Genomic DNA, 53,302 nt, shown 5'->3' on the forward strand with positions numbered 1-53,302 from the left:
AGCATAACACCACGAGTACCTAATCCGTTAAGAATGCATACATTATTATGTTGAGGATGAACTCCAACAAGAGGTCTACGGTCTTTTACTGTAGGTCGAATTCCTGCAAAATGCTGAATAATTTCGAAATCACAATTCAGCAACTCCTGAATTCTTTCAATTAATTCTTGCTCTCCTTCTTCAGAGATTGCATTTGTTTTGTCTTTCCAATTGTATGTTGCACCAACTTTAAATAAATCATTACCAAGAGGCAAAATAAACACGCTAGAATTCAATATACAATCCAAATTAAGATTTGGCGCTTTGATTATAAAAAGCTCTCCTTTGGTGCCATCAAGTGGCAAATAATTAAAAAATGGATTGGAATGCAAACCAAAACCTTCAGCAAAAATAATATGCTTGGCTACAATAGTTTCATATTTTATGTAATTGCTGTGAATTGTTAGTTTAGAATAATCAAAAGTATCTGAAACAAAACAATTGTTTGTCGCTAAATACTTATGGTATTGCATTAGCAATTCCTTAGTATCAACATAACCAGTATGATGAACTTCGCCAAAACCAAAAGGAGCTTCAATACCACTATACTTTTTATGAACGATTTCATTAGACAGAAAAGGAGCTAAATTAGGTTTATCTGAGGCTACAAACCAATTGTTTTGTTCTTCAATAGAAAAGAACTTTCGTAAGACGGGCATTTTAAAATCAACTTGTTTATTTAATCTCGATTCCATTTGAGGATAAAAAGTATTGAGGAATTTGATTTGCTCTGATGCATTCCAAACTTCGCTAAAGCGTTTTAGAATTACAGGATTGTAAATGCCCCCAGCAATTTTGGAAGAGTTTTGAGAGTTGTTATCAAAAACCAAAATAGATTTATTGTTTTGCAAAGCTACTTCAGCAAAACAAATTCCAGCAATTCCAGAACCAACAATGAGATAATCAACCATAGCACAAAAGTAAAAAACTCTCACCAAAATGGTAAGAGTTTTTTATATAATTGGAGAAATTTATATTAGTAATTCCACATATCTTGCTCGAAATTACGAACTTTGTCTTTAACTCTATCCGATTCTATCAACTGCATTAATGCATTGTCTTTCATATAATCTGTAATTTCTCTGTCGTTATACACGTTTTCTTCTTTATAAACAGTAGCATTAAAACGTCTTGTATTCAACATATGATCATAACTAATAGGCATTGAAGAGTTTTTATCGTTAAATGCTTTCCACTCGTGTAAAATTTCACGAGCTCCAGGATAGAAAACCCAAAACAAATCGATATATTCTTTTTCTTCTTTATCCATTGTATAAACATCTGGAATAATAGGACAAATCCCAAGTATTCTGTATCGTAAATCTGATTGACGCTTGTCAAAATACCATAAACCAACAATTTTATAATCAGATACATCTTGAGAAGAAATTTCTGTAGTTGTGATAAACTCAGGAGAGATAGTTTTAGAAGCAACAATGGTATCCATTTTACTTCCAACTTTTACTTTCTTTTTCCCTTTTTTCTCAAAAATAGGAGTTTCTACAATTCTTGACTTAAACGCATCAATATCAACGTTCATTTCTTCACGCCCTGCATCAGTAGTATCAACTCTTTTAAAAGATTTTTCCATATCTTTTAAAGTACGTTTTTCTTTAAAATAACTATCAGCATATACTTCTGTTATTTTTCCAGATTTGATACCTTTAATTAAGACATCATATAATGAACGACGATCATTACCAATACTACCTGTATCAATTGGGTAATACAAAGGAAAGTTGATTCTTTCGTCAAGATCAATGATTTCCCAAGTTTTTTTAGACATTAAGATGTCACGGTCACCCACATAACCATATTCTAAAGGTTTGTCATTATCTTTTAAAAGTTGTGCTTTAGATTTAATTCCTATTTCAGTAGGAACTTTAGCGTTCAACAAATTAGATTGAGCGAAAGAAGTCAAACTTCCAGCACATATAATAACAACTACTACTAAATTTCTCCAATTCATAATTTTATGTATAAAGTTTATAGAATTAAAACGTATTCTTAAACTAATTATTGTACTTCAAAAGTACAAGTTGAAACCCTTTTAGCAATCTGATTGATACCAGAGAAGCTAGCTTTAATTTCCGAGATAACTACTACATCACCTCTAGTTGCTTTTTGAATAGCAGAACGAGCTCTTCCATCCATTTTGCTTCCAGAAACTACTATTGTAGGTTGTCCAGGAACTTTAATATTAAATTGTGTAACATTAACAGTTACAGGAAAATCAAAATCTTCCATAACTGCTGTAATAGTACATACTTCTAAATTAGATTTTGGCCCTTTGGCAGCTACATCACCACGGATTTTTCCAGTTGGAGCAGGCAAACCTTTGATTCTAAATTCTTTTTTATCAGAAACTGTTTTACCATCAGGTAATTTAGCACTAACATTAATCATAACAGTACTACCAGAACCCGCATTTAATGTGTATTTTCCAGCACCACCAGCACTTGACATACCAGGAGCAGAAGCACTTACATTGTTTGAAGCCACACCAGCAAAAGATATAGTCATTGGGTTAGGTACACCACGGTACACCACGTTCATTTTGTCAGCGGATATAGTAGCAGAATTTGGTCTTGGAACTACAACATATTTACCAGCAAATTTAAGTGGAATAGTTTTCCCGTCTTCTAAGAAAGTAAACTGACCGTTAATGTTTTGTTCTCCAACACCACCAGCAGTCATAGAAATTACAGCTTGACCATTTACAATTTTACCAGGTCCAGAAAATGAAGTTGGCTTCGTGTTTTCGTCATAACGACCCAAAACAACTTTACCAGTTACAGATTCACCTTGAAAATAGGCATTTTTATCTAAAACAACTATAGCCTGATAATTATTTAAAGAAGCTGTTTGTACAGCCGCTTTTCCTAATGCAATACTATAAGTATCAGACTCCGCTTTTCTAACATCATTTTGCCAAGCCGATAATTTTGCTACAGAAGCAACAGCAGGAAAACCTTTAAAATGATAAGCTAAATACTTATCTTTTAAGCCTTCTTTGTTTGCAACATCTGAAACGTCAAATTTCTTGTCTAAATCAGCTAAAAGTGGAGCATATTTCTTTTCAGTACCAAGAGCCATTTTCATATCAGATTTAAACTTAGTAATTTTTGCAATTATCTCGCTACCTTTAGCAGTATATCCTTCACCTGTAAACCAATTGTCAATATTATCACCTTTGTCCATAGCCTCGTAAGGTAACTTACCAGTTTCAGGATCAATTTCAAATCCTTTTAAAACGTCTCCCTTTAATGATTCAATGTACTTGTAGAAGGCTTCAGATATATCTTTTACTTTATGCGAAGTAGTTGCAGCTACTGCAAATTCTCCTTTTGCTTCAGAAGCTTTAAGGTCTAATGCAGATAACATCTCTTCATTGGTTTTACTTGAAGAAGTGTTAGCATTTTCAAATTTTTCGTTCATCAGTCCAAAAGCAGATAATACTTCTTTTGACATATTCATTGCCAACATTGCGATGAAAACCAGATACATCAGGTTAATCATCTTCTGTCTAGGGGTTAATTTTCCTCCTGCCATTTTTTTTTAATTAGTTTTGTTAATAAAATAAATTTTTAGTTAAAAACTAATTATCCTTTGTTACTCATAGCAGACAACATACCACCGTATACATTGTTCAATGAAGCAATGTTAGACGTCATAGATTGCATTTGTTCTTTCAATTTTGAAGCATTGTCAGCAATTTCAGAATTAGCTTGTGCATTACGTGAAGCACTTTCTAATTGTACTTTATATAAACTATTTAAAGATTCCATTTGCGCAGCCGCCATTGACATTTCTTCAGCATATTTACGTTGAGAATTCATTGCATCGACAGTTGGAGTAATTGCTTTAGCAGCTCCTTCAAAGTTTTTGATACTACTTCCTAAACTTGACATTAATTCACCATCAATTTTAGCCTCTTTCAACATTGCGTCTAATTTTTGAGACAACAAACCTTGCGCTTCAGTAGCTTCTTCTTTTTTAGATTTTAATTTTGTTGAATCCCCTCCTGCTAATTCAGGATAAACCAACGTCCAATCTAACTCTTCATCAACAGGTTCAAATGCAGATAATGCAAAAATGAAAGCTTCTGTTAACAAACCAATAGCCAACATTAATGTTCCCGTTAACGGACCCAACTCAAAGTGAGTAATTTTAAATAATGCTCCGATAATTACTACTGCCGCTCCCATACCGTAAGCGAAATTCATTGCTTTTTTGCTTAATAATGCCATAATAATAAAATTTAGTTAAGTTAAATATAATAATAAAGTTTGGTTTTATTTTCCTGAGTTTCCAGTAACATTAGTACCCATATAATCTTGAATTGTACGGAAACCTATGTAGCTTCTTGCAGTATCTGCATATTCAAAATCACGTGTACTAACCTGAAGATAATAAGCAACATCTTTCCAAGAACCACCTCTTAACACCTTACGCATATTACTCTGATCAGATACATTCGGATTCATTGTAGATAAATATTCATAAGCTGAAGGATCGTAAGATGAATCCGTCCACTCCGAAACATTACCTGCCATATTATACAAACCATAATCATTAGCTTCAAAAGATTGCGCTTCTACAGTATATAAAGCGGTATCTGAGGCGTAATCTCCACGATTTGGCTTAAAGTTAGCTAAGAAACAACCTCTATCATTTTTAGCATAAGGCCCTCCCCAAGGATATGTTCCTGATTCTATACCTCCGCGAGCAGCATATTCCCATTCTGCCTCAGTAGGCAATCTGAATGAGTTTACATTTTCCATACGGCGTTTCTTTCTATTCTCGTTTTTATATAAAGTTCTCCAGGCACAAAATGCTTTTGCTTGTTTCCAGTTAACACCAACTACAGGATAATCACTGTATGCTTGATGCCAGAAATAATCATTATGCATAGGCTCATTATAAGAATAGGCAAAATCTTTAATCCAAACAGTAGTATCAGGATATACTTTTACTTCTTCTTTTCTAATAAACTCTTTACGTTTCCCTGCTTTAGCTTTTGCAGCTGCCTGAATATCCATCCAAGTGTATTTGAATTTCAGTTTATCGACATCAATTGTTCTTAGTCCATTGTATGCCTCTTCAGCCGGAATATACATAGAATCCATTACTTCTGTATAGTATTCATCTGGATATTGAGATTGATTCCATTTCAAAGCAACTTTCTTATTCAGTTTTCTTCCAGCATTTGGATCGTCTCCAGTTCCAACGCTAAAATAATTGTCATACATGTATTTATCATACACACTCATATTTGTAGTATCCGCATCCACGAAAGCATAATCAGCTATACTACCTCCCTTAGATGATTTACCATCTTCATTTTTTTGCCCTAATTCATCTGCAGAAGTCGCTAAACGCGTTCTTACAATTGAATCTCTTACCCAATAAATATATTGCCTATATTCACTGTTTGTAATTTCCGTTTCGTCCATATAAAATGAACGCACTGTAACTGTTTTAGTTGGCGCATCTTGAACATTAGCTAAATCATCATCTGATTTACCCATAATGTAGGCTCCTCCCGGAATCAATGTCATTCCAAGTGGTTTTTCTGGATTCCAAGCTTTACCTTTTACTCCTACTAATTCTCCTTGGTCACCTGAACCACAGCTGTACAATACTAAAACTAATACTGCTAATAAAATGAACTTCTTCATATAAATTTGGGTTATGTATGTATTCATAAGTTTTAAGGGCGTAAACCTATTTATTTATTTTCAAAAAAACAATTTTTTTATTAAAAAAACCTTAAAAAAATTAATTTTAGTTAAAATTACGCAATATTTTAATTCTTAAATATATGTTAAATACTATTTTTTCTTTGTGCTTTCCACCATCTTTCTGGAATTTCACCATTACAAGCTGATATATAATCTTCTTGCGAACATGGAAATAACGTCATTTTTTTTACTTTATTGTTTGAATTATACAATAATGGTATTTCAATCCACCACCTTTCTGTAATATTACTCTTGTAAAAAATTAAATCTTCCTCTAGTGTAACTGTGTATTTAAAATAATTTTCTTTAGTACCAAATGGGTATTCGTGAGAACGACAGTTAAACCCTTCAACAAAATACCATATAACCTGGGATATTAAAACTGATTCTTGTATAGAATTATTATGATTAAAGAGTCCAAAAGAAGAAACTTTGTCACTAATTCCTGCATATCTAGCTAGAACACATACTTCTTTTCCAGAAAATCCGTTGGGGACAAAATTAGTAAAATTTCCTGAATATGAAGACATTACTGACAATAAATCCAAACTCACTAAATCTGCATCACGAAAAACGGGTTCTGACAAGGTTAAATTGTTAGAAACATCGCCTAATCTATAGGCATCAAAATAGAGTTTATCTATTAAATCTATTTGTTCTTGTGAATTGAAATAGGTTTGAAATCCAACATTACTGAAATTGAATAAATTACTTGGTTCATTGGCTATGATTTTTGACAAAAAAGAATTAGCATTTATAGTTTCTGAATGGGTATCAATATCAAATTTACTATCAATTGAAACAATATTAACCATTTGTTCCAAGTCATCATAAGCCCTATACATTGCATAAGTCAGATCTTGCGTTCCCCCTATGACTATTGGAAAAACATCATTTTTAAGCAGTAGGCTTGTTATTTTTTGCAGTGCAAAATAAGTATCTTCCTTGGAATTTCCTGCTTGAATATCGCCTAAATCCCCTATTGAAATATTCCAATTCCCAGGATACAAACCAAAAAATTCCTTACGAATGTGATTTAAATTTACAGGCTTGGAATCATTTTCAATTCCACGATTTTCCAGAACACCTATTATTGCAATTTTAATTTTCTTTAAATCTGGAAAATCATCTTTAGTATGAAACACAATTTTACTGCCTAGATGTTGTGAAGACAAGTTGCTTACAAAATCTAGAATTTCAGAATTTAATGGTGTTAGAAAATCCAATGCCATATATTACTTCTTTTTAGCTACTGCTTTTTTAGCTACTGTTTTTTTTGCTGCTGGCTTTTTTGCAGCTACTTTTTTTGCAGGTGCTTTCTTTTCAATCATTTCTTGCACTTGGGCTAATGTCAATTTAGTAGCATCGACATCTTTGCTTAATTCAATTTTGATTTTACCTTTCAAAATTTCTGATCTTCCCCAACGTGCTTTTTGAACCAAAATGCCTTCTGCTTCCCAGTTGTGAATTACTTTATCTATATTTTTTTGTAATTTATCTTCGATTATCATTTCGATATCTTGTTGCGATAAATCATTAAAATTATATTTCGTACTTACATTGATAAACATTCCGTTCCATTTTAGGAATGGTCCAAAACGACCTGTCCCTTTTTGAACGCCTTCTCCTTTGTAAACAGCAACTGGTGCATCTGCGAGTAATTTTTCATCGATTAATTCTTGCGCTCGATCTAAATCTACATTTAAAGGCTCCTCTCCTTTTGGCAAAGAAACGAACATTGCGCCAAAACGAATAAATGGACCGTAACGTCCGTTAGAAACTTCTACCTCTTCCCCTTTGTAGTTCCCTAAATTTTTTGGTAACAAAAATAAATTTAATACTTCTTCTAAAGTAATGTTTCCAATGTTTTGTTCTTTAAGTAAACTTGCAAACGTTTTTTCTTCGTCGTCTGGCGCACCAATTTGAGCCATAGGACCAAATTTCCCTAAACGAACCGAAACTGGCTTGCCTGATTTTGGATCTGTTCCAAGAATTCTTTCTCCAGATTCTCTATCTGCGTTGGCTTCTACATCTTTTACCGTTGGGTGAAACTTGTCGTAAAACTCTTGCATCATTTTTGCCCACTCAATATTTCCTTCGGCGATTTCGTCAAAATCTTGTTCGACTTTGGCAGTAAAATTATAATCTAAAATGTTATCGAAATTTTTGACTAAAAAATCGGTTACGATTGTTCCAATATCCGTCGGAACCAGTTTTCCTTTGTCGGAACCTGTATTTTCTTTGAGCAACTTCTCCCCTACTTTTCCAGATTGAAGCGTTAGCTGTGTGTAGTTTCTTTCTTGACCATCCAAACTTCCCTTTTCAACATAATTTCTGTTGATAATGGTTGAAATAGTTGGTGCGTAGGTTGATGGACGACCAATCCCTAATTCTTCTAATTTTTTCACCAAAGAAGCTTCGGTATATCTTGCAGCAGCTCGCGAATAACGTTCGGTTGCTGTGATGTAATTATTTTGTAGTTTTTCGTTTACTTTTAGCGATGGCAACATTCCTTCTTGTTCTTCATCATCGTCATCGTTCCCTTCTAGATATACTTTTAGGAATCCTTCAAACTTGATAACTTCGCCTGAAGCGGTAAACAATTCTTTGTGATTATTCGCTTCAATTTTGACATTGGTACGTTCCAATTCGGCATCACTCATTTGTGAAGCTAAAGTTCTTTTCCAAATTAAATCATACAAACGTGCTTGATCTTTATCAATATTTACAGTATGTCGTGACATATCTGTTGGTCGAATAGCTTCGTGAGCTTCTTGAGCTCCTTTGCTTTTATTTGTAAATGTTCTAGGTTTAGAAAATTCTTTTCCATAGGAAGAAATAATTTCGGCTTGCGCTGCTTCCATTGCGTCTTTAGAAAGATTTACCGAATCGGTTCTCATATAGGTTATGAGTCCAGCTTCATACAAACGTTGTGCTAATTGCATTGTGATTCCAACGGGCAAATACAATTTACGAGCCGCTTCCTGTTGTAAAGTTGACGTTGTAAATGGTCCGGCTGGTGTTTTTTTTGTAGGTTTGGTTTCTAAATCTCCTACCTTATATATAGAGCCAATATTTTTGTTTAAGAAATCTTCGGCTTCTTTTTTAGTATTAAAATTTTTAGGCAATTTGGCTTTGAATGCTTTTCCTGATTCATTAACGAATTCTGCTTGAACAGAATAGGAAGCAACTGCTTTAAAATTGATAATTTCTCGTTCCCGTTCCACAATTAAACGTACTGAAACCGATTGTACACGTCCAGCCGAAAGTCCGCCTTTGATTTTGCGCCATAATACTGGCGACAATTCATATCCCACTAATCTGTCTAAAACACGACGTGCTTGTTGTGCATTGACTAAATTATAATCAATTTCACGAGGATTTTCGATTGCTTTTAGAATAGCCGTTTTAGTAATTTCGTGAAAAACAATACGCTTTGTTTTTTTAGGATCTAGCTTTAATTCTTCTGACAAATGCCACGAAATAGCTTCTCCCTCTCGATCCTCATCACTTGCTAGCCAAACCATATCGGCATTTTTGGCTAGTGTTTTTAGCTTGGCAACCAACGCTTTTTTGTCTGCAGAAACTTCGTATTTGGGTTTGAAACCATTTAATACATCAACACCAATTTCTTTGGATGGCAAGTCTGCAATGTGTCCATAACTGGACTCGACTTGAAAATCTGCACCTAAAAATTTCTCGATTGTTTTTGCCTTTGCAGGTGATTCGACTATTACTAAATTCTTTGCCATACGTTTTTATTGATTTGGCAAAAGTAGAAGTTTTTTTTAGATATTGAGATTTTGTATTGAATTTAATAAAATCCTTTTTGCTACCATACTGGTTTTAGCCCCGATTGCAGTGGAAATCCTTTTGAGAGAAAAACTATTTTTTGCTGGTTTTGCAGAACGACCAACGGAAGTTCCTGCAAAGCCTTGCAAAAAAAAGGTTTTTTGAACAAAAGATTGAAACAGAAAGCTGGAAACGGCTCCACACTTCGACAAGCTCAGTGTGACAAAAAAATTTGTTAAATCACAACTGCCATCTTGTCACATATTCTAATTTAGTAGTATCTTTGCCTTCAGAATGAAAAATATGGAACACGAAGAAGATAAACAAGGACAAAGTCTAGTTCTTGATACTAAACTAGAAAACACAAAAAAACTTTTTATTGAGAGTTATGGCTGTGCTATGAATTTTTCGGATAGCGAAATTGTAGCTTCCATCTTATCAAACAACGGTTACAATACTACTCAAGTTTTGGAAGAAGCCGATTTGGTTTTAGTAAATACTTGTTCGATTCGAGATAAGGCCGAACAAACTATTAGAAAACGTTTAGAGAAATACAACGCTGTAAAAAGAACCAATCCTACAATGAAAGTTGGGGTTTTGGGTTGTATGGCGGAACGTTTGAAAGAAAAATTTCTGGACGAAGAAAAAATTGTGGATATGGTTGTTGGTCCAGATGCTTATAAGGATTTGCCAAATTTACTTGCTGAAGTCGAGGAAGGTCGTGATGCAATTAATGTGATTTTGAGCAAAGATGAAACCTATGGAGACATTTCGCCTGTTCGGTTGATGAGCAACGGAATTACAGCGTTGGTTTCCATCACTCGTGGTTGTGATAATATGTGTACGTTTTGCGTTGTGCCTTTTACTCGTGGGCGGGAACGTAGTCGAGAACCACAAAGCATTATGAGTGAAATTCAGGATTTGTGGGACAAAGGTTTTAAAGAAATTACGCTTTTGGGACAAAATGTGGATAGTTACCTTTGGTATGGTGGCGGTTTGAAAAAAGATTTTGCCAATGCTACCGAAATGCAAAAAGCAACAGCTGTCGATTTTGACCAATTATTAGAAATGGTTGCCGTTGGTTTTCCAAAAATGAGAATTCGTTTTTCGACTTCGAATCCGCAAGATATGCATGAAAGTGTGTTGCACGTTATTGCAAAATATCCCAATATTTGCAAACACATTCACTTGCCTGTGCAATCGGGAAGCAACAGAATATTAAAAGAAATGAATCGTTTGCATACGCGTGAGGAATATATGACGTTGATTGATACAATTAGAAAAATAATTCCAAATGCTTCGATTAGTCAAGATATGATTGCTGGTTTCCCTACTGAAACGGAAGAAGATCATCAAGATACTTTATCGTTAATGGAGTATGTAAAGTACAATTTTGGCTATATGTATTCGTATTCTGAACGTCCAGGCACACTAGCTGGACGCAAAATGGAAGATGATGTGGTGGAGGAAACAAAAGCAAGACGTTTGCAAGAAATTGTAGATTTACAACAAAAACACGCTTGGCAACGTAGTGAAGAATTTATAGGAAAAACGGTTGAGGTTTTAGTTGAAAAAGTTTCAAAAAAATCAAAAGATGAGTTTTCTGGTAGAAATTCGCAAAGTATTACGGTTGTTTTTCCAAAAGAGAATTATAAAATTGGTGATTTTGTGAATGTAAAGATTGAAAGTTGTACAAGTGGAACTTTGAAGGGAAATGCGGTTGGTTTGAGTGGGATGAATTAGAAAATATTAACCACGAATTAAAAATTAGAAATTTATAAATGAGATTGCTTCGTGCCTCGCAATGACATATGGAAACAGTTCAAAGTATAAAACAACGATTTGAGATTATTGGAAACGATTCAAAACTCAATCGTGCCATCGAAAAAGCAATACAAGTTGCTCCAACTGATATTTCAGTTTTAGTAGCTGGGGAAAGTGGTGTGGGTAAAGAAAATATTCCTAGAATCATTCACTCTTTATCTCACCGAAAACACGGCAAATACATTGCCGTAAACTGTGGTGCTATTCCTGAAGGAACTATTGATAGTGAACTTTTCGGTCACGAAAAAGGAGCTTTTACAGGTGCAACGGGAACACGCGAAGGCTACTTTGAAGTTGCTGATGGCGGAACTATTTTTCTAGATGAAGTAGGCGAATTACCATTAACTACTCAAGTAAGATTGCTTCGTGTTTTAGAAAATGGCGAATTTATAAAAGTAGGTTCAAGCCAAGTGCAAAAAACCAATGTTCGGATTGTGGCTGCTACTAATGTTAACTTATTTGATGCTATCGAAAAAGGGAAATTCCGTGAAGATTTGTATTACAGATTGAGTACAGTTGAAATTTTGTTACCTGCATTACGTGACAGAAAAGAAGATATTCATTTACTTTTCCGAAAATTTGCTGCCGATTTTGCTCAAAAATATAAAATGCCACCATTGAAATTAGATGAAAATGCTGTTTCGGTTTTGCAAAAATTTCGTTGGTCAGGCAATATTCGTCAATTGCGAAATATGGCGGAACAAATCTCTGTTTTAGAAACCAATCGAGAAATTTCTGGCAATACCTTGTTGTCTTATTTACCACAAGAAGGAAGCAATTTGCCATCGGTTATCAAGAATAAAAAATCGGAAAGTGATTTTTCTACCGAAAGAGACATCTTATACAAAGTGCTTTTTGATATGAAAAGTGATTTGCACGATTTGAAAAAACTGACTTTGGAGTTAATGAAGAATGGATCTGCAAACGTACAAGAAATTAATACTAATTTGATTCAGAAAATATATGGCTCAAATGAAAATGAAAGTGAAATTTCGTTTGAAGAAAAACCATTAAACGCAGTTTTTGAGAGTTCCAACACTGAAAATGATTTTGACGAAAACGAAGAATTCCAATTTGCAGAAACCATCGAAGAGGAAGAAGAAGAAATCTTAAAACTCGACAAAAAAGAAATAGAAATGATTAAAAAATCATTAGAAAAAAATAAAGGAAAAAGAAAAGCCGCAGCAGATGAGCTTGGAATTTCAGAGCGAACTTTATATAGAAAAATAAAACAGTTTGACCTTTAATCGATTATGATTTTATAATTATTTGAATATCTTTGATTTTTTTAAATTTTAAAATGAAATACACACAATACCTATTTTTTTTAATGTTAATTTTCACTTTCAATAGTTGTTCGGTTTACAACTTCACTGGAACTGGAAAAATTGATGCTAAAACATTTCAAGTCAATTATTTTCAGAATATTTCAGAACTTGTAGAACCAGGAATAGATAGAGATTTTACATTAAAACTTCAAGACATTGTTCAAAATCAGACCAATCTGAATGCTACAACTTCCAATGCAGATTTAGTTTATGAAGGAGAAATTGTTGAATATCGATTTAGCGCAATGTCAGCCACGTCTGAAAACACAGCTGCTCAAACAAGGCTTTCAATTACTGTAAATGTTAGATTTTCGAATAAAAATAAACCTGAAGAAGATTTTGAAAAACGTTTTTCGCATTTTGATGATTTTGACGGAACACAACAAGCAACTGGAGCGCAACTAAAAAAATCTTTAGACATCATTTTTGAACGAATTACTCAGGATATTTTTAATGGTACATTAGCAAAATGGTAAAAAAATGAACATTATTACCTATACCTATCTCCTTAATAGACCCAATGCTGTAAATCCATTACAGGTTATTGCTATTGAAAAAATTCTAGAAGATTTTCCCTATTTTCAAAGTGCAAGAAGCTTGCATTTAAAAGGCTTGTTCAAGCAGGATAGCTTCAAATACAATCAATGTTTAAAAACCACAGCTGCACACTCAACAGATAGAAGTGTATTGTTTGAATTCATAATCTCCGAAAATTTTGTTGGAATTCAAAAAGGGTTTTATGAAGAAAAAGAAGCCAAAATATTAGATATTCAAGTTATAGATAGTGCCGTTATTAAAGAAATTCCGAATGATAACACATTAGAAAACTCTATTGTTTCTTCGATAAATGTTTCAAATGAAGGTCTTGTAAAACCTGAAACACCCAATATCGAGGATACAAAATCAGTTGAAGAAAAAGAAGAACTTCCAAAAACCCTTGAAGAAAAATTAGAATTAAACAAACCACTAGTTTTTAATACTTCTGAAACACATTCTTTTCAAGAATGGCTACAATTATCCAAGATAAAACCCATAATTAGAGAAGAAAATAGCCCGGAAAATAAACTTCCAGATAATAATTTAAGTACAAAATTAGAAATAATTGATAAATTTATAGAGGCAAATCCTAAAATCCCTCCTATAAACAAAGATGTAAAAACTACTGAAATTGCTATAAAACAAGAGGAAACATCATACTTAATGACCGAAACCTTAGCCAAGGTTTATTTAGAACAAAAAAAATATGCCAAAGCAATACAAGCTTATGAAATATTAATTTTGAAATATCCAGAAAAAAGTAGTTACTTTGCAATCCGAATTTCAGACATAAAAACGTTACAACAAAATAACAATAGTTAAACAATGAGCACATTTACAATTTTTTTAGTTTTAATAACAATAGTTTGTTTTTTATTAATCGTAGTTATTATGGTTCAAAACCCTAAAGGTGGAGGATTATCATCTTCATTAGGAGGTTCAACTCAAATGGGGGGCGTTCAAAAAACGACAGACTTTTTAGATAAAAGCACATGGTATTTATCAGGAGCATTGATTGTATTGATTTTATTATCAAGTTTAAGCTTTACAGGGAATTTGGGCAGCAATGGCTCTAAAGTAATAGATGAAAGTGCCATAAAAGCACCTGCTATTCCAACTGCAACTCAAACAAAACCAGAAACTACTACCACAGCTAAACCAGATGCTGTAGAAACTGAAAAACCTGCTTCAACAGAAGAAACAAAAAAATAATATTTTTTAAAATATTAAAATGCCAGCTTGTCAATGCTGGCATTTTTTTTAGGATAAATTGTCAGTTTAAACGTATTGGCATAATTTCTGAAATCTATAATAAACACAAATAACACTAAATAAATACTAAAATGGCATTAAATATCAAACCACTTTCTGACAGAGTTTTAATAGAACCCGTAGCTGCCGAAACAAAAACTGCATCAGGGATATTCATTCCAGACACTGCTAAAGAAAAACCTCAAAAAGGAACTGTAGTTGCCGTAGGAAACGGAACCAAAGACCTTACAATGACAGTTAAAATTGGTGACACTGTCCTTTACGGAAAATATGCTGGGACAGAATTAAAATTAGAAGGAAAAGATTATTTGATTATGAGAGAAGAGGACATACTAGCCATCATCTAAGATTAAATACACAAATTAACGAATCAACAAATAAAAAGTAAAATGGCAAAAAATATAAAATTTGATATTGAAGCACGTGATGGATTAAAACGTGGCGTTGATGCTTTGGCAAATGCAGTAAAAGTAACACTTGGTCCTAAAGGCCGTAACGTAATTATTGGGAAATCGTTTGGCGGACCAACCGTTACCAAAGACGGTGTTACCGTAGCAAAAGAAATAGAATTAGCAGATCCATTAGAAAATATGGGGGCTCAAATGGTAAAAGAAGTAGCCTCAAAAACCAACGATTTGGCTGGAGACGGAACTACAACTGCAACCGTTTTAGCACAAGCTATTGTAAAAGAAGGATTAAAAAACGTTGCTGCTGGAGCCAATCCAATGGATTTGAAACGTGGAATAGACAAAGCGGTGGAGGCTATTGTTGCCGACTTGACTAAACAAGCTAAGGTTGTAGGAAGCGATTCTGAGAAAATAAAACAAATTGCATCAATTTCTGCAAATAATGACGAAGTAATCGGTGAATTAATTGCCAATGCTTTCGCAAAAGTGGGAAAAGAAGGTGTAATTACCGTTGAAGAAGCTAAAGGAACAGATACTTATGTAGATGTTGTAGAAGGAATGCAATTCGACAGGGGATACTTATCTCCTTATTTTGTGACCAATCCTGAAAAAATGGAAGCAGAACTGGAAAGTCCATACATCCTATTATATGATAAAAAAGTTTCTTCATTAAAAGAATTATTACCTGTTTTGGAGCCAATAGCACAATCTGGTAAACCATTATTAATTATTGCTGAAGATGTAGATGGGGAAGCTTTATCAACATTAGTTGTAAATAAATTACGTGGTGCTTTAAAAATTGCAGCTGTAAAAGCGCCAGGTTTTGGAGACAGAAGAAAAGCTATGTTGGAAGATATTGCTATTTTAACTGGCGGAACTGTAATTTCTGAAGAACAAGGTTACACACTAGAAAATGCTACTCTGGAGATGCTTGGAACAGCAAAACGAGTAACTATTGACAAAGACAACACCACTATTGTTAGCGGAGCTGGCGAAGCGGATATGATTAAAAATCGTGTCAACCAAATTAAAGGTCAAATGGAAGCTTCAACTTCTGATTATGACAAAGAAAAACTACAAGAACGTTTGGCTAAACTAGCTGGCGGCGTTGCAGTTCTTTATGTTGGAGCTGCTTCTGAAGTGGAAATGAAAGAGAAAAAAGACCGTGTGGATGATGCGCTTCACGCAACTCGCGCTGCTGTCGAAGAAGGAATTGTTGCTGGTGGTGGTGTAGCATTATTGAGAGCTAAATCAGTTTTAACGTCAATAAAGGCTGATAATGCTGATGAAGCAACAGGGATTCAAATTGTATCTCGTGCAGTAGAATCTCCTTTGAGAACTATTGTAGAAAATGCAGGTCTTGAAGGTTCTGTTGTAGTAGCAAAAGTTGCTGAAGGAAAAGGTGATTTTGGCTACAATGCTAAAACCGACGAATATGTAGATATGCTTAAAGCTGGAATTATAGATCCTAAAAAAGTAACTCGTGTAGCTCTTGAAAACGCAGCTTCGGTTGCAGGGATGATACTTACTACCGAATGTGCTTTAGTTGAAATCAAAGAAGAAAGTCCTGCTGGACATTCTCACGGTGGCGGTATGCCAGGAATGATGTAATCTTTTTAAAAGTACAAAATTACCTTAATATAAAAAACCCGTCAAAATTAAATTTTGACGGGTTTTTTATGCTCTAAATTATTCTTCTCTATTTGATGATTTAGTCAAAATTTTGATTAATACAGGTAATGTTGTCACACCTATAATTCCAAGAACAATAAACTCAATGTAGTGTTTTAAATCGATATGAAATTTCTCCAAAAATAACTGATACAAGTAATGTCCTGCAAATATCATTGTGAATGCCCACAAAAAAGAACCAATAATATTAAAAAACATAAATCTTTTTTTGTCCATAAATACTATTCCTGCAATCACTGGTGTAAATGTTCTCACTATTGGTATAAAACGAGCAAAAATAATGGCCTTGCTACCGTATTTATCAAAAAAATCTTTGGCATCAAGTAAGTATTTTTTTTTGAATAAGAAATTATCTTTTCGATTATATAAATAAGTCCCGCTTTTGGATCCAAACCAATACCCAAACATATTTCCTAAAATTCCAGAAGCAGCGACTAATGAAGCTAGTAATGAAACGTTTAAAAACTGATTGCCTAATGAGATTTGCTGCATTAAAGTTTCGCTATAAATTCCAGCTAAAAACAGCAAACTATCTCCTGGTAAGAAAAAACCAGCCAACAATCCCGTTTCTGCAAAAACAATAAACAAAACTACAATTAATCCAATTTTTACACCACTAAATTCTAAAAGAATATAAAACTCAGGATTAAACAATTGCTTCCAATCAAAATTACTCATACACTACTTTTAAACTTCCATTAAAAAAAGCGAATGTACCAAAATTAGCACATTCGCCCTATTATATTACAATAAATTAATCTTAAATATTTAGTTGATATACATCGTCTAAATCGTCATTAGAACTATAGTTGACACCTAAGTCGGTTACATAACCCGAATTCAAACCGTAAACCCAACCGTGCAAATAGAGTTCTTGACCGTTTTTCCAAGCATTCTGCACAATAGATGTTTTGGCCAAATCAGAAACTTGTTCTTTTACATTGACTTCAACAAACTTATTAAATCGTTCTTTTTCATCCATAATTGCATCTAATTCTTTTTGATGATGACGGTAAACATCTTTTATGTGTCGAATCCAGTTATCGATAATTCCAACAGAATCATTACCCATTGCAGCTTTTATACCACCACAACCGTAATGACCGCAAACCAAAACGTGTTTTACTTTGAGTACATTTACGGCATAATCTAAAACGCTTAACATATTCATATCGGTATGAATAACCATATTAGCAATATTTCTGTGCACAAAAACTTCGCCAGCTTGTGTTCCTGTAATTTCGTTTGCAGGTACTCTACTGTCTGAACATCCTATCCATAATAATGGTGGCGTTTGTCCTTCTGATAAATTATTAAAAAAATCTTTATCTAGAACTAGTTTACTTTCGACCCATTTTTTATTATTGTCTAATATTTTTTTATAAAAATCATCCATCTATTTTAAATTCTTTTTAAGGTATAAAACTACTCTTTTTTTATTAGTTCGCATAAAAAGTAACCTCCCCATCGGCAATATTATGCATTCCGCCAATAATCCCAATTTCACCATTTTGAATCATTTCTTTTAGTATTGGACTCCTTTCCATAATTGCACTTACTGTTCGCTTTACATTTATTGATGCCACTTTTTCGACAAATGCAGCATTAGAGGAACTTCTGTTTTCGGTTTCAGATTTTTCGTCGTAAACAGCTGGTTGAATTTTGCTTAATAAAGCTGTTAAATTTCCCATCTCAACATGATCGCAAGCGCCTTTTACTGCACCGCACTTGCTATGTCCTAAAACAACAATAACCTTTGACCCTGCGACCTTACATGCAAATTCCATACTTCCTAAAATATCTTCATTAATTATATTTCCAGCAATTCGCACACTAAAAATATCTCCAAGACCCTGGTCAAAAATAAGTTCAGCCGATGTTCTCGAATCAATACAACTTAAAATTACCGCAAAAGGGTGTTGTCCATCAGAGGTTTCGTTTGCTTGTTGTAAAAGATTTCTGTTGGCTTTTAAATTATTCATAAATCTTTTATTCCCTTCTTTTAAAATATCTATCGCCATTGAAGGTGTTATGGCTTCTTGCATTTCTTTATTTAATGTTTTCATAATTTTTTAATTTTATAATGGTAAATTATTAAAAATCACAATTTGAAATTGATTGCGATTTGAGTTTTCCAGTGTTTGTGCCATAAAACCAGCTTCAACTTTAAAATCTTTATTGATAACAAATCCTAAAGCACCATAAAGTCGATTCCTGTCAAACAATGGTTTTTCTGCATTTATAAAAATTTCATTGTATGCAGAAAGGTAAATGGCATTTTTTTCTAGTGTTTTTTTATTGATAGGAATATTTATACCTAAAAAATATCGGAATCTCATCTGAAAATCATCAGCAATAAATCGCTCTTCTATTCGATACCTATGCTGAACAAAAACGCTGCCAGTATTTTGTCTGGTAATAAACTGTTGATAAATTCGATGCTCGTTTAAATCTGTTTTTTGATCGGAATTCGAAGTATATCTTTGTGTATTTATAAACCCATATCCTAACAATAAATTGTTGTTATTCTCTGTAAAATTATAACCAATTCCGGTTCGCAAAAGCAATTGATTGGTATCGCCTATAAAGTTGTAATTTCGATATTGCACTTCATTATGCCAGTTCCATTTTTCGTTAATTTTTTGGTTTCCAAAGTAAATCAACCAATTTCCTGTATCGGATTTTTGAGAAAAAGAAAGATTATAAAAACAAAAAGACAGCACTATTATATTGACTATTTTCATTGTAGCGTGATTATGATTGAATTCACTAACTCTTATGCTCCACAAAAACGTGCTTTTCTTCTTCGCCAGTATCTACTAAACCGTACGCTTTTTTGAAACCAACTAATTTTACTTTTATGTTTTCCTCTTTAGATCTTATTTTTTTGAAATCTTTTATCAAGTCTAACACATCGTGGGCAATATAAACAGTCTCAGTAGCATTTATAATTACTTTTGAATTTTCTGGAATAGAAGCCAAAGTAGATTTGATTGCTGCTTTATTTAAAAAAGAAACTTCTTGTGCCAAATCAACATGAATAACGTCACCATCATGCAATTCTTCTTTTCTAAATTTATAAGCACGTTGCATATTTCCTTTTAGAATGAAAACAACACTTATTATCATTCCTAAAGCTACACCTTTTAATAAATCTGTAAAAACAACCGCTAACAATGTCGCAATAAATGGAATAAACTGATATTTCCCTTTTTCGAAAAAATGTTTTAGTGTTTTAGGATTGGCTAACTTGTACCCTATTAATAATAAAATTGCTGCTAAAGTCGCAAGTGGAATTTTATTCAACAAAAAAGGAATTGAAACCGCACAAACTAATAATAAAACACCATGAATAATTGCGGACATCTTAGATTGTGCTCCAGCGGATGCATTTGCGGTGGTACGAACCACAACAGAAGTCATAGGCAAACCACCTAAAAGAGCACTTACAACATTTCCAATGCCTTGTGCTTTTAGTTCCACATTAGTATCTGTATATCGCTTATGAATATCCATTTTATCAGCAGCTTCAATACATAGCAACGTTTCTATTGAAGCCACAATAGCAATTGTAACTGCAACTGTCCAAACTTGCTTGTTACTTATTCCAGAGAAATCAGGTAAAATAAAAATATTTTGAAATTCCCCTAACGATTTTGGCACAGGTAAGTTTACCAGATGCTCTCCAGAAATGGCCAGATTACTCCCTGAACTTATAAAAAATTGATTGATAAGAATTCCTGAAATCACCGCTACTAATGCTGCTGGAACAAGCTTCAAACTCTTTAGAAAAGGTACTTTGTTCCAAATAATTATTATTGACAAGGAAACGATTGTAATAATTACTGCGCCCAATTGTATGTTTCCTAATACTGCGAAAAGTTCCGAAAATGTGTTTTCACCATCAGACTGTAAAAAAGATAAATCTCCTTCATAATCTTTGTCGTAACCTACAGCGTGTGGAATTTGTTTCAAGAAGATAATTACCCCAATTCCTGCCAACATTCCTTCAATGACATTGTTAGGAAAATAACTAGAAATACTTCCCGCTTTGATAAATCCTAGAATAATTTGTAAAATCCCTGCTATAAAAACCGCTAACAAAAACAATCTAAAATCCCCTAAAGTTGTTATAGCAGTTAATACAATAGCTGTCAATCCAGCTGCTGGACCTGAAACAGATAAATGAGATTTACTTAAAAACCCTACTATAATTCCACCTATAATTCCTGAGATAATTCCTGAAAATAATGGCGCTCCACTTGCAAGCGCAATACCTAAGCATAGTGGCAAAGCCACTAAAAAAACCACTAACCCAGATGCGAAATCTGAGTTAAGGTTGGCAAAAAGATTTGTTTTTTTTGTCATAATACCTGAAAATTTAAAATAAAATTTAACTCAAAAAAGAGATTTTGAGTTTCTGAAAAAAATATACTTTAAACTTGTTCCGGCGGAAGAATATCAATTGAAGTAACTACTTGATATTCTTTTATTAAATATTTTGAAAGATTTTTATTTGAATAATTTCTTAAAAAGAAAAGCATTTCTTGGTTTTGTGAAAATACAAATTCGGCTTTAAGTGCTTTCTCCTCTTTTGCTTTTTCTTCTTCAACCATAGAAATAGACAATTCTTTCTCGCAATCGAACAAACTAATAATACTTGGTGCTGATTGAACTAGAATGAAAATAAACAAAACTATACCAGTAAAATATTTCATATCACGAAAATACTGTTTTTTAATTTTGTTTCGATTTTATTAACATAATTTAAAGAAAAAAGCCCTGAAAAATTTCAAGGCTTTTAAAAATTATTTTCTCTCATAAACACAACATCCGTGTAGATTGTTATAATCTAAATCTGTAGCTTTTATATCATCGGAATCGTGACCAACTTTAGCAATGGCTTTTTTAACCTCTAAAACGGAACTTTTTTGCTCGTTTAAAATTAAATCTAATTGATGGGATTGCACATTCCAAATCACAGACTTTACACCCGAAACACTTAACGCTGCTTTTTGAATTCGTTTTTGACACATTTCACAATTTCCATTAACTTCAAAACTATGTTTTGCATTTTTACTTTTTTTAACTTCTTGAGCTTCTACTGAGAAACCAAAAAAAGTTATCATAAATATTAAAATTGTATTTTTCATTTTATTTGGTTTTTTTTAATTGACTTTTAAAATTGACTCTTGAAATTGATTTTTGAAAATTATTTTTGAAAATTATTTCACTTTAAATCGCAACCCAGCATAAAACATTTGTCCAAAAATGGGAGCATACACAATACTACTATCAAAACTTGTTCCAAAAGGATTGTCAGCTCCTAAAATCGCTTTTTGCTGTGTATAATTTCCGAAATTTTCTGCACCAACATACATCTCGAAAACGGATGAAAAAGTTCTAGTAATTTGTGCATTCATCAATACAAACGAAGGCGAAAAATCAGATAATTGATTTGGAACCGGATTTGACATTGTTCGTGGCAATTGCTGTTTTCCAATCCAATTTAAGGTGTAATCAAACTTCCATTGTTGTCCTTTCTCTTTTATGTGTGTTTCAAATTCTAGGTTCGTAAAAAAACGATTTTGCGCCTGTAATGGTCTTTGAAAACTACCCAAATTGTAATCGGTTTTGTTGTCATAAAATTTATACGATGTTCGCAAATTAAGATGTTTGATTATTTCTAAATTGAATTCCAATTGTAAGCTATTGGCAAACGACTTCCCTTTCAAATTATAAAAATCTACTTGTTGTGCACTTTGAAACAAATCGACTACGACTTGATTTTGAAAATTGGTTCTATAGAAATCTACAGAAATATCAGCATTCATATCAAAAATAGGAAATTTTTGCAAAAACCCAAAGCCATAATTCCAAGCAATTTCAGGATTCAAACCATACGTTTTTCCAGAATTGTCTAGAATATTAAAATTTCTAGAACTCCCAAAAAGTTGTTGGTTTTCGGCAAAAATATTAGCTTGTCGTTTGCCTCTTCCAGCAGAAAATCGAACAACAGCATCTTTCCAAGGATTGTATCTTGCGTGCAAACGTGGTGTTGCAAAAACACCTAAACGATTGTGATAATCAGCTCTACCACCGATAATAACACTAAAATCATCCCCATTATCATAGGTATATTCAAAAAAAGCACCCAAAGAATTGTCTTTTCTACTATAATCGTTTGTGTTTACAAATTCATCATATTCATCGGAAGTAAAATTCAATCCTGTTGAAAATTTATTCAAAGTATTGTTGATTATTGAATTAAAAATCAAATTAGAATAAAAACTATTTTGTTTGATATTATATTGTCTAAATCCAAAATAAGATTCTTGGTCGTGGCTGTTATAGGCATTTTGAAAACCAATGCTTTGATATGGCATTTCTGGCCAAACATAGCCTATTTTGGAAGAAAAATCGAAACGTTGTGTGTTAATTTCTGATCCCCAAAAGTTGGTTGTAAATTTATCGCTTTTCGGATTAAAATCAGTTTGACCAGCTTGTTTTTCGTCGTTCATATATCTGAAATTCAAAAAACTAACCCATCCTTTTTCAGCATTAGTATATTGCCAACGATTGAGAATATTTATTTGACTTCCCAACGGATTATCCAGAAAACCATCGTCATTCATATCGTTTTTAACCAATCTGCTGTTGCCGTGAACAAACAAACTAGTTGCCCATTTGTCGGATAGTTTTTTGTTCAAATGTGTATTGACTTCCAAACGAGCATCGGTAGAACCATAAATATTTAAGAAAAACGGAATGTCTTTCATTGGTTTTAGCAATTCAGTATTTATTTGTCCCGAAATGCTTTCAAAACCATTGATTACGCTTCCGGCTCCTTTGGTAATTTGAATACTTTCTACCCAAGTTCCTGGCGTAAATGATAGTCCGAAAGCTTGTGATGCACCTCGAACCGAAGGAATGTTTTCTTCGGCAATTAACAAATATGGAGAAGTTAAACCCAACATTTTTATTTGTTTGGTTCCTGTCAAGGCATCAGAAAAATTAACATCTATGGACGGGTTGGTTTCAAAACTTTCAGCCAAATTGCAACAAGCAGCTTTAAGTAATTCTTTGCTGGACAAAACAGTTGTATTGGTAGTTTTGAGTAATGATTTTTGGAGTTTTTTTCGTTGTCCTTCAATTTTTACAGCTTGCAAAGTGTCTTGTGCAAAAACGGAAAAAGAGAATAAAACAACAAAAAATAGAATAATTTGTTTCATATAATAATTTTAATGTTTAAAATTCGATTTATTTCGATTCAAACATTAAATCAAGCATAGAAAATGAGTTGACAATTCCGTTTAAAAATAGGAGGTGCATTGGCATTGCAAGCATAAGAAGTTATTTTACAGTTTTTAAAAACTGTTTTTTTAACCAATAGAATTGGGTTGTATTCTTTAATTAAAAAATCCAAATTAGCGGAAAAAGAAATCGCTTTCTCTATGGTATTTTCCGATTTTTTTTCAATTTTGATGAGCTTATCTTTACAACAAGATGATTTTTTTTCGCTTATTCCACAACAATCAAATTCATTGTTTGTCAGAGAAAAATTATTTTTTAATGAAATCGATGCTATTTTCCCGCCACAATAATGCACATTGAAAGCCAAACCAAAATTGGAAACTAATACTAGCATTGCCAGTAAAATAGATATTTGCATTCTGATTTTCACTTTGCAAAGTTAAGCAATTGCTTGAACACTAAAAGCTAATGATTTGTTATTTTTTTATCCGATTGTTTCTGAAAATAAAACCCCGGAATAAAAAGCAATATAAAAACGGGTTGGATGAGAAATCTTCTGATGTAAAAAAGAATCATTTTATGACTTTCGTCGAAATAATTTAAAACAATAAAAAACGAAATAAGTAGCATTATAAAAAAAATAGAAAATAGAAAAACTGAAAACTTCACTAAAACAAAATCTTTAAATATAACATACAAGATGGCTATTGAAATAATTGCATTTAAAAAATACCTCAAAAACAAACTAAAATACAGTTTAACTGAGTCAAATTCTGGATAAGTTGTTGCTTTTTCTGCTTTAAAATAATTTAAAAAAGGGTCGTAAAACAATTGATTTTCAAAAGCGCGAATAATAGCAAATAATCCAACGAGAAAAATAAGTTGAATGATTTTTACTTTATTATTTGATAGTAGTTGTAGCATATTTAGAAAATTTATTAACCCAAATAACCCACAAAATAAAAACTACGCCATATATAATTAATGGAAAAACAACACCGTGTAAAAAATGTTCTTGTTCAGGATAATGAAACATTAAAACACTTAAAACAATGATCCGAAATATATTCAATATGTAAATAATTAAACTTCCTGTCAAAATAAAAAAAAAAGTTTGTTTGAATTTTCCTGAAAAAGCAATAACAAATGAAATAAACAAAATAATTACGCTTACAGCATTGCAACCTTCGACAATTCTAGCAACCATTTTATTCTCAAAAATAATTTTATATTGACCATAATCTCTAACAGTAGATAAATTGAAACCCATAAAATTTGAAAATTTTTCAGTTAAAATTGAAACATTCTGAGTTATTCTGTCAACACAATCATCGCAAGTGTTAGTAATATACAATCGATAAATAAGTGTCAAAATTAAATAAGCCAAGAAAAATTTCCCTAGAAAAAGCAAAAAAGGTTTATATTGAATAAAATATTTTTTCAAATTGAAATTTTTAACAAATTTATACAAAAATTAAAATCTGCTTTAAATACTTTTGTACAAAATAAATAAAATATGATTTTTGAAACATTAAAACCAAAAGTAACTGAAATTACTTCAAATACTACTTTTTCAAGAGATGAAAAATTATTGAAAATTTGCCAACTACTTGAACAAAATATTGAATACTACACTTGGGTTGGATTTTATTTTGCCAATCACGAAACAAAAACTTTGCATTTAGGTCCTTACGTGGGTGCCGAAACCGATCATACTGTGATTCCGTTTGGGAAAGGAATTTGTGGGCAAGTAGCAGTTTCTAATGAAAATTTTGTTGTGCCAGATGTCGCAGCACAAGACAATTATATTGCGTGTAGTTTTACAGTGAAATCTGAAATTGTGGTACCGCTTTTTGTAAACGGGCAAAATATAGGACAAATTGATATCGATTCTAATGTTTTAGATCCATTTACAGAAGCTGACGAACGATTTTTGGAGTTTGTAAATGAAGAAATTTCAAAACTTTATTAAAAAGAAGTTAACTTAAGCGATATCAAAATACAAATAATGAACAACCAAAAACATTTATTTCAATTAGAGGAAGGAGTACATTATTTGAATTGCGCTTATATGTCGCCATTACTAAAATCTGTGGAAGAAGCAGGAATAAATGGAATGATTGGTAAGCGAAACCCGTTTTTGATAAAAACAACTCATTTTTTTGAACTTGCCGAAACAACCAAGCAAAATATTGGAAAACTAATCAATGCTCCCTCAAAGAACATTGCAATAATCCCTTCTGTAAGCTATGGTTTGGCATCAGCTATTGCAAATTTACCACTGCAAAATGGCAATAAAGCTGTAGTTGTTGGAAACGAATTTCCAAGTGGTTACAATGAAATAAAAAAATGGTGTGATGGTAATAAAAAAGAACTTCAAATTATTCCCGAACCAATAAATTCTAATACCAAAGGGCGGGATTGGAATACTACTATTCTTGAAAATATAGATAAAGATACAGCCGTAGTTGTCATTTCTTCAGTTCATTGGACAGATGGAACAAAATTTGATTTGAAATCGATTGGACAAAAATGTGTAGAAAACGATGTTGTTTTTATAGTTGATGGTACACAATCTGTAGGTGCTGCAATTATAGACGTTCAATTATACAACATAGATGTTTTGGTTTGTGCGGCTTACAAATGGCTTTTAGGTCCATACAGTATTGGCTTTGGTTATTACAGCAATCGTTTTGCCAATGGAATCCCTTTGGAAGAAGCCTGGGTAAATCGCTCCAATGCCGAAGATTTTACTAAACTCACGCAGTACACAAACGAATATAAAGAAGGTTCAAATCGGTATAATGTTGGGGAATACAGTAATTTTATTCTTTTGCCAATGTTCAATACAGCTGTAGAACAATTATTAGATTGGAATGTGGAAAACATTGAGAATTATTGCGAAAACCTTAGTAAACCTTTAATTGCCTTTTTGGGGAAAAGCAATTATACCATTGAAGAACCTGAATATCGAAGCAAGCATTTGTTTGGAATTTCATTACCAACATCCTTAAATTTAAATATGCTTTTGGCAGCATTGGAAGAGCACAAAATATATGTTTCGGTTAGAGGACAATCAATTCGAGTTTCGGTAAATGTGTTCAATACTCCTGAGGATATAAATGCTTTGCAAGCTATTTTAGAGGAACATCAATAAAAAAAATATTCATAAAATTCAGCTTAATACTACAAACAGTAACTTTTTTATTTCGGGCGTGCCCCTTCGTAAAAACTACGGGTCGTGCTGTACGTTCCCGCTTTTTTTGAGAAGCTAAAAAAAAGCTTCCCAAAAAAGAGCTACACTTCCATCACTCACGCAAAGTAAACAAAATCAATATTTTAGTCAAAAATTAAAATAATTCAGATTTTATAATTCATAATCCATAATTAATAGCTACTTTTGCACTCGAATACGAAAAACGTAATTCTACATCCTAATCATTTAAAAAATATTAAAATGTACTTAACTAAAGAAGTAAAAGCGGAAATTTTCGCTAAACACGGAGGAAAAGCAGAAAACACAGGTAAATCTGAATCTCAAATTGCATTATTCACTTTCAGAATTTCGCACTTAACAGAACACTTGAAAAAAAATCGTCACGATTACAACACAGAACGTTCACTAGTTTTGTTAGTAGGTAAAAGAAGATCTTTGTTAGATTATTTAAAGAAAACAGAAATCAACAGATATCGTGAAATTATCAAAGAATTGAATATTAGAAAATAATCAATAAAAAAAGAGGTGCGCAAGTGCCTCTTTTTGTTTTTATATTACGCTTAAAAAAGTTTAGTTTTTCATTGGAACACAACAACTACAACAACACAACTACTCTGCTGACAGGCAGAAAACCAATGTAAAATTAAAAAGGAAAAATTTATGATTCCACAGTTATTTGTAGAAAAAATCGATTTAGGTGATGGCAGAAGCATCACAATCGAGACAGGACGTTTGGCCAAACAAGCTGACGGTTCTGTAGTAGTAAGAATTGGTAAAACTGTAATCTTAGGAACAGTTGTATCATCAAGAAAAGCAAGTCCAGGTATCGATTTTTTACCATTAACGGTAGATTATCGCGAAAAATTTGCAGCAGCAGGACGCTTTCCTGGAGGTTTCTTCAAAAGAGAAGCTCGTCCAAGCGACAGCGAAGTATTAACAATGCGTTTGGTAGACCGCGTTTTGCGTCCGCTTTTCCCAAGTGATTACCACGCTGAAGTACAAGTAATGATTCAATTAATGTCTCACGATGAAGACGTAATGCCAGATGCATTGGCAGGATTAGCAGCATCAGCAGCATTGGCTTTGTCAGATATTCCTTTTGAAACTTTAATTTCTGAAGCTAGAGTTGGACGTATTGATGGAAAATTTATCATCAATCCATCTCGTGCACAATTAGAATTATCAGATATTGATATGATGATTGGTGCTTCAACCGATTCTATCGCAATGGTAGAAGGTGAAATGAAAGAAATTTCAGAAGCTGAAATGTTAGAAGCCATTAAATTTGCACACGAACATATCAAAAATCAGATTGCCGCGCAAGAACGTTTACAAGCAGCTTTTGGAAAAAAAGAAGTTCGTACTTACGATCAAGAAAGAACAGACGATGCAATTCACGCAAAAGTGAAAGCAGCAGCTTATGATAAAATTTATGCAATTGCAAGCAAAGGTTCAGCGAAACAAGAACGTACAGCAGCATTTGCAGAAGTAAAAGAAGAAGTAAAAGCGTTATTTACAGAAGAAGAATTAGCAACAGACGGCGATTTAGTTTCTAAATATTTCTATAAAGTTAACAAAGAAGCAGTTCGTAACGTAACTTTAGATTTAGGAACGCGTTTGGACGGAAGAAAAACTACCGAAATCAGACCAATTTGGTGTGAAGTAGATTATTTACCATCGGTTCACGGTTCTGCATTGTTTACTCGTGGAGAAACTCAAGCATTGGCAACAGCAACTTTAGGAACTTCTAGAGAAGCAAACCAAATTGATTCACCATCTGAACAAGGAGAAGAAAAATTTTATTTGCATTATAACTTTCCGCCATTTTCAACAGGAGAAGCTCGTCCGTTAAGAGGAACTTCAAGAAGAGAAGTTGGTCACGGAAACTTAGCACAACGTGCTTTGAAAAATATGATTCCTGCTGAAAATCCTTATACTATCAGAATTGTTTCTGAAGTTTTGGAATCTAACGGTTCGTCTTCAATGGCAACTGTTTGTGCTGGAACATTAGCATTAATGGATGCTGGAGTTCAAATGATTCGTCCCGTTTCTGGAATTGCGATGGGATTAATTACAGATGGTGATCGTTTTGCAGTTTTATCTGATATTCTTGGCGATGAAGATCATTTGGGAGATATGGATTTCAAGGTAACTGGAACTTCTGAAGGAATTACAGCTTGTCAAATGGACATCAAAATCGACGGATTGAAATACGAAATTATGGAGCAAGCTTTGGCTCAAGCTCGTGATGGTCGTTTGCACATCTTAGGAAAATTAATCGAAACATTGGCTAAACCAAATGTTGATGTTAAAGTTCACGCTCCAAAAATCATTATGCGTACCATTCCTGGAAACTTCATTGGCGCTTTGATTGGGCCTGGAGGAAAAGTAATTCAAGAATTACAAAAAGCTACTGGTTGTACCATCGTTATTAACGAAGTAGACGAACAAGGAGTTGTTGAGATTTTAGGAACTGATCCAGCTGGAATTGCAGCGGTTTTAGCTAAAATTGATTCGATTATTTTCAAACCACAAATGGGAGAAGCTTATGAAGTGAAAGTAATTAAAATGTTAGATTTTGGTGCCGTTGTAGAATATACTGATGCACCAGGAAACGAAGTTTTATTACACGTATCTGAACTAGCTTGGGAAAGAACTGAAAATGTTGCCGATGTTGTAAATATGGGTGATGTTTTTCAAGTGAAGTACTTAGGATTGGATCCTAAAACCAGAAAAGAAAAAGTGTCTAGAAAAGCACTTTTGCCAAGACCTCCACGTGAGGAGAAAAAAGAGTAATCAATCTTATAGTTTACTAAAGGTTTATTTATAGAGAATCCCATTTCATTAGTTTGAAATGGGGTTTTTGAATTTTATTACTTAGTTGGCGCAACCTTTATATTTTATTTTGACTAATAAGTATAACCTTTCAAAAAAATATTTATTATGAAAAAATTAAATTCATTGTTAATTGCGTTCAGTTTATTTTTTATTATAAGTTGCACAACGGAGCCGTATGAAGGCAAAAGCAATACAGAGACTATTGCTAAAGATTCAAAGCTATTCAGACTAATTTCAGGTGTTACAAGCAAATCAACAGATCCATTACAGGATATTGTTTGTATTGATTTTATATATCCATTTACAACTATAATATATAATTCAAATTTAGAAAATATTGGAACCACTGTTCTAAATAGTGATGAACAATTCAGCTTATTTTTAGCCAATTTTCCTACCAACCAATCCATTAGTATTAGCTATCCAATTTCAACAACATTAACTGATGGAACAATTTTTACAGTTAATAATAATGACGAATTAAAACTAGCCATTGATAGTTGCTCTAAAGAAGATATTATTGCCTATGGCAGCAGTTTATTTAGTGGTGATAGTGAAGAAAAATGTGTTTGGAAAATTACATATACAAATGAAGGAAACATTAAATATTTTGGAGGTATCTTTGATGTAAATTCAGATAACACACTTGTTTTCAGTTTCGAAAACACAAACTACGTTGGAACTTGGATTTTTCTATTTGTAAATGACGAATTACACATAAATATTAATTTAGAAGGAACTTCCGAAGTTGCTCAAGATTGGAATTTTAATAAAAAAGTAGAGCTGACTGAAGATACAATAACTATAAAAACCGAACCAAAAACAATCATTTTAAACAAATCCTGTGAATCTAACGCAAGTTATGAAATAAGCGACAACGGCCCAGCTGGTGGAATTGTTTTTTACGACAAAGGAATTTATAGTTCTGGGTGGAGATATTTAGAGGTTGCACCAACAGATTTAGGGATATCGGAATGGGGTTGTCTAGGTTCCAATATATCAAATGCTTCAAATCTCGAAATTGGAAGTGGAATAAGAAACACAGCAGCAATTATAAATTTTCATAATAATTTGCAAAATTTCTACTCAAATCCTTCAATTTGCAATCCACTGAACAATGGAACTGTCGCTGGAAAAGAAGCTGTTACATTTACAGTTAACGGCTACAAAGATTGGTTTCTACCTTCAATTGGAGAATTAGAACTTATACAAGAAAACTTGTATATGCAAAATCTAGGAAACTTAACAGATTCATCCTATTGGAGTTCCACTGGAGTTGACGCAGACAATGCAAAATCGATAGATTTTACTACTGGAAATACAAATACAGTTTCTAAAATTCCAAATCCCAATCTTATAAAATCAAGAGCTGTTAGATATTTTTAATGTCCTTAAAAAGGTTGTATGAAATTTAAAATAAAATTTCACGCAACCTTTTATCATTTTTTTGACTACTAAATATAATCTTAAAAAAACTATTATGAAAAAATTAAATTTATTATTTATTGGAATCCTATTGATTTCAATAGTATCCTGTAACAGCGACGAGCCAATTACTGCAACTACTCCTATTGTAAACAATGAAACTACAAGTGCTAATGCGGAAATAACATTTACAACAATAAAAATTAGTGGTAAAATAATCCCAAACGGAAATAATGAAGTGTCATCGCGAGGTGTTTGTTGGAGCACAAACCCTAATCCTACCATTAACGATGGTAGAAAAAATGAAATAAGCAATACATTTAGCAGTACTATTTCTGATTTAACAGTAAATACAAAATATTATTTCAGGATATTTGCAATTACTAATTCTGGAATTAGTTATGGCGAAAATCAAGCGTTTAACACCTTATCATTAAGTGATACAAATTGGCAATTTACGTCAGTATATTCGCCAGACAATTACATCATAGAATCAACAATTAACTTTAATGGGGATAACACCACAAAATTTGATGAAATGGGATCTGGTCAAGGCTATTTCATCACTTATGGAACTTGGGCTTTGAATGGAAATACATTAACTTATATTTGGGAAGGGAATAATCCAAACAATTCAACTTATGTTTACACAGGAACGCTATCGGGAATGACTATTACAGGAAATTTTACTCATCCTACAACCCCAGGAACTTGGAGGGCCATACAACTGTAAATTAAATGATCCTATATTTGTAATTGAATTAAACAAAAAAATTGAATCTAGAAAATCTCATAAAATCTTGCATCAAGCAAAACAGACAAGCACAAGAAGCGTTGTACCATCAGTATAAGAAAACGCTTTTTGTGTTGAGTCTAAAATATTGTCCAAACGAAGCAGAAGCGGAAGATAATTTGCATAACTCGTTTATTGAAATCTTCACGAATATAAAAAATTTCAATAACAAAGGTTCGTTTGAAGGTTGGATGAAACGAATTACCATTAATAAGGCTATTGATAGTTATAAGAAAACCTTCCAATTATCTCCTATTAAAGATGATTTCAAAGACGACACCACAATAGATGAAAATGATTTTGATGTGTCATTAGATCATATTTTATCATTGATACAAGATTTGCCCAATCAATATCGCCTGGTATTCTCTCTTTATGAGTTAGACGATTATTCGCATCAAGAAATTGCCAGTATGCTTTCTATTACAGAAAGTACTTCAAAGTCAAATTTGCATAGAGCGAAACTCATTTTGAAAGAGAAAATAAAAGCTAAAAATTCATTCCATAAAAATATAAGTAATGGAAAATAATAAAGACATAGGGAAAATATTTAGAGAAAAAATAGATCAGCTGGAGAAATCTCCAAGTAATGATTTATGGTCAAATATTGAAAAAGATTTAGATTCCAAAAAAGAAAGAAAAATTCCGTTCTTGTGGTATTCAACTGCTTTTTTAATTTTAGGATTAATTGCTGGTGGTATATTTTTGAATAACAATCAATTCAAAGATTATGACAAAACAAACCAAGAAGTTATTCTAAAAAATAATGCTATTACTAATAATAAAAAAAACAATCAAGAAAATAATGCAAATTCTATTGAGAAAAACAATCTAGCAAAGGATAGTAGGACTCAAAAGAATATTGAAATTGAAAATTCAAGTACAATTAAAAATAAAGACCAAGTTGCTCCTAATAACATTCAACTAAAGAACAGTTATTTAGTTAAAAATGATTCTAAAGTTTTTGTTCAAAAAAACAAAAGTACTAATACTGTTTATTTAAAAAATAAAAATAACATTCAGAATAGTACAAAATCAATTGTTTCATCAGATAACAATTCTAACAAAAAGACTAAAAAAAATAAAGCTACCTATTATTACGAAACCACAAAATTAGTAAATACTTCAAAAAGGTTAGTTAAATCATCAGCAGAATACACCGAATATGAAATTGTTAAAAAATATACCTATATCATCAAAAAGAAAAATAAAGTAGCAACACCTATGGATAAAAATTTAAGTTTAAAGAAAAAAAAAGTAGCAACTTCTTTAAATAAAAATTCAAGTTTAAAGAAAAAAAAAGACGCTAACTCTTTAAATAAGAACAAAATTTCAAACAAAAAAAATGCTTCTAAAAGTAAAAAAACAAATCTAAAAAAGAAAGCTAACATTAAAAAATCAAAAAGACCATTCACAAAAACAGCACAATTAGATGATAATTCAACAGCAAGTGATAAATTATCAGGTTCAAATAACGAAACAACATTTGTTCAAGAAACAAAAATCGATTCTATCATAACTCCATTAACAGAACAAAAAACAAAGAAAATTACAAAAAAAGAAATCAAAAAAGAAAAAACTAAAGACAGCTTGGTAAAAAAAGAAAAAAAACTAAACATATATTTAACTCCATACATTGGCCCAAGTTATTCCAATAGTTTTAACAATAAAAATTCATTATCTGATAGGTATAATGTGACTTCTAAAAACGAATCGATAAATATAAATTTTGGTTTTTATGTTCGAGCAATGATTACTAAAAAGTTAGGTATAAGAGCAGGTTTTGGAGTAATAAATAGTAAAAATTCGACAACAATATTAAAACAGGACGCTTCATTTTTAGATTTCAGAAATATTGATTATCAAATCGAAAAAACAGAAAGTGATTTTAATAATTTATTCCTAAATGATTCAGAAATAACCTTTAGCCAAAAAATAAGTTATACAGAAATCCCATTAGAAGCTTACTATATTTGGAAAGATGGTAAATTTGGATTTGCAACCGGAGCAGGTATGAGTTTTTTGTTTCTTGGAAACAACACCTTAAACATAAAATCAAAATCTGTTGAAGAATTAAGAATAGGAAAAGCTAAAAATCTAAACGAAAACTGCTATACAGCAAACTTAAATTTTACTTTCTCCTATAAAATATCTGATAAAATTAATTTGGAGTTGAGTCCAAATTTAAAGTATCAATTAAAAGGTTTCAACAGAGCAAATGAATACCAACCTTATATTTTTGTATTACAGTCTGGAATTAGCTATAAATATTAAATTAAAAAATCCAGTTTCATTAGTTTGAAACTGGATTTTTGATTTAACCATTGCTCTGTCTCACGAATTTTCGCCACCCAAAATAAATAACAAAGAACAGCAATGCAAAAATGCCTAACAAATACTGAAATGGCAAATAGGAAAAAACAACAATATGAATTTTTTCTAAAAACCACATAAAAAACATTGTTGCAAACAGCATTAACCAAAGCCCAGAAATCTTGTCAAAACCTGGCACATAATCAAGATTTACATTGTTTCGCATAATAGCAATGGTAACAATCATTGAAACAATGGGCAAAATTTGAAGCAACAAGTTAGTTTGCATAATATCTCCTCGTTGAAACAAAAAGAAATAAATAGTTAAGCCTACTGCAAATATTCCTGGAATACTTATTAGATAAATCAAAATGGTATAAATATATTTCCAAGGAGATAGATGGTCTTTTTGTCCGCCAATTATACCAACTAAGAATGCACAAATTGGGATAATTGTAAAAAAAGCAATCGTATAATTTTGGTTTTCACCAACTGAAAGAAAAAGTTCTTTTAAAGTCATTTTTTAAAATATTTTTTAACAAATATAAAATAATCTTAGTTTTTTTATCAAAAAAATTTCATTGATGAAAAATAATTATAATCTTCTGACCCAAAATTGATGTTTATTCCAAAAGTTATACCTTCGAAGTCTTGTTTTTTATAGGTAAAATTATAACCTGATTTTATCATTTATTTTATTAGAATTTATAAAAAGTACTTATTGACAAAGAACTATTGCCAAAATGTCCATCTATTTTTTTTGAAAACCAATTATAAGGTGTAAAATTATAATTGCATTGTAACCCTATTTGTTTGTAATTTAATGTAAAACCTTGACCTAAATACAAACTTGACAACGCTTTTGAGTAAGTGTTTTTTGTTCTAATAACATTATTTTTTCTGTCTTCTTCAATTTGTTTGTCAATTTCTGCTTGACTTGGCGGATTTTTTTTGTCATATAATCTATTTTCTAAATCATCAAAAATAAAAAAGTGGTATCCAATTGATGATCTCCATTCTAAAGCAATATTTTGATTTAATTTGTATAATTTATTCATTCTAAAACCAAACATTCCATTCAAACCTTTTGTTTTTACTCTAAATATTGAATCTTTTCCATAATAATTGAATCTTTTTGGACTTGATGGAAGATTCAAATTAAAGCCAATATCTAATAAGTCATTGTGGGCAATTCTAGTTCGGTACCAAAATCCAATTTCGTGTGAAGTTTCAAATTTTTCTTTAAGATTACCCAAAGGAATCAACATTCCATATTCGATTTTAAACCTTTCATATTTTGTTGAATCAATTTTAAATTCTTGTGCTTCTATATTTCCATAAACGAATATCAAAAAAAGGATAAATAACTTTCTCATAATTTAAAAATTTAAAATTGGCATTGACCTTTTACCGTTAACATTCCAAAAACCCAATTGCAATCCTTTGATTTTATTGGTAAAATTGAATAATCCGATTTGAATCCCTATGTGATTAGTAGATTTATTATACAAACCTATTTGTAGACCTTTTATAGTATTGGACTGATTACAAGCACCTATTTGCATTCCATTCATTATTTCTGATTCATTAAACAATGCAATATTCAAACCATTAGAATTCTCTGAATAATTTGAAAGTCCAGAAATATGCAAACCATTTATAGTTTCCGAATAATTGTAAAATCCACTTATAGAAATTCCGTTATTTGAATTGCTCAAGTTAAAACCCGAAATATTTATACCATTAATTTTGGCGTTGTTAAAATTTCCTGAACTAATGTTTAAGCCGTTTAAGGAATAATCTGGATTTTCAGAGAAATTTATTTTGGAAGGATCAGCAAACATCATTAAAAGAACAGAAATTAGATTTACTTCTAAATTTATTCCATTTATTTTTTTTATAGAATTATTGGAATCTATTAACGAATTTACACCAAGTCCAAAAGTCAAACCATTCACTTTTGAAACTTTCTTACTTCTTGGTGTTAAACTAAATATTCTTGTTTGCGTTGAATTCTCTATTACAAGTAAACTATCTTGAGAAAAAACATTTACCGAGAAAATTGTCATTATTATTAAAATTTTATTTTTCATAGTTCCTATTTCTTTAAAATTAACATCACAAACCTATTGCGATTTACACATATAAATTTGTAATAAACAATTAAATAAATTGCTATATTTGTGATAATCGCAAATTTATGAACAATCAAGAACAACTCTTAAAACAAATAAGAAAACAACTTTCTCAAAACGAGTCTATTAATGACGTTATTGCTTCGGTACTAAATATTAGTTACGATGCATCTCATAGAAGAGTTTCAGGAAAAAGTAAATTCTCAATTGACGAAACCATACAATTAGCGAATCACTTCAACATTTCGTTAGATAATTTATTTTCAAAAAAAGGGAAAGTCATTGTCGAAAAAACCATAGAGATTTCCAATCAAGCCGAAATGCAATTGTATTTTGAGAATTCTGCTGAAAAAATTGAAGCTTTAACATCAAATCCAAATACCCTTTTATATTATTCTGCAAAAGACATTCCGCTTTTCTACTTTATGGATGCCACGATTTTATCCAAATTTAAAGCCTATGTTTGGCTCAATCTTATTAATTCAGAAACGGCAAAAGTGAGTTTTGAAAATTTTGTAATCAACGAGTCGTTTCTCGAATCAATGACGAAATTAAAAACAGCCTATGAAAAAGTTGAAGTCAAGGAAATCTGGAACGATACCACCATAAACAGTAGTTTGCAACAAATACTATATTTTTATGAATCAGAATTGCTTAGTTTCAAATCAGCGAATTTACTTTTCGAAGACCTAAAACGAATTTTAAATACCATCAAAGAAAAATCAAACAAGCCAAATTCAAAATTCAAAATCTATTACAATGAATTAGTAATGCTTAACAACAACCTCCTTTTTGAAACCAATCAAAAACTAACCCTTTTTGTACCATATACATTATTAGGTTATTTTATTACCGAAAACGAAGACAGTTGTCAAAACGTATACCAATGGCTTAACCAACAAATCTTGAATTCAAAACCCTTGAATGTTTTGGGAATTAAAGAACAAAATTTGTTCTTTAATAAAGCCATTCGAAAAATCAATTATTATATGGAACAATTGAATAATCAAATTGATATACTATTTTAAAAAAATATTTCTTTCTTTTTGTAACTTTTTCGACACCCATTACGTATAACCTATTGTACACTTATAAATTTAAGGAGAAACTACAATGAGACAACTAAAAATTACCAAACAGGTAACCAATCGTGAGACAGCATCGTTAGACAAGTATTTACAAGAAATAGGTAAAGTTGACCTAATTACTGCTGATGAAGAAGTAGAATTGGCACAACGAATCAAAGCTGGTGACCAGAAAGCCTTAGAAAAATTGACGAAAGCCAATTTGCGTTTCGTAGTTTCCGTAGCAAAACAATACCAAAATCAAGGACTTACACTTCCTGATTTAATCAACGAAGGAAATCTTGGACTTATAAAAGCTGCACAACGTTTTGACGAAACTCGTGGTTTCAAATTCATTTCATACGCCGTATGGTGGATTCGTCAATCGATTTTACAAGCACTTGCAGAACAATCTCGTATTGTGCGTTTGCCTTTAAATAAAATTGGTTCTATCAATAAAATCAACAAGATGTACGCTTTATTAGAGCAATCTAATGAAAGACCGCCTTCTGCTGAAGAAATTGCGAAAGAACTAGATATGACTGTAAATGACGTAAAAGAGTCTATGAAAAACTCTGGTCGTCACCTATCAATGGATGCGCCGCTTGTAGAAGGTGAAGATTCTAACCTATACGATGTACTTCGTTCTGGGGAATCTCCAAATCCTGACCGTGAATTAATTCACGAATCATTGCGTACCGAAATTGAGCGTTCGCTAGAAACATTAACACCTCGTGAGGCAGACGTAGTTCGTTTGTACTTCGGTCTTGGCGATCAACACCCAATGACATTGGAAGAAATTGGTGAAACATTCGACCTAACACGTGAGCGTGTTCGTCAAATAAAAGAAAAAGCAATCCGCAGATTAAAACATACCTCAAGAAGCAAAATCTTGAAAACGTATTTAGGATAATCCTAAAAACCGCTGACAAACAGTCTGATTAACTGTTCGTTTTTTGATTGATGATTGAAACTCCGGCTGATTACCGGAGTTTTGTTTTTTGCAGGGCAAACAAAACTTCGGTCCGTTCGCTTCGCTCGGGTTTCCGGAGTTTTGTTTTTTGGCGTGACCCGAAAAGGGTCAGGCTATCCGTTACAATCTTTTTCTCGTGTTCTCGATACTCCTCGCAAAAAAGCGAGGAACTCGAACTGACGAGAAAAAGGATTTCCACTGCTATCCCTCACGCAAAGAAACAGTATCGTAATATCAAATGTCAAAAACTCCAAAATTCGTTATTCCTCATTCGTTATTCAAACTTCAAAAAAACATATCTTTGCAAAAATGCTGAACGTCGAATTTCGAACTACGAATTTTGAAATAGCAACCAAACACACAACTACAAAACAATGAAGAATACACTTATTGCCCCATCCGTACTAGCCGCCGATTTTGCCAACTTACAAAGAGACATTGAAATGATTAACAATAGTGAAGCAGACTGGTTTCACATTGACATAATGGATGGTGTTTTTGTACCTAATATATCCTTCGGAATGCCAGTTTTAGAAGCCATCACAAAACACGCAAAAAAAACAATCGACGTGCATTTAATGATTATAGATCCAGACCGATACATAAAAACGTTCTCTGATTTAGGCGCTAATATTATAACCGTACATTACGAAGCCTGCACACATTTGCACAGAACCCTACAAGCTATCAAAGCAGAAGGAATGAAAGCTGGTGTAGCCGTAAATCCACATACCAATATCGATTTGTTAGAAGATGTAATTTGCGATATCGATATGGTTTGTATTATGAGTGTAAATCCTGGCTTTGGCGGGCAATCGTTTATAGAAAACACCTATACAAAAATTAAAAAACTAAAAGATTTAATCACTCACAAAAATGCTTCTACTATAATCGAAATCGATGGTGGAGTTACTGATAAAAATGCCAAACAATTGGTTGCAGCAGGCGCAGATGTACTTGTAGCAGGAAATTTTGTCTTCAAAGCAGAAAACCCTACACAGACTATTGCAGATTTGAAGATATTGACGAATTTTTAAAGGTAGTATTGATTTTAGACTTTGATTTTTTTATTTTAATGGTTCTATTAAGTTCCAAATATTGCCATATAAGTCCTCGAAAGCCAAAAATTTTTCATACGGTTTTTTAATAGTTGGCTCAATAGTAATTGGAACACTATTTCTCATCAAGTTGATATAATCGCTTTGAAAATCATCAGTTTCTAATACTATGATGGCGCTACTAACTGTTTTATTTCCAATACAGCTTTTTTGGCCTTCTACAACTGCTTTTATCAAAATAATATTGCAGTTTTTAGAACCATTTGGTGACAGGATAACCCGTCGTTTATCATCTTCAATAACTGTATCTTCAATTAATTCAAAATTCAGCTTTTTCGTATAATAAAAAATAGCGTCATCATATTCATCAACTACAATAGCTATTAATGCTATCTGTTTATTTTCCATTTTATCTAAATTTAGCTATAACAAATCATTTATTTCGATTTCTATATTCGATAGTTGAAAATGCTACTCCAAAATTTTTATCAATTTTGTAATCAAAATTAAGCATCAATCCTATTTTTATTAGTGCTTGGTGATGAATACAATGCTCTAAATTGTATACTAGCTCACGATAGTAATTAGTATTAATGCTAATTATTTCATCCATTCCATTTTGTTGTAGTAAGAATTCTTTATTTGGCTTATCAATATTATTAAGCAATAAATCAATTTGATTGGATGCAAAATTAGCATCCATTTCTAAGAACTTATTTCGTTCTCTTTTATCATAATTTACTATTCCAGATTTATATTCATTTGTTAAACATTGAAACATTTCTATAATATGTCGTATGTGCTCGCCAATGCTAGCGTTGCTTAATTCTGAACACCGTATAGTATAGTCTTTATCTTCAATTTGAATCAGTAAATCTTTAACTTGTTTTAGGCAATGGTTTATAGATTTTATTATCATAAATTAAATTTTGAGTTTTAATAAATCTGGTACTTTGCTTTTGTTTATTACAATTAAATAAATACTACAAACCAATGTAATTGATGCTAAAATGAATAATAAGCCTCCATCGTTTTTAACTTCTATTCCAAGTACAAATAAATGCGACACAATAGCACCAACCATTGTACCTAATGCCAATAATGCTCCCAATAAAGTTGTTCTTGGAATTAAGATTAGTATAGAAGCAATTAATTCAACAACACCTGAACTAATTCTGCCAAAAGGTTCTATCCCTAAAGTTTCAAAAATATAAATACTTTCTTCAGCTCCAGTAAATTTAAAGAAAAGTGTTTGCAATAGAATAACAACTGCTGTAAGTTTAATTATCCATATTAAAGTGTTTGTTTTCATCGGTTTATTTAATTATTTTTTTCCAGTTAATGTCTGCTTTCGTTTTAAGTTTGGTTTCGTCCTTATTCCAACTTTTTAAAGTATTATTAAAATAGGCATTGTAGAATAAATTCAATTTTCCATCTACAATCTTGAAAGTTTCTGGATCAATTTCTACTTTTTCTCCATTAGGTCCATTGTTACCCATCGCATAAGAACACCATCCACCATATTGTGGTTCGTATTGTGTAGGGGTTTTTAGGAATAAATCTTTGTCAGCTTGTGTTGCAAAATAATAAATTACGCCTTCATAAGTGGATGCAATTGTAGATTTTCCTTTTACTGCTTTCTTTTGTGTAAAATAAGCCACTGGATCATAGCCTTGAATGGCTACTTTTTTCTCTAAATTGTATTCAGAAATTCTTTTTGCCGCAGTTTGTGCGAATGTTGTTGTTGATAATAAAGCAATAAATGCTACTAATACTAATTTTTTCATTTTGTTTAAAATTTAATTGTTGTTATTATTTATTAAGCAAATATAAATCGATTGAAAAGTTCAAATTGTCGTCTAATAGACAAACAGCATAAAAAAAATGGGATTTAGTTTGTTTTTTTACAAACCTAATTTATGCAAAAGCACTTTCAAATAATTAATCTGCAAAAAGGGTTTATTTTTATTTATCTGCCAAAAAAAGCATTGAACCAGAATTCATACAATACCGTAAACCTGTTGGGTTTGGACCATCATCAAAAACGTGACCTAAATGACCCTCGCATCTAGAACAAACGATTTCTCCTCTAACCATTCCATAACTTTCGTCAATGGCTTCCGACACTCTATTTTTTTCGATTGGAGCATAAAAACTTGGCCAACCAGTTCCTGATTCAAACTTAGTTTTTGATGAAAATAATGGAAGTTTACATCCTGCACAAAAATAATTTCCTTTTTGGGGGTTGTCATAATAATCATTCTGAAAAGGAGTTTCAGTGCCTTTTTCTCTCAAAATATGGTATTGATTTTTGGTAAGTTCTTTTTTCCATACCACATCTGTTTTTACAATTTTTCTTAGCGAAGTGTCTTTTAAAGACAAACCTTCTTGAATAAATTCTGGCAAAATTTTTGATTTGTCATTCTTTGCATCTATGCAAGCTACTAACATTATAAATAATAATGGTAGTAATACAATTTGATAAACTGTTTTCATAATAATTAAGATTTAGATTTTAATTTGCCTTTATACGTTTTTTTAAATAGTTTGTATCTTGGAATTGAAACATTTTCAACATAAGAATTATCCGGATGATGCTTTACATAATCTTGATGGTACTCCTCAGCAGCATAAAAATCAGATACAGGAAGCACTTCTGTAACAATCGGTTTTGAAAAAACTTTATTTATCGTAAGTTCTTTTATTTTATTTTCGATAATTCTCTTTTCATTTTCATTTTTGTAAAATGCAATCGAACGATAAGCACTGCCTCTATCTGGACCTTGCTGATTGGGTGTTGTTGGGTCTTGAGAAGCAAAGAACACATTTACCAATTCTTTAAAACTTACAATTTTAGGGTCATAATAAACTAAAACTGCTTCGGCGTGACCAGTTCTGTTACTCCCAACTTGTTCATACGTTGGGTTTTTGGTAGTACCAGCTGTATATCCAGAAACCACTTCTCCAACACCAACAACGGCTTCAAAAACGTGTTCACTACACCAAAAACAACCTTCGGCAAAAACGGCTATTCCTTTATTGGGTTTTGCTACGGTTGTTACTTTTTTAGTTTGAGCACTAGAATTGCAACTGTACATACTCATTAATAAGAATGAATAAGCTAGAATTTTGATTTTTTTCATATTATTTTATTTAATTATTTTTTTAATTTATTATTGATTTTGTACCTGTTATTATTTGTCCTGTTTTTGAATTTTGCAGATAAGCAACTAATAAAAAATCTGAACTAAGCCAATCTGATTTTAACTTAAAATTGGTTCTGATAATTAATTTTGGTGAACTTGGAATACTTATAAAATCATAAACAATATTATAGTTCATTTGCTTTAAACCCCTATTTTCACCTCTTTTGATATTGGTTAATTCTTTTTTCTTTACTAAAGCTACATTGACTGTTGTGTTTGCTAAATAGGAACCTAATTCAAATTCAACATTCAATTGATCTTGTGTTTTATCTTGTTTTACAATTGAAATAGTATTTTTAGATTCTAAGTCTAATTCTTTATTAACAAGTCTTTCAATTTCATTTTCCTTACTTCCAACAAGTTCGTATTTTCCATTAATAATTAATTGTGGTGTATAGTTTCCTTGTGTATTTAATTGGCTGGCATATTTACGTTGCCTTTCGGTAAATTGAGCTTTACTAAATGGATCTTTCCATCCCATATAATCCCAATAATTAACGTGAAATGATAAAGGAATAATATTTGGATTGTTTTGTAAAGCATACTTCGCTAAAACTGCATCAGCTGATGGACAACTGCTACAACCTTGAGAAGTAAAGAGTTCCAGAACTGCAAAACCATTTTTTGTGACTTTGATTTCATTATTACTCAACACTTTTATTAGGGTAAAACTTGACAATCCAATAAAGATTATCAGTAGGGTTGTGTTGGTAATTGTTTTGTAAATTAAATTTTTCATAGCTCTTGATTTTTATAATACAAATCTAAAGAGATTGAAAAAGTGGAATTGTCGTCTAATTTACAAATGAAAGATTTTGGGAATTAATTAACTTTTTAATTGAATTTTGAAATATCTTCAATAATTAATTCTTTCCTGTTGTAATGAATTAGTCCATCATTTTCAAGTTCATTAAGCAATTGGGTTGTAGTTTGTCTAGAAGTACAAATAATTTGAGCAATATCTGTTTGCGTAAGATAATTTTCAACTGTGTAATGATTGTCTTTTTTAACACCCTCTTTTTCAGCCCAATCTTTAAGAAAGCCAATTAGTCTTGTTCTTGCATCTTTTGAAACTAAATTTGAATAACTGTTCTTAACACGTTTCATTTTTAACCCTACAAACTTGGTGTAGGATAATGCTAAATTAGGATTTTGCAATAGTAAATTTTCGAAGTCAGACATTAAAAAGCTACATATACTGACTTCATTAGTGAGAGCGACCGCTTGTTCGTTTGAATTGATATCGTTTACTAAATCTAGTTCTCCAAATAAATCACCTCTTTGAATGATATCTTTTATGGTTTCGCTACCATCTTCATCAATAGAAATAATCTTAATATTGCCTGTTTTTAAGAAAAAAATTCTTGGAACTTCTGAAGATGAAAAATAAATAACTTCCCCTTTTTTTGCTTTCTTAAAACCAACAATAATACACAATTGTTTAATTTGTGACGATTTTAAAGCGCTAAATAACTTATGATCTCTTAAATACCAATATTTTAATTCGTCGTACATAATATTTAATTTGATGATTTTTAAACATAATGACTGCAATTTAGTTAATTATATGAATCAAAAATTAAAATATTTAGTTAATAAAAGTTATAGTGATTTTTCCGAAGATAAGAATTAAAAATCAAGAATTTAGGTTGGCAAACAGAAGGTTTCTAATGTTTGCAAATGCAATAAGTTTAACCCAAATTAATTCGTAAGAATTAACGAATTTTCTATGAATTTTTTTGAAGCTGGAAGAAAAATGTACTAAAAGTACATAGTCTTAATTTTTTTGACATCAATAATTTGATAACAAATTATTATTCATTGTGACTGCGAAGGGATTCGAACCCCCAACCCTCAGAGCCGAAATCTGATATTCTATCCAGTTGAACTACGCAGCCAATTTTTTAATTACGAATTATAAAATCGTAATTCGTAATTATTTATACTAAAAGTTTCTTTACAATACTAGAAATAGTCTTCCCTTCGGCTTGTCCGCCAATTTGAGTCGATGCTAATCCCATAACTTTTCCCATAGAAGCTATTCCTGACGCTCCAGTTTCTGCTATTATTTTTGCAATAATGTCTTCTACTTCTGTTTCTGATAATTGTGCTGGTAAGAATTTTTCAATTACTTTGATTTGTGCTAATTCTGGCTCGGCAAGATCTGGACGATTTTGTGTTGTAAAAATTTCGTAACTGTCTTTGCGCATTTTAACCAATTTTTGCAGAATCTTGATTTCGTCGGCTTCGGTTATTTCTTCTTTACTTCCTGTAGCGGTTTGCGCTAGTAATATTTCGGATTTAATGGCGCGAAGTGCTTCGAGTGCTATGGTGTCTTTGGCACGCATTGCATTCTTCATTTCGTCCATTATTTGTACTGATAAACTCATTTTTTCGATTATTAGATTGTTTGATTATTAGATTGTTATACTACTTGATTGTTCGAGAAATCGAAAAATCTAATAATCGAACAATCCTTTTTGCCCCTGATGGAAGTGGAAAGCCTTTTTGAGAGAAAACATATTTTTTCTTGAAGCAGAAAAGCGACCAAAGGAAGCTCTTTCTGGTTTATAGAAAAAAGTGTTTTGCGAAAAAAGCTTGCAACGTACAGCAGGATTAGGCTTGGCAAATTTAATAAAATTTAAATGGTTTTACGCCTCCAAACCACAAAAAATAACCCGAAAACGATTAAGATTTTCGGGTTAAAAATGGTTTGGGGTTGGTTTCTTTATAATTTAATCGACATTGTCGTGTAGGAATGAATTGTTTGATCGCAATTGCACATCATCGTTACTATCGGTTCCTAATGACATTCGGGAACGATTGTTGTCATTTGGATTGTTTGATATATCAATTCCCATTCTCTTGTAGGCGGGTTCTTTCTCGAACTCGTCTACTTTTGAAGCGTTATTGTGAAATTTATAATTGAATTCTTTCATTTTACGACGACGTTCTTCGGCTCTCATTTTTAGAGATTCTTCAATCGACATTTCGAGTGGCGATACTTGATTTGCAGTGTTAATAGCACCATTTTGTGATGTTAGATCTACTTGTTTCATCGTGAAATTAAGCTCTTCTGGAATAACTTCAGTAATTGGCTCTGCTTTTTTAGCTTCGAACAACTGATTTTCCACTTCCATATATTCCTCTAGCGAATGCTTGATAACTCCGTTTTGATTGATTTCAGTAACTGGTACAAATTCAATTGCGTCTGTTACTTTGATATCATTGATTTCGTTTGTCAAATCAAAAATAAGTCTGTCTGCATTTGCAGTGGTTTCTACTACTTTTTGAATTGGCAAATCAAAGGTTAAAGCAATTTGCTCTTGTTCATTTATCACAAATTGCGGGTCAATTACTTCGATTTCCTTTACTTCTGGTGCCGTAAAATAGAAATCGTTAACATCAATTTTCTTAGAAGAAACTACCTCAAAAGTTACTTCAATATTTTTCAAGAATTCTGATGTAGGAACTAAATCCATTGTAAAAACTGGCGCTACAACTACTGGGATTTCTTCTTCTAATGCGAAAACAATTTTTTTGTCGATTACAGGAATTTCTGCAATCTTCTCATTAGAAACTGTTGATGAAAAATCGAATCCTTGTGCTTCAAATTTTTGTGTTAAATCACGAACAATTCTTTGATCATCTTCGAGGGCGTGAATTATTTTTTTAGGTTCCGTATTAACAATTTCATTTTGTTGTTCTACACAGAAACCAGTCGCAATTATGGTAACTGCAATTTTATCTCCTAATTCTTCTTCTTCTCCAACACCCATAATAATATTGGCATTGAAACCTGCTTCGGTCTGGATATGGTCATTGATTTCTCCTATTTCGTCAATAGTAATTTCGTTAGTCCCAGAAACGATTAGCAACAATACGTTTTTGGCTCCAGAAATTTTATTGTCATTTAATAATGGTGAATCTAATGCGGAAACAATCGCTTCTTTGGCTCTGTTTTCTCCTTCTGCTGTTGCAGAACCCATAATAGCTGTTCCTGAATTTGCAAGTACCGTTTTGGCATCTTTTAAGTCAATATTTTGGGTATAATGGTGCGTGATTACTTCAGCAATTCCGCGTGAGGCAGTTGCTAAAACTTCGTCAGCTTTAGAAAAACCAGCTTTGAAACCTAGATTTCCATATACTTCTCTTAACTTGTTGTTATTGATAACAATAAGCGAATCGACTTGTTTTCTTAATTTTTCGACACCTAAAAGTGCTTGTTCGATACGTACTTTTCCTTCAAACTGAAAAGGAATGGTTACGATACCAACAGTCAAAATATCTCTTTCTCTAGCCAATTGAGCAATTACTGGCGCAGCTCCTGTTCCTGTTCCACCACCCATTCCAGCGGTGATGAAAATCATTTTAGTATTTGTATCGAGCATTTTTTCGATATCCTCGATACTTTCGATAGCAGATTGTTGTCCTACTTCAGGATTTGCTCCTGCTCCCATTCCTTCAGTAAGGTTTACCCCTAACTGGATTTTATTAGGCACAGGACTGTTATCTAAGGCTTGAGAATCTGTGTTACACACTATAAAATCCACTCCTTTGATACCTTGCTTGAACATGTGATTGATAGCATTGCTGCCACCACCACCTACTCCGATTACTTTAATTACATTCGATTGGTTTTTTGGTAAATCGAACGAAATGCTTCCAAACTCTGTGTTGCTTTCCATATTGTTTGTTTTTTCCTCTCCCCGCTCCTTTCTTTTGAAAGGAAGGAAAAACTTTTGTTATTTATTATAATTGACAAAAACGATTACTCGGCATTGTCTAAAAAATCTTTAATTTTATCAATATATTTATCAAAAAACGATTTTCTGATTGTTTTTTCGGTCGATTTAGAGTCGAATTTTTCTTCTTCGATAATTCGCTCTTCTTCTTTTTGCATAATTTGCTTCTCTTCGATAGTTGGTTTTTGAACCAAAACAGGTTCAGGTATGTAATTATCTTGAGGAACAGCACTTACCGTATTATTTCTCACACTATTCATAACCAAGCCAACCGCCGTTGCATATAATGGGCTTGAAATTTCTTCAGAAGAATTTCCAGCTAAATGCTCGTTTGGATATCCAATTCTGGTATCCATTCCAGTTATGTATTCTACCAATTGCTTGATGTGCTTGAGTTGCGACCCACCACCAGTTAGTACAATTCCTGCAATTAATTTTTTGCGAGGATCTTCGTGACCATATGCTTTAATTTCTGCATACACTTGTTCAATAATTTCAACTACACGAGCATGAATTATTTTAGACAAGTTTTTTAAAGAAATTTCTTTTGGATCTCTTCCACGCAATCCTGGAATAGAAACAATTTCGTTATCTTTATTTTCGCCTGGCCAAGCGGAACCAAATTTTGTTTTTAATAATTCTGCTTGTTTCTCAATGATAGAGCAACCTTCTTTAATGTCTTCAGTAATTACGTTTCCGCCGAAAGGCACTACTGCTGTATGACGAATAATACCATCTTTGAAAATAGCTAAATCTGTTGTGCCACCACCAATATCGATTAAGGCTACACCCGCTTCTTTTTCTTCTTGACTTAAAACCGCATCTGCAGAAGCCAATGGTTCTAGTGTTAATCCTGATAAATCAAGTCCTGCGCTTTTTATACATCGACCAACATTTCTGATTGACGATGCTTGACCTACCACGACGTGAAAACTACTCTCCAAACGACCGCCGTACATTCCGATTGGTTCTTTTATTTCGGCTTGACCGTCAATTTTAAACTCTTGAGGCAAAACATGGATAATTTCTTCTCCAGGCAACATCGCTAATTTTTGCACTTGATTAATCAAAACGTGAATATCGTTTTCACTAATTACTTCTTCAGAATTGGGTCTTGAGATATAATCACTATGTTGAATACTTCGAATATGTTGACCAGCAATTCCTACTACAACATCTTTTATTTTGAAGCCAGAATCCGCTTCCGCCATTGCAATTGCTTCTTGTATAGATTGTATGGTTTGTGTAATATTATTTACTACGCCACGAGCCACGCCGAGACTTTTAGATTTTCCTACACCTAAAATTTCTAGCTTTCCGTACTCATTTTTTTTGCCTATCATAGCTACAATCTTTGTTGTACCTATATCTAGTCCTACAGCTATATTCTCTCTTTCCATACTCAAATTATTTTGTACAAACTACTTGTTTAGTAAACTTAAGATTGACTTTTGTATAATTATCTATCAAAGTGTCTTGTACTGCTTTTTGAAAAAACGCTTTATAGTTGTTGAATTTTCTTTCCATTTGAATGGTTCTTCCGAAAATGATATCGTAACTATAATTTCTATTCTTCATTATGATGCTTCCATCAGGTAAAATTTTGATTCCGATGATGTTTTTTTTCAAAAAATCATCATTATAAATCGTTTGCAGAAGCTCAACAAAATCTTGTTCATAACGATTGTTTATATCGCCATAAATCAAGGGGACTCTTGCGGTAAAATTACTTGAAAGCGGCATCTTAGTTCCTTTATAATCAACATAAAAGGAATCATTATTGTCAAAAACTCTAGCGATTGGGGTCTTTTGTTTAACAATAGTTTTCAACTTGCCATCTACACTCAAAAACACCTCAGATTTATCAATCATACTATGTTTATTGAGAGTTTGCTCAATTTTTTTCAAATTTACCCCATCTTTTTGGATACTGAAAGTGCCGTGAAAATTATCTATCAACAAGTTATTAACCATTTCGTGTGTTACAAACGGACTTTCTGCATTGAGAAATTCTATTTGAGGTTTGGCAATTTTTCTTTTTTCATTTCGACTTGACGTGAATGAATACAGAAATACCACCAAGATTAAAATGACTATTAATTGAATATTTATTAAAGTACTACTTTTCATCGAGTGCGATTTTAATTTCTGAAACCATTTCGCCAATATCACCCGCGCCAATCGTAACAATTACTGGCGCATCGGAAGATTTTAAAAGTGAAATCAATTCATTTTTTTGAATTAATTTTTTATTTTTATTTTCTATTTTGTTTAACAACCACTGCGAGGTAATTCCCTCCATTTGCAATTCACGAGCTGGATAAATATCTAATAATAAAACTTCGTCAAACTGCGATAAACTTTTGGCAAAATCATCAGCAAAATCTTTGGTTCTACTAAACAAATGAGGCTGAAAAACAGCCAAAACTTTTTGATTTGGATACAACTCACGAACAGCCTGATGTACCGCATTAATTTCGGTTGGATGGTGCGCATAATCGTCTATGTAAACGAAATTATCTTTTCTGATTTGGAAAGAAAAACGGCGTTTGACACCTTTGAAGGTTGCCAACGCTTTAGCAACAGATTCGGTTGGGATTCCGAAAGTTCGAGCCATCGCTAAAGCAAGCAACGCATTTGTAAGATTGTGTTTTCCTGGTAATCCGAATTTTAAATCTTTTATAGTTTCGGTAGGTGTTTTTACATCAAAAACATACCAACCATCGATTATTCTTATATTATTTGCTACGAATTTTGAGTCATCGTTTGCACCAACGGTTATTCCTTCAAGCTCTAATCCGTTAATTACAAACAAATTATTTTTATCAGTAACTTTATCAGCAAATTCCCTGAAAGAAGCTTTTATTGAAGGATCATCGCCATAAATATCCAAATGATCTGCATCCATTGATGTTACACAAGCAATATTAGGGTGCAAATGGAGAAATGAACGATCAAATTCATCAGCTTCGACGACGGTTACTGTTTTTCCTGAACCAATTAAATTGGAATTATAATTTTCGACAATTCCTCCAATAAAAGCAGTTACATCGGCACCACTTTCATACAAAATATGTCCGAGAATACTCGAAGTTGTGGTTTTTCCGTGGGTTCCAGCAACTGCAAAACAAAAAGTGTCTTTGGTTATAATTCCTAAAACTTCAGCGCGTTTTTTAAGTTGGTAATTTTTATCCAAAAAATAATTCCATTCTGAATGCGATTTTGGAACGGCAGGTGTAATAATTACTAACGTATTTTCAACCAAATACTCTTTCGGGATTAAATCGATATTATCTTCAAAATGAATGGCAATACCGCTTTCAATTAATTCGTTTGTAAGTTGTGTTGGGGTTTTGTCGTAACCAGAAACATTTTTGCCAATAAATTTAAAATAACGAGCCAAGGCACTCATTCCGATGCCTCCAATTCCGATGAAATAGACGTTATGTATTTGATTTAAGTTCATTTTTTTCTTTTAGTTAAAAAGGTTCAAAGTTGCAAAGTCGTTTGACTTTATGACTTTCAACTTTCGACCAGTTTTAAAATTTCGTCAACTATTTGTTTTGTTGCATTTGGTAATGCCAATTGCTTTATGTTTTTACTTAAATCTTCTTGTTTTCCTTTGTCTTTCAATAGGGCTTCAAAAACGATTTTGAATTCTGAATCTAGTTCTGATTCTTTTAATAAAATTGCCCCATGCTTGTCAACAATAGCTTGTGCATTTTTGGTTTGATGGTCTTCGGCTACGTTTGGAGACGGAATAAAAATAACTGGTTTACCAACTATAGCTAATTCTGAAACTGATGATGCTCCTGAACGTGAAATCACTAAATCTGCCGCCGCATAAACTAAATCCATTCTATCGATAAAAGATAAAACTTGGGTTTTCGGATTCAAGTTTTGGCTATTAGAATTATATTTTGAATATTCATCATAATATAATTTGCCGCATTGCCAGATTATTTGAATATTTTGAGATGATAACCAATCGATTTCTTTGGCAATTAATTGGTTAATTCTTCTTGAACCAAGACTTCCGCCGAGAATTAATAATGTCTTTTTGTTTTCATCTAATTTGAAATAATCAATAGCTTCGCTTCTTTTTTCTGAAACCGAAATTAAATCTTGACGAACAGGATTTCCAGTTAGAATCATTTTATCTTTTGGAAAAAATCGCTCTAAATTTTCGTAAGCCACACAAATTTTATTGGCTTTTTTACTTAATAGTTTGTTGGTAATTCCTGGATACGAATTTTGTTCTTGAATAACTGTTGAAATTCCTAACATAGAAGCTACTTTCAAAACTGCTCCGCTGGCAAAACCACCAGTTCCGATAACTACATCGGGTTTGAATTGTTTTAAAATTGAAAATGATTTTATCAAACTTGAGGCTAATTTTAATGGAAACATTGTATTTTGCAAAGTCAACTTTCGCTGAATTCCAGCAATCCACAAACCTTTGATATTGTAACCTGCTTGAGGTACTTTTTGCATTTCCATTTTGTCTTGTGCGCCAACAAAAAGGATTTCGCAATTTGGGAAACGAGATTTTAATTCGTTGGCAATAGCAACCGCAGGATAGATATGTCCTCCTGTTCCGCCACCGCTTAATATGAATTTATATTGTTTCATTTTTTTTAATTAAAATCCCTAGACCGCGCTCCTGAGAACACTTTACATTATTTATACAAAACTGCATTCATAGGATTTGCCGATTTATCATCAATTGAATAATTCTCTATTTCTACAAGTTCTTCTTCTGCCAATTGCTTGTCAATTAGTTTTTGTAAAGCTTCATCTCGTTGTTTCTTTTCTTTATTCTCCTCGGCAATTTCTTCTTCTTTTTTGGTTACGTTTAGAATAATTCCAATGGCTGCACAAGTCATCCAAATTGAAGTTCCTCCAGAACTAATTAAAGGCAAAGTTTGACCCGTTGTTGGTAACAATTCGACTGCCACACCCATATTGATAAAAGCTTGAAATATAATAGGAAACCCTAGCGCGACGACTATTAATTTTCCGAAAATTGTAGGTGCTTTATATGACGCAATAACAAATCTGACAAACAACATTACATACAAGAAAATAACGGCAAAACCACCAATGAGTCCAAATTCCTCAATGATTATCGCAAAAATAAAATCGGAAGAAGATTGTGGTAAGAAGTTTTTCTGAATACTTTTTCCAGGTCCTAACCCGTAAACTCCACCAGAAGCAATGGCAGTTTTTGCAATTCCTATTTGATAGGCTTCTTCACCTTGTTGATCCGATGTGAAATTCTCGATTCTACTCACCCAAGTATCAACTCTATTGGGAAAAGCGTCTGGAAATTTCATTGCAATTAATATAAAAAAGGCTAAAAATGCTGCGCCAACACCAACTATTATTCCTGTGTTTTTTAATGGATATTTCCCAATAAATGTCAGCATTAAAACCATTGAAAATATTAAAGCAGCTGTTGAGAAATTTGCTGGAAGTATTAGTATAAGTGTTACAAAAACTGGTAACCACAATTCTATTGCTGATTTTTGCAAAGTCATATCTTCAATAGCTGTTTTAGACAAATATCGCGCCACAAACATTAGCAAAACTATTGATGCAAAAGCGGATGGTTGAAATGAAATTCCGATGAAAGGCACTTGTAAC

54 protein-coding genes and 1 tRNA gene are annotated in these 53,302 nt (G+C 32.2%); 18 read left to right on the top strand and 37 right to left on the bottom strand.

Translation table 11 applies throughout. The annotated features are described in order from the left end of the window. The 7 genes from RMO70_RS03175 to topA all read right to left on the bottom strand — a co-directional run. The coding region (locus tag RMO70_RS03175; RefSeq protein WP_310554974.1) for an FAD-dependent oxidoreductase at nt 1–950 on the bottom strand (950 nt) is incomplete at its 3' end. A 65-nt stretch (nt 951–1,015) separates the two neighbouring features. Next, complete coding sequence (gldN, locus tag RMO70_RS03180; RefSeq protein ID WP_310554975.1) at nt 1,016–2,008, bottom strand: gliding motility protein GldN; 993 nt, start codon at nt 2,006–2,008, stop codon at nt 1,016–1,018. Nucleotides 2,009–2,055: 47 nt separating this feature from the next. After that, complete coding sequence (gene gldM, locus RMO70_RS03185; RefSeq protein ID WP_310554976.1) at nt 2,056–3,591, bottom strand: gliding motility protein GldM; 1,536 nt, start codon at nt 3,589–3,591, stop codon at nt 2,056–2,058. A 50-nt stretch (nt 3,592–3,641) separates the two neighbouring features. Then, complete coding sequence (gene gldL, locus RMO70_RS03190; RefSeq protein WP_310554977.1) at nt 3,642–4,289, bottom strand: gliding motility protein GldL; 648 nt, start codon at nt 4,287–4,289, stop codon at nt 3,642–3,644. Between the two features lie 45 nt (nt 4,290–4,334). Then, a complete protein-coding gene (gene gldK / locus RMO70_RS03195) occupies nt 4,335–5,720 on the bottom strand; it encodes a gliding motility lipoprotein GldK (RefSeq protein WP_310555026.1) in 1,386 nt (461 codons plus the stop codon). Nucleotides 5,721–5,866: 146 nt separating this feature from the next. After that, nucleotides 5,867–7,015 carry a formimidoylglutamase gene (locus RMO70_RS03200; protein WP_310554978.1) on the bottom strand — a complete coding sequence of 383 codons (1,149 nt, stop codon included), beginning with the start codon at nt 7,013–7,015 and terminating at the stop codon, nt 5,867–5,869. Between the two features lie 3 nt (nt 7,016–7,018). Further along, nucleotides 7,019–9,535 (bottom strand): type I DNA topoisomerase, encoded by a 2,517-nt coding sequence (gene topA, locus RMO70_RS03205; RefSeq protein ID WP_310554979.1) that lies wholly within the window; start codon nt 9,533–9,535, stop codon nt 7,019–7,021. Nucleotides 9,536–9,878: 343 nt separating this feature from the next. Between topA and miaB the strand changes: the two genes are divergently transcribed. The 7 genes from miaB to groL all read left to right on the top strand — a co-directional run bounded on the left by miaB (nt 9,879) and on the right by groL (nt 16,554). Next, nucleotides 9,879–11,318 carry a tRNA (N6-isopentenyl adenosine(37)-C2)-methylthiotransferase MiaB gene (miaB, locus tag RMO70_RS03210; protein ID WP_310554980.1) on the top strand — a complete coding sequence of 480 codons (1,440 nt, stop codon included), beginning with the start codon at nt 9,879–9,881 and terminating at the stop codon, nt 11,316–11,318. Between the two features lie 68 nt (nt 11,319–11,386). Further along, nucleotides 11,387–12,646, top strand: a complete 1,260-nt coding sequence (locus RMO70_RS03215) for a sigma-54 dependent transcriptional regulator (RefSeq protein ID WP_310554981.1) — start codon at nt 11,387–11,389, stop codon at nt 12,644–12,646. Between the two features lie 53 nt (nt 12,647–12,699). Further along, complete coding sequence (locus RMO70_RS03220; RefSeq protein WP_310554982.1) at nt 12,700–13,203, top strand: LptE family protein; 504 nt, start codon at nt 12,700–12,702, stop codon at nt 13,201–13,203. 4 nt (nt 13,204–13,207) lie between these two features. Continuing rightward, nucleotides 13,208–14,086, top strand: coding sequence for a tetratricopeptide repeat protein (locus RMO70_RS03225; RefSeq protein ID WP_310554983.1), 879 nt, complete (start codon nt 13,208–13,210; stop codon nt 14,084–14,086). 3 nt (nt 14,087–14,089) lie between these two features. Next, nucleotides 14,090–14,476 carry a preprotein translocase subunit SecG gene (gene secG, locus RMO70_RS03230; protein WP_310554984.1) on the top strand — a complete coding sequence of 129 codons (387 nt, stop codon included), beginning with the start codon at nt 14,090–14,092 and terminating at the stop codon, nt 14,474–14,476. A gap of 131 nt (nt 14,477–14,607) precedes the next feature. Continuing rightward, nucleotides 14,608–14,883, top strand: coding sequence for a co-chaperone GroES (gene groES, locus RMO70_RS03235; RefSeq protein WP_310554985.1), 276 nt, complete (start codon nt 14,608–14,610; stop codon nt 14,881–14,883). Nucleotides 14,884–14,925: 42 nt separating this feature from the next. After that, nucleotides 14,926–16,554: a chaperonin GroEL gene (gene groL / locus RMO70_RS03240; RefSeq protein WP_310554986.1), complete on the top strand. Its 1,629-nt coding sequence runs from the start codon at nt 14,926–14,928 to the stop codon at nt 16,552–16,554. Between the two features lie 78 nt (nt 16,555–16,632). Here groL and RMO70_RS03245 read toward each other — a convergent pair whose 3' ends face one another. The 11 genes from RMO70_RS03245 to xrtF all read right to left on the bottom strand — a co-directional run bounded on the left by RMO70_RS03245 (nt 16,633) and on the right by xrtF (nt 25,333). Next, complete coding sequence (locus RMO70_RS03245; protein ID WP_310554987.1) at nt 16,633–17,313, bottom strand: VTT domain-containing protein; 681 nt, start codon at nt 17,311–17,313, stop codon at nt 16,633–16,635. 82 nt (nt 17,314–17,395) lie between these two features. After that, complete coding sequence (gene can / locus RMO70_RS03250; protein ID WP_310554988.1) at nt 17,396–18,031, bottom strand: carbonate dehydratase; 636 nt, start codon at nt 18,029–18,031, stop codon at nt 17,396–17,398. 43 nt (nt 18,032–18,074) lie between these two features. Then, complete coding sequence (locus tag RMO70_RS03255; protein ID WP_310554989.1) at nt 18,075–18,701, bottom strand: carbonic anhydrase family protein; 627 nt, start codon at nt 18,699–18,701, stop codon at nt 18,075–18,077. A gap of 12 nt (nt 18,702–18,713) precedes the next feature. Next, entirely contained in the window at nt 18,714–19,379 is a 666-nt protein-coding gene (locus tag RMO70_RS03260) for a DUF2490 domain-containing protein (RefSeq protein ID WP_310554990.1), read from the bottom strand. Nucleotides 19,380–19,404: 25 nt separating this feature from the next. Next, the gene (locus tag RMO70_RS03265) at nt 19,405–21,003 is read right to left on the bottom strand and encodes a SulP family inorganic anion transporter (RefSeq protein ID WP_310554991.1); all 1,599 of its coding nucleotides are present in this window, start codon (nt 21,001–21,003) and stop codon (nt 19,405–19,407) included. Nucleotides 21,004–21,071: 68 nt separating this feature from the next. Beyond that, entirely contained in the window at nt 21,072–21,353 is a 282-nt protein-coding gene (locus RMO70_RS03270) for a hypothetical protein (RefSeq protein ID WP_310554992.1), read from the bottom strand. Between the two features lie 90 nt (nt 21,354–21,443). After that, the gene (locus RMO70_RS03275; RefSeq protein WP_310554993.1) at nt 21,444–21,788 is read right to left on the bottom strand and encodes a metal transporter; all 345 of its coding nucleotides are present in this window, start codon (nt 21,786–21,788) and stop codon (nt 21,444–21,446) included. Between the two features lie 72 nt (nt 21,789–21,860). Next, nucleotides 21,861–23,867 carry a TonB-dependent receptor plug domain-containing protein gene (locus tag RMO70_RS03280; protein ID WP_310554994.1) on the bottom strand — a complete coding sequence of 669 codons (2,007 nt, stop codon included), beginning with the start codon at nt 23,865–23,867 and terminating at the stop codon, nt 21,861–21,863. Between the two features lie 50 nt (nt 23,868–23,917). Then, nucleotides 23,918–24,307 carry an HYC_CC_PP family protein gene (locus RMO70_RS03285; RefSeq protein ID WP_310554995.1) on the bottom strand — a complete coding sequence of 130 codons (390 nt, stop codon included), beginning with the start codon at nt 24,305–24,307 and terminating at the stop codon, nt 23,918–23,920. Between the two features lie 47 nt (nt 24,308–24,354). Beyond that, complete coding sequence (locus RMO70_RS03290) at nt 24,355–24,813, bottom strand: exosortase F system-associated membrane protein (protein WP_310554996.1); 459 nt, start codon at nt 24,811–24,813, stop codon at nt 24,355–24,357. Beyond that, nucleotides 24,791–25,333 carry an exosortase family protein XrtF gene (gene xrtF, locus RMO70_RS03295; RefSeq protein WP_310554997.1) on the bottom strand — a complete coding sequence of 181 codons (543 nt, stop codon included), beginning with the start codon at nt 25,331–25,333 and terminating at the stop codon, nt 24,791–24,793. Before xrtF ends, RMO70_RS03290 begins: the two co-directional genes overlap by 23 nt. Nucleotides 25,334–25,405: 72 nt before the next feature. Between xrtF and RMO70_RS03300 the strand changes: the two genes are divergently transcribed. From RMO70_RS03300 to RMO70_RS03335, 8 genes are all read left to right on the top strand, one after another. After that, nucleotides 25,406–25,861 carry a GAF domain-containing protein gene (locus RMO70_RS03300; RefSeq protein WP_310554998.1) on the top strand — a complete coding sequence of 152 codons (456 nt, stop codon included), beginning with the start codon at nt 25,406–25,408 and terminating at the stop codon, nt 25,859–25,861. Between the two features lie 36 nt (nt 25,862–25,897). Further along, nucleotides 25,898–27,046: an aminotransferase class V-fold PLP-dependent enzyme gene (locus tag RMO70_RS03305; RefSeq protein ID WP_310554999.1), complete on the top strand. Its 1,149-nt coding sequence runs from the start codon at nt 25,898–25,900 to the stop codon at nt 27,044–27,046. 300 nt (nt 27,047–27,346) lie between these two features. Further along, nucleotides 27,347–27,616 carry a 30S ribosomal protein S15 gene (rpsO, locus tag RMO70_RS03310; RefSeq protein ID WP_310555000.1) on the top strand — a complete coding sequence of 90 codons (270 nt, stop codon included), beginning with the start codon at nt 27,347–27,349 and terminating at the stop codon, nt 27,614–27,616. Nucleotides 27,617–27,766: 150 nt separating this feature from the next. Beyond that, entirely contained in the window at nt 27,767–29,902 is a 2,136-nt protein-coding gene (locus tag RMO70_RS03315) for a polyribonucleotide nucleotidyltransferase (protein ID WP_310555001.1), read from the top strand. A 147-nt stretch (nt 29,903–30,049) separates the two neighbouring features. Next, nucleotides 30,050–31,330: a hypothetical protein gene (locus RMO70_RS03320; protein ID WP_310555002.1), complete on the top strand. Its 1,281-nt coding sequence runs from the start codon at nt 30,050–30,052 to the stop codon at nt 31,328–31,330. Between the two features lie 94 nt (nt 31,331–31,424). Continuing rightward, nucleotides 31,425–32,102 carry a hypothetical protein gene (locus RMO70_RS03325; protein WP_310555003.1) on the top strand — a complete coding sequence of 226 codons (678 nt, stop codon included), beginning with the start codon at nt 31,425–31,427 and terminating at the stop codon, nt 32,100–32,102. Between the two features lie 41 nt (nt 32,103–32,143). Further along, a complete protein-coding gene (locus tag RMO70_RS03330; RefSeq protein WP_310555004.1) occupies nt 32,144–32,692 on the top strand; it encodes a sigma-70 family RNA polymerase sigma factor in 549 nt (182 codons plus the stop codon). Next, nucleotides 32,682–34,436, top strand: a complete 1,755-nt coding sequence (locus RMO70_RS03335) for an outer membrane beta-barrel protein (protein ID WP_310555005.1) — start codon at nt 32,682–32,684, stop codon at nt 34,434–34,436. Before RMO70_RS03330 ends, RMO70_RS03335 begins: the two co-directional genes overlap by 11 nt. Nucleotides 34,437–34,479: 43 nt before the next feature. On the opposite strand, the gene RMO70_RS03340 is transcribed toward RMO70_RS03335, so the two are convergent. The 3 genes from RMO70_RS03340 to RMO70_RS03350 all read right to left on the bottom strand — a co-directional run bounded on the left by RMO70_RS03340 (nt 34,480) and on the right by RMO70_RS03350 (nt 36,568). Beyond that, nucleotides 34,480–34,995, bottom strand: a complete 516-nt coding sequence (locus tag RMO70_RS03340; RefSeq protein WP_310555006.1) for a hypothetical protein — start codon at nt 34,993–34,995, stop codon at nt 34,480–34,482. A gap of 178 nt (nt 34,996–35,173) precedes the next feature. Then, nucleotides 35,174–35,851: a hypothetical protein gene (locus RMO70_RS03345; protein WP_310555007.1), complete on the bottom strand. Its 678-nt coding sequence runs from the start codon at nt 35,849–35,851 to the stop codon at nt 35,174–35,176. Between the two features lie 3 nt (nt 35,852–35,854). Then, the gene (locus RMO70_RS03350; RefSeq protein ID WP_310555008.1) at nt 35,855–36,568 is read right to left on the bottom strand and encodes an LA_2272 family surface repeat-containing protein; all 714 of its coding nucleotides are present in this window, start codon (nt 36,566–36,568) and stop codon (nt 35,855–35,857) included. Nucleotides 36,569–36,675: 107 nt separating this feature from the next. On the opposite strand from RMO70_RS03350, the gene RMO70_RS03355 reads away from it, so the two are divergent. The 3 genes from RMO70_RS03355 (at nt 36,676) to rpe (ending at nt 39,684) form a co-directional block, all read left to right on the top strand. Further along, nucleotides 36,676–37,638 (top strand): helix-turn-helix transcriptional regulator, encoded by a 963-nt coding sequence (locus tag RMO70_RS03355; protein WP_310555009.1) that lies wholly within the window; start codon nt 36,676–36,678, stop codon nt 37,636–37,638. Nucleotides 37,639–37,723: 85 nt separating this feature from the next. Continuing rightward, on the top strand, nt 37,724–38,587 hold the full coding sequence (locus RMO70_RS03360; RefSeq protein WP_140508168.1) for an RNA polymerase sigma factor RpoD/SigA: 864 nt from the start codon (nt 37,724–37,726) through the stop codon (nt 38,585–38,587). 434 nt (nt 38,588–39,021) lie between these two features. Beyond that, the gene (rpe, locus tag RMO70_RS03365; RefSeq protein ID WP_310555010.1) at nt 39,022–39,684 is read left to right on the top strand and encodes a ribulose-phosphate 3-epimerase; all 663 of its coding nucleotides are present in this window, start codon (nt 39,022–39,024) and stop codon (nt 39,682–39,684) included. 30 nt (nt 39,685–39,714) lie between these two features. Here rpe and RMO70_RS03370 read toward each other — a convergent pair whose 3' ends face one another. The 16 genes from RMO70_RS03370 to RMO70_RS03445 all read right to left on the bottom strand — a co-directional run. Beyond that, nucleotides 39,715–40,113: a VOC family protein gene (locus tag RMO70_RS03370; RefSeq protein WP_310555011.1), complete on the bottom strand. Its 399-nt coding sequence runs from the start codon at nt 40,111–40,113 to the stop codon at nt 39,715–39,717. A 25-nt stretch (nt 40,114–40,138) separates the two neighbouring features. Further along, entirely contained in the window at nt 40,139–40,624 is a 486-nt protein-coding gene (locus RMO70_RS03375; RefSeq protein WP_310555012.1) for a DinB family protein, read from the bottom strand. Between the two features lie 3 nt (nt 40,625–40,627). Beyond that, nucleotides 40,628–41,017, bottom strand: coding sequence for a DoxX family membrane protein (locus RMO70_RS03380; protein ID WP_310555013.1), 390 nt, complete (start codon nt 41,015–41,017; stop codon nt 40,628–40,630). Between the two features lie 4 nt (nt 41,018–41,021). Beyond that, nucleotides 41,022–41,492 (bottom strand): YHS domain-containing (seleno)protein, encoded by a 471-nt coding sequence (locus RMO70_RS03385; protein ID WP_310555014.1) that lies wholly within the window; start codon nt 41,490–41,492, stop codon nt 41,022–41,024. A 178-nt stretch (nt 41,493–41,670) separates the two neighbouring features. Continuing rightward, entirely contained in the window at nt 41,671–42,201 is a 531-nt protein-coding gene (gene msrB / locus RMO70_RS03390; RefSeq protein ID WP_310555015.1) for a peptide-methionine (R)-S-oxide reductase MsrB, read from the bottom strand. Nucleotides 42,202–42,206: 5 nt separating this feature from the next. Beyond that, a complete protein-coding gene (gene msrA, locus RMO70_RS03395; protein ID WP_310555016.1) occupies nt 42,207–42,848 on the bottom strand; it encodes a peptide-methionine (S)-S-oxide reductase MsrA in 642 nt (213 codons plus the stop codon). A 22-nt stretch (nt 42,849–42,870) separates the two neighbouring features. Continuing rightward, nucleotides 42,871–43,650 (bottom strand): DUF1223 domain-containing protein, encoded by a 780-nt coding sequence (locus RMO70_RS03400; RefSeq protein ID WP_310555017.1) that lies wholly within the window; start codon nt 43,648–43,650, stop codon nt 42,871–42,873. 95 nt (nt 43,651–43,745) lie between these two features. After that, a complete protein-coding gene (locus RMO70_RS03405; RefSeq protein ID WP_310555018.1) occupies nt 43,746–44,426 on the bottom strand; it encodes a Crp/Fnr family transcriptional regulator in 681 nt (226 codons plus the stop codon). Nucleotides 44,427–44,735: 309 nt separating this feature from the next. Further along, a tRNA-Arg gene (locus RMO70_RS03410) sits at nt 44,736–44,809 on the bottom strand. A gap of 42 nt (nt 44,810–44,851) precedes the next feature. Next, entirely contained in the window at nt 44,852–45,301 is a 450-nt protein-coding gene (locus tag RMO70_RS03415; RefSeq protein ID WP_310555019.1) for a GatB/YqeY domain-containing protein, read from the bottom strand. Between the two features lie 345 nt (nt 45,302–45,646). Then, nucleotides 45,647–47,599 (bottom strand): cell division protein FtsZ, encoded by a 1,953-nt coding sequence (gene ftsZ, locus RMO70_RS03420; RefSeq protein ID WP_310555020.1) that lies wholly within the window; start codon nt 47,597–47,599, stop codon nt 45,647–45,649. 83 nt (nt 47,600–47,682) lie between these two features. Beyond that, nucleotides 47,683–49,056, bottom strand: coding sequence for a cell division protein FtsA (ftsA, locus tag RMO70_RS03425; RefSeq protein WP_310555021.1), 1,374 nt, complete (start codon nt 49,054–49,056; stop codon nt 47,683–47,685). A gap of 7 nt (nt 49,057–49,063) precedes the next feature. Beyond that, entirely contained in the window at nt 49,064–49,786 is a 723-nt protein-coding gene (locus RMO70_RS03430; protein ID WP_310555022.1) for a cell division protein FtsQ, read from the bottom strand. Continuing rightward, complete coding sequence (murC, locus tag RMO70_RS03435) at nt 49,776–51,122, bottom strand: UDP-N-acetylmuramate--L-alanine ligase (protein ID WP_310555023.1); 1,347 nt, start codon at nt 51,120–51,122, stop codon at nt 49,776–49,778. The genes RMO70_RS03430 and murC overlap by 11 nt, the downstream gene beginning before the upstream one ends. Nucleotides 51,123–51,178: 56 nt before the next feature. Further along, nucleotides 51,179–52,288: an undecaprenyldiphospho-muramoylpentapeptide beta-N-acetylglucosaminyltransferase gene (gene murG, locus RMO70_RS03440; protein ID WP_310555024.1), complete on the bottom strand. Its 1,110-nt coding sequence runs from the start codon at nt 52,286–52,288 to the stop codon at nt 51,179–51,181. A gap of 47 nt (nt 52,289–52,335) precedes the next feature. Next, a partial coding sequence (locus tag RMO70_RS03445; RefSeq protein ID WP_310555025.1) for an FtsW/RodA/SpoVE family cell cycle protein occupies nt 52,336–53,302 on the bottom strand: 967 nt, incomplete at its 5' end.

Source organism: Flavobacterium sp., from assembly GCF_031422135.1.
Taxonomy (GTDB): Bacteria; Bacteroidota; Bacteroidia; order Flavobacteriales; family Flavobacteriaceae; genus Flavobacterium.

What these genes read in the sequence shown, in the direction of transcription:
- ftsZ (WP_310555020.1), bottom strand. Translation starts at nt 47,599, where the DNA reads ATGGAAAGCAACACAGAGTTTGGAAGCATTTCGTTCGATTTACCAAAA.
- secG (WP_310554984.1), top strand. Translation starts at nt 14,090, where the DNA reads ATGAGCACATTTACAATTTTTTTAGTTTTAATAACAATAGTTTGTTTT.
- groL (WP_310554986.1), top strand. Translation starts at nt 14,926, where the DNA reads ATGGCAAAAAATATAAAATTTGATATTGAAGCACGTGATGGATTAAAA.
- ftsA (WP_310555021.1), bottom strand. Translation starts at nt 49,056, where the DNA reads ATGGAAAGAGAGAATATAGCTGTAGGACTAGATATAGGTACAACAAAG.
- gldL (WP_310554977.1), bottom strand. Translation starts at nt 4,289, where the DNA reads ATGGCATTATTAAGCAAAAAAGCAATGAATTTCGCTTACGGTATGGGA.
- RMO70_RS03245 (WP_310554987.1), bottom strand. Translation starts at nt 17,313, where the DNA reads ATGAGTAATTTTGATTGGAAGCAATTGTTTAATCCTGAGTTTTATATT.
- RMO70_RS03225 (WP_310554983.1), top strand. Translation starts at nt 13,208, where the DNA reads ATGAACATTATTACCTATACCTATCTCCTTAATAGACCCAATGCTGTA.
- RMO70_RS03430 (WP_310555022.1), bottom strand. Translation starts at nt 49,786, where the DNA reads ATGAAAAGTAGTACTTTAATAAATATTCAATTAATAGTCATTTTAATC.
- RMO70_RS03215 (WP_310554981.1), top strand. Translation starts at nt 11,387, where the DNA reads ATGGAAACAGTTCAAAGTATAAAACAACGATTTGAGATTATTGGAAAC.
- RMO70_RS03275 (WP_310554993.1), bottom strand. Translation starts at nt 21,788, where the DNA reads ATGAAAAATACAATTTTAATATTTATGATAACTTTTTTTGGTTTCTCA.
- RMO70_RS03405 (WP_310555018.1), bottom strand. Translation starts at nt 44,426, where the DNA reads ATGTACGACGAATTAAAATATTGGTATTTAAGAGATCATAAGTTATTT.
- RMO70_RS03305 (WP_310554999.1), top strand. Translation starts at nt 25,898, where the DNA reads ATGAACAACCAAAAACATTTATTTCAATTAGAGGAAGGAGTACATTAT.
- msrB (WP_310555015.1), bottom strand. Translation starts at nt 42,201, where the DNA reads ATGAAAACAGTTTATCAAATTGTATTACTACCATTATTATTTATAATG.
- miaB (WP_310554980.1), top strand. Translation starts at nt 9,879, where the DNA reads ATGGAACACGAAGAAGATAAACAAGGACAAAGTCTAGTTCTTGATACT.
- RMO70_RS03300 (WP_310554998.1), top strand. Translation starts at nt 25,406, where the DNA reads ATGATTTTTGAAACATTAAAACCAAAAGTAACTGAAATTACTTCAAAT.
- RMO70_RS03325 (WP_310555003.1), top strand. Translation starts at nt 31,425, where the DNA reads ATGAAAAAATTAAATTTATTATTTATTGGAATCCTATTGATTTCAATA.
- RMO70_RS03255 (WP_310554989.1), bottom strand. Translation starts at nt 18,701, where the DNA reads ATGAAAACATTAAATAAAGAAATGCAAGAAGCCATAACACCTTCAATG.
- RMO70_RS03340 (WP_310555006.1), bottom strand. Translation starts at nt 34,995, where the DNA reads ATGACTTTAAAAGAACTTTTTCTTTCAGTTGGTGAAAACCAAAATTAT.
- RMO70_RS03345 (WP_310555007.1), bottom strand. Translation starts at nt 35,851, where the DNA reads ATGAGAAAGTTATTTATCCTTTTTTTGATATTCGTTTATGGAAATATA.
- groES (WP_310554985.1), top strand. Translation starts at nt 14,608, where the DNA reads ATGGCATTAAATATCAAACCACTTTCTGACAGAGTTTTAATAGAACCC.
- RMO70_RS03280 (WP_310554994.1), bottom strand. Translation starts at nt 23,867, where the DNA reads ATGAAACAAATTATTCTATTTTTTGTTGTTTTATTCTCTTTTTCCGTT.
- RMO70_RS03370 (WP_310555011.1), bottom strand. Translation starts at nt 40,113, where the DNA reads ATGGAAAATAAACAGATAGCATTAATAGCTATTGTAGTTGATGAATAT.
- RMO70_RS03200 (WP_310554978.1), bottom strand. Translation starts at nt 7,015, where the DNA reads ATGGCATTGGATTTTCTAACACCATTAAATTCTGAAATTCTAGATTTT.
- RMO70_RS03220 (WP_310554982.1), top strand. Translation starts at nt 12,700, where the DNA reads ATGAAATACACACAATACCTATTTTTTTTAATGTTAATTTTCACTTTC.
- gldN (WP_310554975.1), bottom strand. Translation starts at nt 2,008, where the DNA reads ATGAATTGGAGAAATTTAGTAGTAGTTGTTATTATATGTGCTGGAAGT.
- rpe (WP_310555010.1), top strand. Translation starts at nt 39,022, where the DNA reads ATGAAGAATACACTTATTGCCCCATCCGTACTAGCCGCCGATTTTGCC.
- msrA (WP_310555016.1), bottom strand. Translation starts at nt 42,848, where the DNA reads ATGAAAAAAATCAAAATTCTAGCTTATTCATTCTTATTAATGAGTATG.
- RMO70_RS03285 (WP_310554995.1), bottom strand. Translation starts at nt 24,307, where the DNA reads ATGCAAATATCTATTTTACTGGCAATGCTAGTATTAGTTTCCAATTTT.
- RMO70_RS03375 (WP_310555012.1), bottom strand. Translation starts at nt 40,624, where the DNA reads ATGATAATAAAATCTATAAACCATTGCCTAAAACAAGTTAAAGATTTA.
- RMO70_RS03320 (WP_310555002.1), top strand. Translation starts at nt 30,050, where the DNA reads ATGAAAAAATTAAATTCATTGTTAATTGCGTTCAGTTTATTTTTTATT.
- can (WP_310554988.1), bottom strand. Translation starts at nt 18,031, where the DNA reads ATGGATGATTTTTATAAAAAAATATTAGACAATAATAAAAAATGGGTC.
- topA (WP_310554979.1), bottom strand. Translation starts at nt 9,535, where the DNA reads ATGGCAAAGAATTTAGTAATAGTCGAATCACCTGCAAAGGCAAAAACA.
- RMO70_RS03350 (WP_310555008.1), bottom strand. Translation starts at nt 36,568, where the DNA reads ATGAAAAATAAAATTTTAATAATAATGACAATTTTCTCGGTAAATGTT.
- RMO70_RS03270 (WP_310554992.1), bottom strand. Translation starts at nt 21,353, where the DNA reads ATGAAATATTTTACTGGTATAGTTTTGTTTATTTTCATTCTAGTTCAA.
- RMO70_RS03315 (WP_310555001.1), top strand. Translation starts at nt 27,767, where the DNA reads ATGATTCCACAGTTATTTGTAGAAAAAATCGATTTAGGTGATGGCAGA.
- gldK (WP_310555026.1), bottom strand. Translation starts at nt 5,720, where the DNA reads ATGAAGAAGTTCATTTTATTAGCAGTATTAGTTTTAGTATTGTACAGC.
- gldM (WP_310554976.1), bottom strand. Translation starts at nt 3,591, where the DNA reads ATGGCAGGAGGAAAATTAACCCCTAGACAGAAGATGATTAACCTGATG.
- RMO70_RS03380 (WP_310555013.1), bottom strand. Translation starts at nt 41,017, where the DNA reads ATGAAAACAAACACTTTAATATGGATAATTAAACTTACAGCAGTTGTT.
- murC (WP_310555023.1), bottom strand. Translation starts at nt 51,122, where the DNA reads ATGAACTTAAATCAAATACATAACGTCTATTTCATCGGAATTGGAGGC.
- murG (WP_310555024.1), bottom strand. Translation starts at nt 52,288, where the DNA reads ATGAAACAATATAAATTCATATTAAGCGGTGGCGGAACAGGAGGACAT.
- RMO70_RS03355 (WP_310555009.1), top strand. Translation starts at nt 36,676, where the DNA reads ATGAACAATCAAGAACAACTCTTAAAACAAATAAGAAAACAACTTTCT.
- rpsO (WP_310555000.1), top strand. Translation starts at nt 27,347, where the DNA reads ATGTACTTAACTAAAGAAGTAAAAGCGGAAATTTTCGCTAAACACGGA.
- RMO70_RS03360 (WP_140508168.1), top strand. Translation starts at nt 37,724, where the DNA reads ATGAGACAACTAAAAATTACCAAACAGGTAACCAATCGTGAGACAGCA.
- RMO70_RS03335 (WP_310555005.1), top strand. Translation starts at nt 32,682, where the DNA reads ATGGAAAATAATAAAGACATAGGGAAAATATTTAGAGAAAAAATAGAT.
- RMO70_RS03385 (WP_310555014.1), bottom strand. Translation starts at nt 41,492, where the DNA reads ATGAAAAAATTAGTATTAGTAGCATTTATTGCTTTATTATCAACAACA.
- RMO70_RS03260 (WP_310554990.1), bottom strand. Translation starts at nt 19,379, where the DNA reads ATGAAAATAGTCAATATAATAGTGCTGTCTTTTTGTTTTTATAATCTT.
- RMO70_RS03290 (WP_310554996.1), bottom strand. Translation starts at nt 24,813, where the DNA reads ATGCTACAACTACTATCAAATAATAAAGTAAAAATCATTCAACTTATT.
- RMO70_RS03415 (WP_310555019.1), bottom strand. Translation starts at nt 45,301, where the DNA reads ATGAGTTTATCAGTACAAATAATGGACGAAATGAAGAATGCAATGCGT.
- RMO70_RS03400 (WP_310555017.1), bottom strand. Translation starts at nt 43,650, where the DNA reads ATGAAAAATTTAATTTACAAAACAATTACCAACACAACCCTACTGATA.
- RMO70_RS03265 (WP_310554991.1), bottom strand. Translation starts at nt 21,003, where the DNA reads ATGACAAAAAAAACAAATCTTTTTGCCAACCTTAACTCAGATTTCGCA.